The organism is Lentzea xinjiangensis (assembly GCF_900110955.1).
Lineage (GTDB): Bacteria > Actinomycetota > Actinomycetes > Mycobacteriales > Pseudonocardiaceae > Lentzea > Lentzea xinjiangensis.
The window spans coordinates 56408-101661 of sequence record NZ_FOFR01000028.1 but is presented as its reverse complement, the minus strand read 5'-3'; the positions used below and the strand labels follow the sequence as shown (position 1 = coordinate 101661).

General features: G+C 72.8%; 35 protein-coding genes and 1 pseudogene (1 of these 36 cut by a window edge). 11 read left to right on the top strand and 25 right to left on the bottom strand.

All coding sequences use genetic code 11. From position 1 onward, the window contains the following. Positions 1 to 482: 482 nt before the first annotated feature. From menC to BMW88_RS37155, 11 genes and pseudogenes are all read right to left on the bottom strand, one after another. Positions 483 to 1592 carry an o-succinylbenzoate synthase gene (menC, locus tag BMW88_RS37205; RefSeq protein ID WP_089960636.1) on the bottom strand — a complete coding sequence of 370 codons (1110 nt, stop codon included), beginning with the start codon at positions 1590 to 1592 and terminating at the stop codon, positions 483 to 485. Then, entirely contained in the window at positions 1589 to 2398 is an 810-nt protein-coding gene (locus BMW88_RS37200; protein ID WP_089960633.1) for a GNAT family N-acetyltransferase, read from the bottom strand. The genes menC and BMW88_RS37200 overlap by 4 nt, the downstream gene beginning before the upstream one ends. Next, positions 2395 to 3462, bottom strand: a complete 1068-nt coding sequence (locus tag BMW88_RS37195; RefSeq protein WP_218148363.1) for a M20 family metallopeptidase — start codon at positions 3460 to 3462, stop codon at positions 2395 to 2397. Before BMW88_RS37195 ends, BMW88_RS37200 begins: the two co-directional genes overlap by 4 nt. After that, complete coding sequence (locus BMW88_RS37190; RefSeq protein ID WP_245778322.1) at positions 3462 to 6695, bottom strand: serine hydrolase; 3234 nt, start codon at positions 6693 to 6695, stop codon at positions 3462 to 3464. Before BMW88_RS37190 ends, BMW88_RS37195 begins: the two co-directional genes overlap by 1 nt. Beyond that, positions 6692 to 7729 (bottom strand): dipeptidase, encoded by a 1038-nt coding sequence (locus BMW88_RS37185; protein ID WP_089960627.1) that lies wholly within the window; start codon positions 7727 to 7729, stop codon positions 6692 to 6694. The genes BMW88_RS37190 and BMW88_RS37185 overlap by 4 nt, the downstream gene beginning before the upstream one ends. 8 nt (positions 7730 to 7737) lie before the next feature. Next, a pseudogene (locus tag BMW88_RS37180) lies at positions 7738 to 8451 on the bottom strand (ABC transporter ATP-binding protein); the annotation flags it as partial. A 91-nt stretch (positions 8452 to 8542) separates the two neighbouring features. Beyond that, positions 8543 to 10459, bottom strand: coding sequence for a dipeptide/oligopeptide/nickel ABC transporter permease/ATP-binding protein (locus BMW88_RS37175; protein ID WP_089960624.1), 1917 nt, complete (start codon positions 10457 to 10459; stop codon positions 8543 to 8545). Beyond that, on the bottom strand, positions 10459 to 11433 hold the full coding sequence (locus BMW88_RS37170; protein ID WP_089960621.1) for an ABC transporter permease: 975 nt from the start codon (positions 11431 to 11433) through the stop codon (positions 10459 to 10461). Before BMW88_RS37170 ends, BMW88_RS37175 begins: the two co-directional genes overlap by 1 nt. Continuing rightward, the gene (locus tag BMW88_RS37165) at positions 11430 to 13007 is read right to left on the bottom strand and encodes an ABC transporter substrate-binding protein (protein ID WP_089960618.1); all 1578 of its coding nucleotides are present in this window, start codon (positions 13005 to 13007) and stop codon (positions 11430 to 11432) included. The genes BMW88_RS37170 and BMW88_RS37165 overlap by 4 nt, the downstream gene beginning before the upstream one ends. Continuing rightward, on the bottom strand, positions 13004 to 13465 hold the full coding sequence (locus tag BMW88_RS37160) for a hypothetical protein (RefSeq protein ID WP_245778321.1): 462 nt from the start codon (positions 13463 to 13465) through the stop codon (positions 13004 to 13006). Before BMW88_RS37160 ends, BMW88_RS37165 begins: the two co-directional genes overlap by 4 nt. Next, complete coding sequence (locus tag BMW88_RS37155) at positions 13462 to 14838, bottom strand: serine hydrolase domain-containing protein (RefSeq protein ID WP_089960612.1); 1377 nt, start codon at positions 14836 to 14838, stop codon at positions 13462 to 13464. Before BMW88_RS37155 ends, BMW88_RS37160 begins: the two co-directional genes overlap by 4 nt. 235 nt (positions 14839 to 15073) lie before the next feature. Between BMW88_RS37155 and BMW88_RS37150 the strand changes: the two genes are divergently transcribed. Next, on the top strand, positions 15074 to 15805 hold the full coding sequence (locus tag BMW88_RS37150) for an ABC transporter ATP-binding protein (protein ID WP_089960669.1): 732 nt from the start codon (positions 15074 to 15076) through the stop codon (positions 15803 to 15805). A gap of 328 nt (positions 15806 to 16133) precedes the next feature. After that, positions 16134 to 18644, top strand: a complete 2511-nt coding sequence (locus BMW88_RS37145) for an FtsX-like permease family protein (RefSeq protein ID WP_089960609.1) — start codon at positions 16134 to 16136, stop codon at positions 18642 to 18644. Positions 18645 to 18698: 54 nt separating this feature from the next. On the opposite strand, the gene BMW88_RS37140 is transcribed toward BMW88_RS37145, so the two are convergent. Together BMW88_RS37140 and BMW88_RS37135 are read right to left on the bottom strand one after the other, a co-directional pair. Then, complete coding sequence (locus BMW88_RS37140; protein ID WP_089960606.1) at positions 18699 to 19625, bottom strand: hypothetical protein; 927 nt, start codon at positions 19623 to 19625, stop codon at positions 18699 to 18701. A 137-nt stretch (positions 19626 to 19762) separates the two neighbouring features. Then, positions 19763 to 21025 carry a cytochrome P450 gene (locus BMW88_RS37135; protein WP_218148362.1) on the bottom strand — a complete coding sequence of 421 codons (1263 nt, stop codon included), beginning with the start codon at positions 21023 to 21025 and terminating at the stop codon, positions 19763 to 19765. A gap of 361 nt (positions 21026 to 21386) precedes the next feature. Here BMW88_RS37135 and BMW88_RS37130 point away from each other — a divergent pair, with 361 nt between their 5' ends. Next, positions 21387 to 22133 carry a class I SAM-dependent methyltransferase gene (locus BMW88_RS37130; RefSeq protein ID WP_177221598.1) on the top strand — a complete coding sequence of 249 codons (747 nt, stop codon included), beginning with the start codon at positions 21387 to 21389 and terminating at the stop codon, positions 22131 to 22133. Between the two features lie 136 nt (positions 22134 to 22269). Here the strand turns inward: BMW88_RS37130 and BMW88_RS37125 are convergent, their stop codons facing one another. Both BMW88_RS37125 and BMW88_RS43750 read right to left on the bottom strand, forming a co-directional pair. After that, entirely contained in the window at positions 22270 to 23019 is a 750-nt protein-coding gene (locus BMW88_RS37125; protein ID WP_089960665.1) for a DUF899 family protein, read from the bottom strand. 91 nt (positions 23020 to 23110) lie between these two features. Further along, positions 23111 to 23527 (bottom strand): ATP-binding cassette domain-containing protein, encoded by a 417-nt coding sequence (locus tag BMW88_RS43750; RefSeq protein ID WP_245778323.1) that lies wholly within the window; start codon positions 23525 to 23527, stop codon positions 23111 to 23113. 334 nt (positions 23528 to 23861) lie between these two features. Here BMW88_RS43750 and BMW88_RS37115 point away from each other — a divergent pair, with 334 nt between their 5' ends. Together BMW88_RS37115 and BMW88_RS37110 are read left to right on the top strand one after the other, a co-directional pair. Then, on the top strand, positions 23862 to 24794 hold the full coding sequence (locus tag BMW88_RS37115; protein WP_245778320.1) for a patatin-like phospholipase family protein: 933 nt from the start codon (positions 23862 to 23864) through the stop codon (positions 24792 to 24794). A gap of 218 nt (positions 24795 to 25012) precedes the next feature. Beyond that, positions 25013 to 26485 carry an amidase gene (locus tag BMW88_RS37110; protein ID WP_089960662.1) on the top strand — a complete coding sequence of 491 codons (1473 nt, stop codon included), beginning with the start codon at positions 25013 to 25015 and terminating at the stop codon, positions 26483 to 26485. Here the strand turns inward: BMW88_RS37110 and BMW88_RS37105 are convergent. Then, a complete protein-coding gene (locus BMW88_RS37105) occupies positions 26475 to 27428 on the bottom strand; it encodes an alpha/beta fold hydrolase (RefSeq protein WP_089960591.1) in 954 nt (317 codons plus the stop codon). The two genes, BMW88_RS37110 and BMW88_RS37105, sit on opposite strands and share 11 nt — an antisense overlap. A gap of 68 nt (positions 27429 to 27496) precedes the next feature. On the opposite strand from BMW88_RS37105, the gene BMW88_RS37100 reads away from it, so the two are divergent. Continuing rightward, positions 27497 to 28138, top strand: a complete 642-nt coding sequence (locus BMW88_RS37100; RefSeq protein ID WP_089960587.1) for a helix-turn-helix domain-containing protein — start codon at positions 27497 to 27499, stop codon at positions 28136 to 28138. Positions 28139 to 28389: 251 nt separating this feature from the next. Here the strand turns inward: BMW88_RS37100 and BMW88_RS37095 are convergent, their stop codons facing one another. From BMW88_RS37095 to BMW88_RS37085, 3 genes are read right to left on the bottom strand one after another with little or no spacing between them, the layout of a single operon-like run. Continuing rightward, positions 28390 to 29736: a carboxyl transferase domain-containing protein gene (locus BMW88_RS37095; RefSeq protein ID WP_089960583.1), complete on the bottom strand. Its 1347-nt coding sequence runs from the start codon at positions 29734 to 29736 to the stop codon at positions 28390 to 28392. Then, positions 29720 to 31126 carry an acyl-CoA synthetase gene (locus BMW88_RS37090; RefSeq protein ID WP_089960579.1) on the bottom strand — a complete coding sequence of 469 codons (1407 nt, stop codon included), beginning with the start codon at positions 31124 to 31126 and terminating at the stop codon, positions 29720 to 29722. The genes BMW88_RS37095 and BMW88_RS37090 overlap by 17 nt, the downstream gene beginning before the upstream one ends. A 4-nt stretch (positions 31127 to 31130) precedes the next feature. Then, positions 31131 to 32471 (bottom strand): SLC13 family permease, encoded by a 1341-nt coding sequence (locus BMW88_RS37085; protein WP_089960576.1) that lies wholly within the window; start codon positions 32469 to 32471, stop codon positions 31131 to 31133. Between the two features lie 128 nt (positions 32472 to 32599). Between BMW88_RS37085 and BMW88_RS37080 the strand changes: the two genes are divergently transcribed. Continuing rightward, positions 32600 to 33301 carry a FadR/GntR family transcriptional regulator gene (locus tag BMW88_RS37080; RefSeq protein ID WP_089960573.1) on the top strand — a complete coding sequence of 234 codons (702 nt, stop codon included), beginning with the start codon at positions 32600 to 32602 and terminating at the stop codon, positions 33299 to 33301. Here the strand turns inward: BMW88_RS37080 and BMW88_RS37075 are convergent. Next, positions 33279 to 36314, bottom strand: coding sequence for a TIM-barrel domain-containing protein (locus tag BMW88_RS37075; protein ID WP_089960570.1), 3036 nt, complete (start codon positions 36312 to 36314; stop codon positions 33279 to 33281). The two genes, BMW88_RS37080 and BMW88_RS37075, sit on opposite strands and share 23 nt — an antisense overlap. A 515-nt stretch (positions 36315 to 36829) precedes the next feature. Between BMW88_RS37075 and BMW88_RS37070 the strand changes: the two genes are divergently transcribed. Continuing rightward, complete coding sequence (locus BMW88_RS37070) at positions 36830 to 38455, top strand: GMC oxidoreductase (RefSeq protein WP_177221597.1); 1626 nt, start codon at positions 36830 to 36832, stop codon at positions 38453 to 38455. Between the two features lie 28 nt (positions 38456 to 38483). On the opposite strand, the gene BMW88_RS37065 is transcribed toward BMW88_RS37070, so the two are convergent. From BMW88_RS37065 to BMW88_RS37055, 3 genes are read right to left on the bottom strand one after another with little or no spacing between them, the layout of a single operon-like run. After that, complete coding sequence (locus tag BMW88_RS37065) at positions 38484 to 38963, bottom strand: carboxymuconolactone decarboxylase family protein (protein WP_089960567.1); 480 nt, start codon at positions 38961 to 38963, stop codon at positions 38484 to 38486. Further along, positions 38960 to 40039, bottom strand: a complete 1080-nt coding sequence (locus tag BMW88_RS37060) for an NAD(P)H-dependent amine dehydrogenase family protein (RefSeq protein WP_089960565.1) — start codon at positions 40037 to 40039, stop codon at positions 38960 to 38962. Before BMW88_RS37060 ends, BMW88_RS37065 begins: the two co-directional genes overlap by 4 nt. A gap of 9 nt (positions 40040 to 40048) precedes the next feature. Beyond that, the gene (locus BMW88_RS37055; protein ID WP_089960562.1) at positions 40049 to 40414 is read right to left on the bottom strand and encodes a hypothetical protein; all 366 of its coding nucleotides are present in this window, start codon (positions 40412 to 40414) and stop codon (positions 40049 to 40051) included. Positions 40415 to 40542: 128 nt separating this feature from the next. Here BMW88_RS37055 and BMW88_RS37050 point away from each other — a divergent pair, with 128 nt between their 5' ends. Further along, positions 40543 to 42072 carry a glycosyltransferase family 39 protein gene (locus BMW88_RS37050; RefSeq protein ID WP_245778319.1) on the top strand — a complete coding sequence of 510 codons (1530 nt, stop codon included), beginning with the start codon at positions 40543 to 40545 and terminating at the stop codon, positions 42070 to 42072. 27 nt (positions 42073 to 42099) lie between these two features. On the opposite strand, the gene BMW88_RS37045 is transcribed toward BMW88_RS37050, so the two are convergent. Both BMW88_RS37045 and BMW88_RS37040 read right to left on the bottom strand, forming a co-directional pair. Beyond that, a complete protein-coding gene (locus tag BMW88_RS37045) occupies positions 42100 to 42720 on the bottom strand; it encodes a TetR/AcrR family transcriptional regulator (protein ID WP_177221596.1) in 621 nt (206 codons plus the stop codon). Between the two features lie 5 nt (positions 42721 to 42725). Continuing rightward, on the bottom strand, positions 42726 to 44018 hold the full coding sequence (locus BMW88_RS37040) for an MFS transporter (RefSeq protein ID WP_089960553.1): 1293 nt from the start codon (positions 44016 to 44018) through the stop codon (positions 42726 to 42728). Positions 44019 to 44080: 62 nt separating this feature from the next. Between BMW88_RS37040 and BMW88_RS37035 the strand changes: the two genes are divergently transcribed. Next, positions 44081 to 44863 (top strand): SDR family oxidoreductase, encoded by a 783-nt coding sequence (locus BMW88_RS37035; RefSeq protein ID WP_089960549.1) that lies wholly within the window; start codon positions 44081 to 44083, stop codon positions 44861 to 44863. Positions 44864 to 45060: 197 nt separating this feature from the next. Continuing rightward, positions 45061 to 45254, top strand: the 5' portion of a protein-coding gene (locus BMW88_RS37030; RefSeq protein WP_089960547.1) for a bile acid:sodium symporter. It continues 718 nt past the right edge of the window; 194 of the gene's 912 nt are visible here — the first part of the coding sequence; its start codon is at positions 45061 to 45063; its stop codon lies off the right edge, out of view.

Genomic DNA, 45254 nt, shown 5'->3' with positions numbered 1-45254 from the left:
CAAACCGGCCCGGACGCAAATCGGCCCGGACCCAGATCCGCCCAGCCACGATCCGCCCAGGCCCAGACCGCCCGCCCAGCCCAGGTCCGCCCGGCCCAGGTCCGCCCAGCCCCGGCTCGGATCCGGACCCGCCCGGATCAGCCCGGACCGCTCAGTCCGGACCGCTCAGTCCGGACCGCTCAGTCCGGACCGCTCAGTCCGGACCGCTCAGTCCGGACCGCTCAGTCCGGACCGCTCAGCCCGGACCGCTCAGCCCGGACCGCTCAGCCCGGACCACCCAAGCCCTGCGCCGCCCGGCCCGAACCGCCCGGCCCGAACCGCCCGGCCCGAACCGCCCGGCCCGAACCACCCGGCCCGAACCACCCGGCCCGAACCACCCGGCCCGAACCACCTCAGCCCGGACCACCTCAGCCCGGACCACCTCAGCCCGGACCACCTCAGCCCGCGCCGCCCAGCCCCGAACCACCCGAGCCCCGCGCCGCTCAACCGGCCCCCACCGGAACCCACTCCGTCTTCACCGTCACCGCGTCGAGCGCGTCCGCCAGCGGCGTCACCCCGAGCCCCGGCCCGGTGGGCACCGCCAGATGCCCGTCGTCGAGCACGAACGGCTCGGTCACGTCCGTCAGGTAGTAGCGGTCGGAGGCCGACGTGTCGCCCGGCAGAGTGCATCCCGGCAGTGCCGCCAGCGCCACGTTCGCGGCGCGCCCGATGCCGGTCTCCAGCATTCCGCCGCACCACAAGGCGATGCCGTGGGCGGCGCAGACGTCGTGGATGCGCCTCGCCTCCAGGTAGCCGCCGACCCTGCCCGGTTTGACGTTGACGACCTGGCAGGCGCCGAGCTTGATCGCGTCGGCGGCGGACCGGGCCGAGGTGATCGACTCGTCGAGGCAGATCGGGGTGCGCACCACCTTCGCCAGCTCGGCGTGGGCGAGCAGCTCCTCCTCGTCCAGCGGCTGTTCGATCAGCAGCAGGTCGAACGGGTCCAGCCGGGCGAGGTGCCGGGCGTCGCCGAGGGTGTAGGCGGTGTTCGCGTCGACCTGGAGCAGCACGTCGTCGCCGAACCGCTCGCGCACGGCCCGCACCGGTTCGACGTCCCAGCCGGGCTCGATCTTCAGCTTGATCCGGACGTAGCCCTCGCCGAGGTAGCCGTCCACCGCGTCGAGCAGTTCCGGGATCGAGTTCATGATCCCCACCGACACCCCGCACGGCACGCGGTCACGCGTCGCGCCCAGCTCGCGAGCGAACGACACGCCACGCGCGCGCAGTTCCGCGTCCAGCACAGCCATCTCCAACGCGCCCTTGGCCATCCGGTGCCCGCGGAAGCGGGCCAGCCGGGGCGCGACCGACACGCCGTCGACCCGGCCCGACAGCGCCGGCACCAGGAACCGCCGCAGCACGTCCGCGCAGCCCTCCAGGTACTCCGACGAGTACACCGGGTCGGCCATCGCGACGCACTCGCCCCAGCCTTCGCCCTCGTCCGTGACGGCGCGCAGCAGCAGCAACTCGCGCACGGTCTGGGTGCCGAACGACGTGCGGAACGGCGACCTCAGCGGCATCTCGACCCAGCGGATCTCCACCCCGGACAGCTTCACGACCCACCGTTCCTCTCGACGACGTACCAGCCGGACCTGTCGAACCCGGTGACACGGGCGCCCGCGGCGAGCAGGCCGCCGAGCACGTCGCGCACGGCGTAGCGCCACTCGTTGGCCGCGGCCGGGTTCGTGGCCCGCAGCGCCTCGATGTCCGGCGGCACCGCGACGAGCACGGTGCTGCCGGTGCCGCTGCCGCGCAGCGGCAGGCCGTCGTCGGAGATCCCGAGGCCCACGACGCCCGTGGCGGTCACGACCCGCGGGTGGCCGGCGCACGCGGCGGCGACCTGCGGCGCGTCGACGCGCCAGCGGACCAGCAGCCGGTCGGTCTCCCCGCCGCCGTTGATGTCGTCGTGCATGCTGCCGTAGAAGTCGGGCAGGTACTCGGTCGCGTCGGCGGCGAGCTTGGCCAGGTTGAAGTGGGCGTTGCGGCGCACCAGCGGGTCGAACGTCCAGGTGACCTCGGTGAGGCCCCTGGCGAGCGCCCACTCGCGCTGGTCGAGCTTCAGCGCGTAGCCGACGTTGCGGCCGCGCATGCCCGCCGCCACCCCGGCGATGTGGCTGTGCAGCGCGCCCGCGGCGGGCGGCGAGCAGAACCCGATGCAGGCGCCCACCAGCTCGTCGCCGTCGAACGCGCCCGCGACATAGCTGCCCGCCTTGGTCATCGCCCGCAGCAGCTCCGCGGTGACCGGGGGAGCGCCGCCGTCGCCGGTCGGCCGCCAGATCGATTCGTACAACCGCTGGGTGGCGACGAGTTCGGCGAACTCGGTGAGCTGCCGGACCACCACGTTCCGCGTCACCAGCGTCATGTCAGCTCCTTCACCAGCGCCGCGAGCAGCGTCGTGCGCGGCGCCAGTTCGGACACCAGCACGTGCTCGCTCTCGGCGTGCGCCCCGCCGCCCACGGCGCCGAGGCCGTCGAGCGTCGGGACTCCCACGCCCGCGGTGAAGTTGCCGTCGGACGCGCCGCCGACCGCTGCCTGGGCCAGCTCGAAGCCGGCCAGTCCGCACGCCAGCTCGAACAGCCCGGCGGACGCGGACAGCTCCATCGGCGCGCGGTTGGGGCCACCGGTCACCTCGACCCGCGCCCCGTCGAGCACCGGCCGCAGCGCGTGCATCGCCCTGTCCACGCGCACCTGCTCCGCGAGGTTGCGCACCCGCACGTCCACCGAGAACCGCGCTTGCGCGGGAACGGTGTTCGTCGTGGTCCCGGAGGTGAGCACGGTCGGTGTGACGGTGGTGCCGGCGGCGAGGTCGGTCAGCGCCGAGACGGCCAGGACCTGGTGCGCCGCCTCGACCGTCGCGCTCACGCCGCGTTCGGGTTCGAGCCCGGCGTGGGCGGCGCGGCCGTGCAGCGCCACCTCGTACATGGACGTGCCCTTGCGCTCCGTCTTGAGCGCTCCGCCGTCCGCGGACCCCTCGGTGACGAGCACGGCCGAGTGCTCCCGGGCCTCGGTCTCGATCAGCCCGCGCGACGACGGCGAGCCGATCTCCTCGTCACCGGTGACGAGAACCGTGACGCCGTCCGGGGAACCGAGTGCCGCGACGGCGTGGAAGATCATCGCGACGCCGGTCTTCATGTCGAAGCAGCCCGGCCCGCGCAGCACCCCGTCGCGCACCTCGAACGGGATCCGCGCGAGCGTCCCGATCGGCCACACCGTGTCGTGGTGGCCGAGCAGCAACACCTTGCGCGGCCCGGATCCCAGACGCCACCGCAGGTGCGTGCGGCCGTCGAGCACGATCCGGTCCGGTGGCGCGCCCAGCAGCGCGGAGCCCACCTCGGCGGTGACGTCCGCGCTGCGCGCGACGGCCGCCAGGTCGGTGGACGGCGACTCGCAGGTCACGAGCCGCTCGATGTCGGCGAGCAGAGTCATCAGGACACCTTCGGCGTGGCGCGGACACCCATGTGCACGTACTTCTCCCCGGTGGGGAGCGCGTAGAACACTACGGACGTCCAGCTCTCATTCTCCGCCATCCGGCAGACGAACAGCGTGTCGTCGATCGGCACGAGGTCGACCTCCGGTGGGTCGGGGACGAGCCCGGCCAGGGGACCGGTCACCGTCATCTTCAGCCGCAGCCCGTTCTCGCCCTCGGTGATGTCGAGGCGGGACGAGGCGCGCTCGTACGTGCCGGCGTAGCGCGCGCAGTCGACGACCGGCGGTTCGGCGGCCGGTTCGACCGGGCGCGGCATGGCGACCCCGGCCAGCTCGGCGAAGATCTCCCGGTACAGCTCCAGGTACACCTCGCGCGCCTGGCCGCCGTTGGTCAGCAACGTGACCGCGAGCCCCTGCTCCGGCAGCAGCCGCAGGAACGAGGACTGCCCGATCGTGTTGCCGTCGTGGCCGATCAGCCGATGCCCGTCCCAGCCGAACCGGATCCAGCCGAGACCCCACGAGTCGCCCAGCACGTGCGGGTCGGGCACGTCGGTTTGCTTCTCGGTCATCGCGGCGGCGGACTCCTCGGACAGCACCCGCGTGCCGTCCGGCGCCAGCCCGCCGTCGAGGTGCGCCCTGGCGAACGCGAGCACGTCCGCGGCGGTGGAGAAGATCGTCCCGGCCGGCCCGAGCGAACGCGGTAGCTGCCACACCGGCGCGGGTTCGAGCTCGTCGTCCTGCCGGGTGACGTGGCCGACGGCGGCGCGGTGCAGCAACGCCTCCTCCGGCAACGTGCCGGTGCGGGTGAGCCCGAGCGGGGTGAAGAGCTTCTCGCGCATCGCCGCGTCCCAGGTCTTGCCGGTGAGCTTCTCGACCACCCGGCCGGCGAGCACGAAACCGGCGTTGCTGTAGGAGAACGTCGCGCCGAGCGGGTGGTTCTGCGCCGCGTCGGCGAGCAGCTCGGTGTAGCGCTGAAGGCAGTCGTCGCCGCGGCCGGTGTCGGTGAAGACGTCGCCGTCGATGCCGCTGGTGTGCGTGAGCAGGTGGCGCATGGTCACCTTCTGCCCGACGACCGGGTCCTTCAGCCTCAGCTCGGGCAGCACGTCGGCGATCGGCGCGTCGAGGTCGAGCAGTCCCTCGTCGACGAGCTGCATCACGACCGTCGAGGTCCACACCTTGCCGATCGAGCCGATCTGGAAGATCGAGTCGTCGGTGACCTCGACGCCGGTCGCCGTGTTCAGCACGCCGTGGTGCGCCTGGACGACCTCGCCCCGGTACAGGACGCCGAGCACCGCGCCGGGCACGCCGTGCTTCTTCGCGAGCGCGGAAAGCCTGCGCTGCCAGTGCTCCGCGTCGAGCGGCTTGCGCCCGGTCGCGTGTTCGCACACCCAGTCGACGACCCGGCGGTTGAAGTCCTCGCGGTGCGACGGCTTGCCGTCGAGGACGAACAGGTGCGACTCGCCGGGGTAGAGCACGAGCCGGGCGGGCACCGAGTTCCGGCGCAGCGCGGTGAACCACTGCTCGGCCTGGCCCACCGGGCACCTGTCGTCCGCGGCGCCCTGGTAGATGAGCGTCGGCGTGCGGACCTGGTCGACGAGCGTGAGCGGGGACAGCTCGGCGAGGTGCTCGCCGGGGCCGCCGAGCTCCAGCTCGGTCAGGTAGTGCCCGCCGTCGGAGGTGCCCGCCATGCTGCTCAGGTCGCTCACCACCCCACCGGCGACGGCGGCGGCGAACCTGGTGTCGCGGCTGGTCAGGTAGCAGGTCATGTAGCCGCCGTAGCTGTACCCGGTGACGGCGAGCCGGTCAGGGTCGGCGATCTCCTCGGCCACGAGCTGGTCGATCGGCTCCAGGAAGTCCCCGGCGTCGGCCTTGCCCCACGCGCCGAGCGCCGCGCGGTAGAACGCCTCGCCGTACCCGTCGCTGCCGCGCGGGTTGAGGACCAGCACCGTCCAGCCCTGCCGCGCCAGCACCTGGTGGTAGAGGTGGACCGGGTCGGCGGCTCCGTTCCAGGCGTTGTGCGGGCCGCCGTGGACGTCCAGCAGCAGCGGCGCCGGGCCGGTGCGCTCCGGGTCGCGGACCAGCCAGCCGTGCACGACGGTGCCGTCCGAGACGGTGAACTCGCGTTCCTCGCGGACCAGCAGGTCGGGGTTGTTGTGTTCGGTGTGGACGGTCACCGTCCCGGTGTCCAGGTCGACGGTGGCGATCTCGCCGTACGAGGTGGCCGTGCCGAGGACGATGGCCGCGACGCCGCCGGCGACGGAGAGCCCCGCCACGACCCGGGAGTCGCCGCCCATGACGAGCCGCGGCTCGTCGCCGTCGAGGTCCGCGGAGTAGAGCTGGGTGCAGCCCCGGTCGCGGGCGCAGAACAGGACGGTGCTCCCGGACAGCGCCGGCAGCCCGCCGGGATAGCCGGCCATGCCGGGCATCACGTTCCGGTCGAGCGCCGCCGAGAGGTTGCGCACCTCGCCGTCCGGCGTCAGGTGCAGCAGGTCGAGGTGCCCGGCGTCCGCGGTGGTCCGCCCGGTGACCAGCAGGCCCCGCGGGGTCCACGCGACGGTCGCGGCCTGCCCGTCGGCAAGCCCGGCGACCCGTGGTTCCGCACGGCCGTCCGCGTCGACGACGTGCACCGGCACGCGGAAGGTGAGGTCGGAGTCCCGGTCCCGCGCCGCCGGGAAGGCGAGCCGGGTCCCGTCCGGCGACCAGGCGGGCGTTCCGGCGTGCCAGTCGCCGGTGGTCACCTGGCGCACCTCGCGGCTCGCCAGGTCCAGCACGTGCAGGTGGGAACGGACGCTGCGCAGGTACCCGGACCCGTCGGCCTTGTAGTCGAGGCGGTCGGCGACGACCGGTGCGGTGGCGTCCGCGATGTCGACGGGCGCGGAGAACGCGAGCCGGGTCCCGTCCTCGCTCCACACCGGCGCGCCGGCACCGAGCGGCAGCTTCGTGAGCTGCTCGGGCTCGCCCCCGCCGGCGGGCAGCAGCCACAGCTGCGCCGGGCCGTCCTGGGCGCGCAGGAACGCGATCTCGCCGCCGCCGGGCGAGAAGGCCGGCGCCACGTCGGCGGTGCCCCTGGTGAGCTGCTCCGCCTTGCCGCCGCGGACCCGCCACAGCGCGCGGACGTCGCGGTCGCCCTCGCGGTCGGTGGTGCGCAGGACGTAGACGATCTCGGTCCCGTCCGGCGAGAGGACGGGCTGCTCGGGCAGCGCGCAGTCGTACAGGTCCTCGGTGGTGGTCACGATGCGGGTCCCCTCGTCAGCTCGGAACGGAACAGGTCGAGCACGTTCTGCCCCAGCACCAGGGCGATGTCGTCGTCGGGCCAGCCGCGCCGCCGCAGCGCCTCGGTGACGAGCGGCAGTCCCGCCGGACCCTCCAGGCCGGGCAGGAACCGGTCGACGGGCACGCCCTCGATGAACTGGACCTCGCAGCACGGCGGGGTGACGTCCCGCAGGACTTCCTCGACGAAGTCCGGGCCGAGGCCGACGTGCCGCACGCCCATGACGCCGGCGATGTGCTCGATGTGGTCGATCAGCCGGTCGATGCCGAAGTCGGTCTCGTGCAGGAACGGCGCGAAGAAGTTCACGCACACCACACCGCCGTTGGCGGCGATGCCCTTCAGCTGCTCGTCGGTGAGATTGCGGTGGTGGTCGCGCAACGCCCGTGCCGACGAGTGGGTCGCCATCACCGGACGGGTCGCGAGCTCCAGCACGTGCTCGACGCCCGCCGCGCTCAGGTGGCTGACGTCGAAGATCATGCCGAGGCGTTCCATCTCGGCCACCGCGGCGACACCGGCCCGCGTGAGCCTGCCGCCGGTCGCGTCCTCGCCGCTGCCGTCGGCCAGCGCGGTGCGGCCGAAGTGCGCGAGCGACGCGATCCGCACGCCGAGCCGGAACAGGGTCTCGAACAGCTCCACGTCCTCGCCGACGCCCGGGGCGCTCTCCAGCGCGAGCACGAGCGCGATGCGGTCACCGGCCAGCGCGGCGTCGATCTCGGCGCCGGTGCGGCACAGCGCGACGGTGTCCGGGTTGCCCTCGGCGATGCGGTGCGCGGCCTCGATCATCCGCAGCGTCCGCCGCAGCGCGCCCTCCGGCCGGAAGACGTCGTCGACGAACACCGGCAGCACCTGCAGGTTCACCCCTCCGGCCTGGAGTTGCGGGAGCCAGCGCTCGCGGAAGTGCGGCACCCACTGCTCGGCCGGGCGGTGCGCGATGGCGTCGAGCAGGTCGTTGTGCGTGTCCGCGACGACGCTGCGCGCGTGCAGATCGCCGGTCATGAAGCCTCCAGCCTGGTGTGCCGCCTCGGCGCGGCCGCGAGCAGCTCGCGCGTGTACGGGTGCTCGGGGGCGGCGAGCACCCGCTCGGCCGGCCCCTCTTCGACGATCCGGCCGCTCTTCATGACCGCGATCCGGTCGCTCACGTAGCGCACGACGGCGAGGTTGTGCGAGATGAACAGCATCGACAGGCCGAGCTGCCGCTGGAGGTCGCGCACCAGGTTCAGCACGGCCCCCTGCACCGACACGTCGAGCGCGGACGTGATCTCGTCGGCGATGACCACCTCCGGCCGCCCGGCGAGCGCCCTGGCGAGCGCGACGCGCTGCCGCTGCCCGCCGGAGAGCCGCGACGGCAGCGCGGTGGCCCGGCCGGGGTCGAGGTTCACCAGCTCGAGCAGGCGGGCGACCTCGGCGCGCCGGTCGGTGCCCCTGGGCATGGCCTCGGCGATCGAGCCGCCGATGCTCATCCTCGGGTCGAGCGAGGAGTACGGGTCCTGGAACACCATCTGGACCTTGCGGAGGTGGTTCTCCGCACCGTCCACCAGCACCCGGCCCGCGGTGGCGGGCACCAGGCCGACGGCGGTGGCGGCGAGCGTGGACTTGCCGGAGCCCGACTCGCCGACCAGCCCGACGACCTGTCCCGACGGGACGGTCAGGCTCACGTCGTCGACGGCGAGGTGGTGGCCGTAGCGGACGCTGACGGCGTCGAACCGCAGCTCGCTCATCGGGTGCCTCCGGTGGTGATGGGGTTCGGGCGGCCGGGTGGCCGCCGGTGCGCGGGGTGGCGGGGGGTCCGGCCGCCGGACCTCGGTTCGCTCATCGCGGCCCGCCGGTGGCGGCCAGCGTCAGCTCGCTCTCCGACCGCCAGCACGCGACCCGGTGCCCGTCGGCCATCGCGGTGAGCTCGGGCTCCTCGGTCCGGCACCGGTCCCCGGCGAGCGGGCAGCGCGGCGCGAACGGGCACCCCGGCCCGATCTCGCCCGGCTCGGGAGGCCGGCCGGGGATCACCGCGAGCGGCGCGTCCCGATCCGTGTCGAGGTCGGGGACCGCGGCCAGCAGCGCGGTCGTGTACGGGTGCCGCGCGGCGGTGAACAGCTCGGCGGTCGGCAGCTCCTCGACGATCCGCCCCGCATACATCACGAGCACGCGGTCGCAGGTCTGCGCGACCACCGTGATGTCGTGGCTGATCAGCAGGACTCCGGCCGTCCGCTCCGCCCTGATCCGCGCGAGCAGCCTGAGCACCTCGCGCTGCACCGTGACGTCGAGCGCGGTGGTGGGCTCGTCGGCGATCACCAGCCGCGGCTCGCCCATCAACCCCATCGCGATCATCGCCCGCTGCCGCATGCCGCCGGAGAACTCGTGCGGGTACTGCCCGGCCCTGCGCTCCGGCTCCGGGATCCGCACGGCGCGCAACCGGTCGACGGCCTTGGCCAACGCGTCGCGGCGCGACATCCCCTGGTGCACCTCGGACACCTCGGCGAGCTGCCTGCCGATGCGGCGCGTCGGGTTGAACGAGGTCATCGGGTCCTGGAAGACCATCGCGAGCTTCGTGCCCAGCTCGCGGTCCGGCGTCGCGGCCAGTGGCCTGCCGTCGAACTCCAGCCGGTCGGCGGTGACCTCGCCGGGGTGCTCGACCAGCCGGGACACGGCCAGCGCGGTGAGGCTCTTGCCCGAGCCGGACTCGCCGACCACACCGATCATCTCTCCCTCGTGGACGGTGAAGGACACCCCGCGCACCGGCGAGATGCCGCCGGGGAACGTCACGCGCAGGTTCCGCACGGTCAGCAGGCCACCCCCGCTGTCGTCCACAATGGACTCCGGTGCCGGTGGTGTCCTCCTGACCGGCTGCGGCCGGCGGCCGGCGGCGGACGCGGCCGCCTCGCCGAAGAGGTTGAACGCGAGGCCGGCCACGACGACGGCGACCGCCGGTCCGAGCGCGGGCGCGGGCGAGAGGTAGATGCGGTTGAGGCCTTCGCCGAGCAGCCTTCCCCAGTCGTAGGAGGGGGCCTGCACGCCGATGCCCAGGAAGGACAGGCCGGCGAACGCGGTGAGGGCGGAGCCCGCGGCCAGGGTCGAGTTGATGACCAGCGGCTCGGCGATGTTCGGCAGGACGTGCCGGGTCAGCAGGCGGAACCTGCCCACCCCGCACACCCGTGCCGCCGCGATGAAGTCGCGGCCGGCGACCGACGCGGTGAGGGTCTGGGTGAGCCGGGCGAACGACGGGGTGATCGCGAACGCGATGGCGAGGACCGCGCCGATCGTCCCGGTGCCGAAGATGACGGCGAAGAACAGCGCCAGCAGCAGTCCGGGGAACGCCACCGCGATGTTCACCGCCGAGGTCACGACGCGGCCTGCCCACCGGGGCAGCACCGACGGCGCCGAACCGAGGACCAGGCCGGCGGCCACGCCGATCACCGTGGCGAGCAGGGCGAGGCCGATCGTCAGCCTGGTGGCGACCAGGACGCGGAAGAAGATGTCACGGCCGAGCTGGTCGGTGCCGAGCAGGTGCGCCGGGGACGGGCCCTGCTGCAGGGCGTCGGTGTCGATCGCCGCGGCCCGGTCACCCCACAGCAGCGGGGCGAAGACGGCCAGCGCCACCAGCAGGCAGAGCAGCACGGCGGAGGTGGCGCCCACGGGGGAGCGCAGGACCGTGCGCACCACGCCCGTCCGGTCGCGCGGGGTGGCGACCGGCGCCGGTCCGGCCGCCGCGCGGAGAACGCCTCGCCTGCCCATCAGGCCTCCCTGATCGTCGAACGGGGGTCGAGCAGCGCGAGCACCACGTCGACGACCAGGTTGACCAGCAGCACCCCGGCGCCGTAGACGAGCACGATGCCCTGCACCGCCGGGTAGTCCTTCTGCTGGATCGAGCCGACGATCGTCGAGCCGAGCCCCGGCCACGCGAACACGTTCTCCACCAGCACGGTGCCGGCGACGAGCGCGCCGAGCAGCATGCCGCCGAGCGTCAGCGTCGCGGTGACGGCGTTCGGCAGCGCGTGCCGCAGGTACACCAGCCGGGCCGGCAGCCGCTTCGCCCTGGCCGTGCGCACGAAGTCGTTGCCCAGCACGGCGAGCAGCTCGACCCGGACGATCCGCCCGAGCACCGCGGCCGGCCCGATCGCGAGCGCCAGCACGGGCAGCACCCACGAACCGGCGGCGTCGTTGCCCGCCACCGGGAACGCGCCCAGCTGCACGGCGAAGAGGCCCACCAGCCCCACCGCCAGCAGGAACTCCGGGATCGCGGCGAGCACCACGCTCGTGGAGGTGAACGCCAGCTCCGCGCCGCGGCGGCGGCCGCCCTTGGTGAGCACCGCCATCAGGACACCGACGGGCACCGCCACGACGACCACGACGAGGAACGCCAGCACCGCGAGCTGCGCGGTCGCGGGCAGCCGGTCGCCGATCAGGTCCGCCACCGGTGTCCCGCTGATCAGCGAGGTGCCCAGCTCACCGCGGAACAGGCCGGTCAGGTAGTGCCAGTACTGCACGGGCAACGGGTCCTCGAGGCCCAGCGCCGCGCGGCGCGCGGCGACGACCTCCGGGGGCGCGGAGAGCCCGAGCGACTCGCGGACCGGGTCGCCGGGGATGAGGTGGATCATCAGGAACGCCGCCGTCACCAACACCCACAGCGAGGTCAGGAACCGCACGGCCCGCCGCCGGGCGAAGGGCAGCCAGGTGCCGCCGCCCCGCACCCGCACCGCGGTGGTCATGAGGCGAGCATCCGGATCGACGCCGGGTCGATGCTGTCGCTGATCGTGAACTTCGCGCCCTTGACGAAGGTGGGCACCACCGCGTCGAAGTAGGGCACGAGACTGGCGTCCTCGACCAGCGCGGCCTCGGCCTTGTTCCAGTGCTCGCAGCCCGCCGCGCCGGCCATCGACGCGGCCTGCTTCGACTCCGCCTCGAACTCGGCGTTGGTGATGTGGCTGAAGTTCACGCCCTGCGGCGGCACCGGGCCGGACGCGAACGACACGAGCTGGCTCGGCAGCGAGAGGGTCAGCGGCACCATCGACACGTCCCACGCGCCCGTGCCGAACAACGTCTGGTTGATACCGGCCGCGTCGGCGGGCGCGATCTCCACCCGCACGCCGGCCTGCTGCCACGCCTGCTGGATCAGCTCGGCGGTCGCGGTGAGGGTCGGGCCGACGACGGTCGGCTGGAGCAGCTTGACCGACAGCACCGCGCCGTCCTTGGTCCGCGTGCCGTCGGGTCCGGCCCGCCAGCCGGCGCCGTCGAGCGCGGCGGCCGCGGCGGCCTTGTCGAAGCCCGGCAGGTTCGGACCGACGTTGTCGCCGGTGCACGGGCGGGGCTGGACCGTCACGAGGCTCTGCGACGGCTTGCCCTTGCCGTTGGTCAGCACCTTGCCGACCTGCGCCAGGTCGAGCGCCTGGACCAGCGCGCGCCGCACCACCGGGTCCTTGCCGGGATGACCGTCGGCCTGGTTGAAGGTCAGCGTTCCCAACGGTGTGGCCGAGTCGACGTGGGCGAGCTTTTGCGCGAACAGGCGTTCCTGGTCGGGGCCCGCCACCGTGGCGGCGGTGAGCTGACCGGACAGCAGCAGGTTCACCGCGGTCGTCTCGTTCGCGATCACCCGGATGACGACCCGGTCCGGCAGGCCCGGCTGGTCGCGCTGCCAGTCGCCGGGACCCCACGCGAAGTCCTTGCGCCGGGTGAGCGTGTAGTGGTCGTTCGGCACGATCTCGGTGATCGTGAACATGCCGGTGCCCTGCTCGCCCTTGGCGAGCAACGAGCGGTCGGCCATGCCCTTGGCGCACACGATCGGCAACGTGCCGGCGTTGGTCAGCAGGAACGCGTCCGGCGCGCCGCTGGTCACGGTGACCGTGCGGGCCGCGGCGTCCGCCGTCGCCGTCGTGCCGGGGGTGACCTGGATCCCGGCCAGCGGGGACTTGTTCTGCGGGTCGCCGACGAACCTGATGTTCGCCGCGACGTCCTCCGCGGTGAGCGGCGCGCCGTCGGCGCACGTGATGCCTTCCCGCAGGGTGAAGGTCGCCGTGGTGGTCGTGGCCTCCCACTTCTCGGCGAGCCCGGCGACGATCTCGCCGGAGGAGGTGCGTTCGATCAGCCTGCCGTAGAGGAACCGGCCGACCGAGCGCGCCGCCGCCAGGACGGTGAGGGCGGGGTCCAGGGAACCGGGATCCGCGCCGATCGACATCGTGAACGTCTTGCCGTCGGCCAGGTCCTGGCTCCCGGACCCCGGGTTCGCCGAGGATCCGCACCCGGCCAGGACGAGAGCTGCCGAGAACAGTGCTACCGCGCGTTTCATGATGTGCTCCGGAGGTGGTCGACGGCGAGGCGTCCGGCGCGGCCGATCACCGCGTCGACGGCGGGGTGCCGGAGGTCGGGCGACTGCGAGCGGGTGAACACCGCGACGGCGTGGCCTCGGCCGTCGGGGTGGGGGACGACGCCGGCCTCGTCGCGGTCGGTCCGGATCGCGTCGGGCAGCGCGGTGATCTCCCCCGGCGTCGAGGGGGTGGTGCGTTCCGGGTCCACAATGGACATCTTCCGGACCTGGTCCCGCGCCCGGCCGGCGAGCGCCTCGTCGGCGCCGGCATCCGCGAGCACGGCGTCCACCGGGGCTTGGCCGGCGCGGTGGCGGGACGTGACGCGCGTCCGCCGGGTCTCGTCCGCACCGAAGGCGCCCGGCGGACCGTCCCCGGCGCCCACCTCGCGGGCGTGGACGGCCCCCTCCATCCCCGCCTCGGCGAAGGCCGCGCCGATCACCGGGCCACCCGGCGGTCCGCCCGGCCGGTGTGCAGGTAGAGCGCCCTGCCGTGGCCGTCGTCCCCGACGAAGGCGTGCGGCAGGTGGACCCCGTGCACCGGTTCGGCGGCGACGAGCGTGTTGTCCCGCCACGGCACCAGCTCGGTCCTGCCCGCGGACTCCGGGCTCACCTCGGCCATGATCCCCTTGGGCACGAGCTCCATCCAGATCCGGCCGTCCTCGTCCTGCGTCACCACGCGCTCGGCGACCGACGACACGTACACGCCGGTGAACCGCTCGCCGTCGACGCGGTCCGGCTCGGCGGCGGGCTGGGGCATCGCGGGCAGCTCGACGCCGGTCAGCTCGCGCAGCACGTGCCGGAAGACCGCCTGGTAGAGGTCGATCGTCTTGCCGCCGTTGGTGAGCAGCGCGACGGCGACACCCCGCTCGGGGACCAGCCGCAGGAAGGCGTTCTGCCCGATCGTGCCGCCGTCGTGGCCGATGACCGTCCCCTGTGGATAGTGGAACAGCTCCCAGCCCAGCCCCCAGGCGTCGCCCATCAGCGCGAGATCGGGCACGCGCACCTGGGTTTCGCGCATGGCGCGGGCGCTCGCCGGCGACAGCACGCCCGCGCCGTCCTCCATGTGCATCCGCGCGAACGCGAGCAGGTCGCGGGCGCTCATCGCGAGCATCGAGCCGGCCGGGGCGTTCGACCGCACCAGCGACCAGACCGGCGCCACCTGCGGGCCCGCGTCCTCGTCCGGCGTGAGGTGCCCGACGGCGGCGCGGAACATGATCGCCTCGTCGGCGCTCGTGGCGGCGCGGGTGAGACCGAGCGGCGTGAAGAGGTGCTCGTGCAGGCAGCGGTCGTAGGGCTTGCCGCGCAGGGCCTCCACGACCCGCCCGAGCACGACGTAGCCCGCGTTGTTGTAGCTGAACATCTCGCCGGGCGCGAAGAGCTGCGGCGTGTCGTGCAGCGTGGCCACGTACTTCTCCACGCAGTCGTCACCGCGGCCGGTGTCGGTGAACAGGTCGCCCTCGAAGCCCGCCGTGTGGTTCAGCAGCTGCCGCACCGTGATCCGGGCGGCGGCGTCCTCGTCGGCGATGCGGAACTCGGGCAGGTAGTCGCGCACGGGCGCGTCGATGTCCAGCAGCCCTTCGTCGGCGAGCTGCATCACCAGGGTCGCGGTCCAGACCTTCGTGATCGACCCGACCTGGAACAGCGAGTCGGTCGTCGTCTCGACGCCGGTGTTCTTGTTGAGCACGCCCGCCGCGGCCTCGACGACCTCGCCGCCCGCGATGACGGCCGCCACCGCACCGGGCACGTCGTGCTCGGCCACCAGTCGAGGCAGGTTCTCCTGCAGCCAGTCGCTGATCTCGTTGAGCTTGGACATCCGCGCCTCATCCACGTAGACGTGACTCCGGTCACTCGACAACCTAGGTTCGGCGCCCCTGCCGACACCTCGTCGCGCCCGACGAATCTGGCCTCGCCGATCTGTCCGTCCCGACGAACCGCGTCCGGGGGTGGAGCGTGCTCCACCTCGTCGTGGGCAGCCTGCGTGATCGTTCCCGGGGGTGCCCGGAACCTACGTTCTTGGTCGAAAGCCGTTGCGGACCAAGGAGAACGTGATGAGGGCAGACGCGCTGTCGTTGCAGGCGGTGCGGAAGGTGTACGGCTCGGGCGGTGCGGCGGTGACGGCGTTGGACGAGGTCACCGCCGGCATCCGGCAGGGGACCTTCACCGCGGTGATGGGACCTTCCGGCTCGGGCAAGAGCACGTTCCTGCACTGCGCGTCGGGCATGGACCGGCCGACGTCCGGCCGCGTGCTGCTCGGCGACACCGACCTGGGTGAGCTGAAGGAGGCGGCGCTGACGAAGGTGCGCCGCGACCGGATCGGGTTCGTCTTCCAGGCCTACAACCTGCTGCCGTCGCTGACCGCCGAGCAGAACATCACCCTGCCGCTGCGCCTGGCCGGCCGCACCGCGGACCGGGACTGGCTGCGCGAGGTCGTCGGCCGGGTGGGCCTGGACGGACGGCTGGACCGGCACCCGTCGGAGCTGTCGGGGGGACAGCAGCAACGGGTGGCGATCGCCCGCGCCCTGGTGGCACGGCCCGAGGTCGTCCTCGCGGACGAGCCGACCGGGGCGCTGGACTCGCGGACCGCGCACCAGGTGCTCGCGCTGCTCCGGTCGATCGTGGACGAGATGGGCCAGACGGTGCTGATGGTCACCCACGACCCGGTCGCCGCCTCGGCGGCGCACAGCGTGCTGTTCCTGGCGGACGGGCGGCTGGCCGGGGAACTGGTCGGACCCACGCCGGAGCGGGTGGCTGAGCGGATGACCCACCTGGGCGAGTGGTGAGCGCGGTGGGGCGTGCGGGCAGCGGACCGGGTCGGGGGACCGGGCCGGGGGACCGGCGCGGCTCGCGGAGAGGTGGTGCGGATGTGCGCACGAGGAGGCCGCGGGGAGCGGTGGAGCGGGTGGTCAGGCCGACGGGTAGCGCGGGGTCGTCCGTGAGCGGGCCGGAACCGGAGGCCGGGAGAGCGACGGGCTCGGGGAGAGGCAGCGCGGCCAGGTCGCGGGAACTGGCGGGAAGCGGGATCAGGCCGGTGCACGCCCCGGCGGCGAGCACGAGCAGCGCGCGGCCCCTCGCGGGGCGTTCGCACGGGACGAAGGGGAGTGGTGGGCCGTGCTGAGCCTCGCCTGGCAGACCGTCAAAGCCCGCACCAGCGGGTTCATCGGCGCTTTCGTCGCCGTCCTGTGCGGCACCGCGCTCGTCGCCGCCTGCGGGATCCTGATGGAGTCCGGCTTCCGCGGTGGCGTGCCGACGCAGCGGTACGCGGCCACCGACGTGGTGGTCAGCGGCGACCGGACCGTGCGGCCGCCCGGTGGGGACGTCCTCGCGTTCGAGCACGCGGCGGAGCAGCCGGCGATCCCGGCCGCGCTGGTGGGCAAGATCGCGGCGGTGCCCGGTGTGCGGGCCGCGGTTCCCGAGCAGACGTTCCCCGCCGTGGTCGTGGGCCAGGACGGGCAGCCGCTCGCGGACAGGCCGTCGCTCGGCCACAACTGGCAGTCCGCCGTGCTGGCGCCGTTCACGCTCCAGGAAGGCCGCGCGCCGGAGGCCGCCGGCGAGGTGGTGCTCGACTCGGCGCTCGCGGCGAAGGCGAACACGTGGGCGGGTGGTGAGGTGCGGATCACGACCCGCTCGGCTCCCGTCACCTACCGCGTCAGCGGGATCGCGGCCACCGCGGACATCCCGCGGCAGGCGGCGGTGTTCTTCAGCGAGGCAGAGGCCTCCGGTCTCGCGGGGCGTCCGGACCGGGTCACCGCCATCGGCGTGCTGGCCGAACCCGGCGCCCACGACCTCGCCGGCCGGCTGGAAGGCGTCCTGGCCGCGGACCACGTCACGGTGTCGACCGGCGCCGACCGCAGCGCGGCCGAGTTCGACGACGTCAGCCAGACCAAGTCGATCCTCGCGATCCTGGCAGGCTCGTTCGGCGGGTACGCGGTGCTCGTCGCGATCTTCGTCGTGGCCAGCACGCTCGCACTGGGTGTCGAGCAACGCCGCCGCGAGTTCGCCCTGCTGCGCGCGGTCGGCGCCACGCCGCGGCAGGTCCGCAAGCTGATCGGCGTCGAGACGACGGTGGTCTCCGCGGTCGCCGGCGTACTCGGCAGCCTGCTGGGCATCGCCGTGAGCAACGGCCTGCGCGACGCGTTCGCGAAGATCGGGGTGGTGCCGGCCGACTTCGCCCTCACGATCAGCCCCATCCCGCTCGTCGCGGCACTGCTGATCGGGGTCGCCGCGGCACGGATCGCGGCGTGGAGCGCGTCGCGGCGGCCGTCGTCGATCAGCCCCGTCGAGGCGCTGGGGGAGGCCGCGGTGCAGCGGCGCGACGCCGGGAGGGTCCGGCTGGCGATCGGCTGGGTGCTGCTGGGCGCCGGCCTCGCCGCCACGACGACGCCGTTGTTCCTGCGCGGGCAGCTCGGCGCGGCGATGTCGGTGCTGGCGGCGCTGGTGCTGATCACCGGTCTTTCGCTCGTCGGGCCGCGCGTGGTCGGTGCGGCGGTGCGGCTGATCGCGCCGGTGCTCGGCCGCACCGCCGGGGTGAGCGGGTACCTCGCCGCGGCGAACGTGCGGAAGAACTCGCGGCGGCTGGCGGCGGCCATCACGCCGTTGATGCTCGCGATCGGGTTCGCCGTGGTGAACTTCTACAGCCAGACGACGTTCACCGCGGCCGTGCAGCAGGAGACGACGCGGTCCATCACCGCCGACCACGTGATCACCGGCGGGACGGGTGTGCCGGTCGAGATCTCCGCGGCCGCGCGCGAGATCCCCGGTGCGACCGCGACCTCGCTGGTGCGCACGCAGGTGATCACCGCGACCGAGACCGGTGACGGCGTCGAGGTGCAGCGCCGGGCGGCCAGCGGGCTCGACGCCTCCGCCGGAGGCACGGTCGACCTCGGCGTCACCTCCGGCCGGCTCGCCGACCTCACCGCCGGGACCGTGGCGCTCAGCGCCGGGCACGCCTCGTGGGAGGGCAAGGAGGTCGGGGACACCGTCGAGTTCTGGTTCGCCGACGGGCAACCCGCTCGCCTGCGGGTGGTCGCGACCTACGAGCACGACCTCGCGTTCGGCGACTACGTGCTGGCCGCGGCCGACGCCCGTGCCCACACCACGGCCGCGATGGACAGCGCGGTGCTCGTGGACTCCGCGGACGTGACGGCGCTGCGCGAGCTGACGAGCCGGTATCCCGGACTGCGGGTCGAGGACCGGGTGGCCGCGCAGGAGCAGGGCGACCAGCGGACCCAGTTCCTGCTGAACCTCGTCGCGGTCGGCGTGATCCTCGGATACGTGGCGATCTCGGTGTCGAACACGCTGGTGATGTCCACGGCGGCACGGCGCCGCGAGTTCGCCCTGCTGCGCCTCGTCGGCACCGGACGCCGGCAGGTGGTCCGGATGATGCGGGCGGAGGCGGTGGTGACGGTCGGGCTCGCCGCGGTGCTGGGCACGGCGGTGGCGGCGGTCCCGCTGGCGGTGCTGGCGATCGGCCTGACCGGCAGCCCGCTGCCCGCCGGAGGTGTCCTGGTGTACCTGGGCGTGCTCGCCGGAGCGGCGGTGCTCGGCGTGGTGTCGATCGCCGTGTCCACGCGGTTGTCGTTGCGCGGCAAGCCCATCGACACGATCGGCACACAGGCGTGACACGCCGGGAAGGGCCACCGGGAACCAGGTGGCCCTTCCCGCCGTCCCGACCGGTCAGCCGACGGGCGGAGCCATGTCGAACCAGTTGAAGGCCTCGACCAGCGCCGTGGTGGTCGAGGTCGAGCCGGGCAGCGTGAGCTGCCAGCGGGTCACCCAGCGGTAGGTGCCCGGCGTGAGGCTCTCGTCGGTGTCGGTGTCCGGGTTGTCGGTCACGGGGATGTACTCGTAGACCGGCTTCTTGGTCAGCGTCGCGTTGACGGTCGCGTAGTCGGACTGCGTCTTCAGGTAGTCGCCGACCCCGTGGTCCGCCGCACGAGCGGGGTCCATGTAACGGACCTGCACGGTGTTGCCGTTGAACGACCCCTCGACCGCGGTCACCGTGACGATGTGGCCACCGCCGCGCTGCAGGCTGTTCTGCGGCCCGGCCGAGTACCGGCCGTAGACCACCTGCAGCGGCCCGCGCGCCAGCTTCTTCGCCATGTCGCCACCGAAGTCCGCGGCGCCGTGCGTGTTGACGCCCTCGGTCGCGGTGCTCCAGCCCGCGTCACGGGCGGGCTTGGTCGCGACGGTCCACGCGGCGCGCAGGTTCGTGAGGTTCGTGCCCTTGCTGGTGTACTTCGCGTCGACGCCGATCCGCCAGATCGAGTTGCCCACGACGGTGTAGTCGGCCGGGTCCTTCGGATCGAGGTCCTTGACCTTCGTGGTCAGCCAGCCGACCGGCGCGTTCTTCTCGTGCCCCCAGTAGTGCAGCACGTTGTAGAGCGAGGACGGTCCGCAGTGCGAGCCACCGTTGTTCTCCAGGCCCGCGCGGTGCTGGTCGACGTCGCTGACCCCGCACTGCTTCACCGAGAAGTCGGAGCCCGCGAGGTCGACGACCTTCACGCAGGGCACCGGCTGACCGATGACCGGGTCGGCCGCGGCGACGGCGGGCAGTGCGACGGTCGAGAGGGTGGCGGCGGCGATGACGGCGTTGCGGATCATGGTCTCTACCTTCCGTTCGCGGAATGCGTTGGTAGGTAAGAGACTGTTCGAGCGCGAGGACGAAGGCATGAGGGATCGACCCTCAACTCCGGCAGCGGAGAAGTTGGGTGTATCAGGTCATCCCCCACCCGACTCCGTCATAGCACCTGCTGGATCGGACTGGGCTGCCGGCCGAGGTGGACCGGCAGCGAGTGCAGCCCGTAGACGATCGAGAGCTTGCGGAACGACAGGTCGCCGGGCGCGACGGCGAGGCGCATCTCGGGGAACCGCTCGACGAGTGCCGGGTAGGCGATCCGCAGCTCCATCTTCGCGAGCTCGGCCCCGATGCAGCGGTGCGCGCCGTAGCCGAACGCGAGGTGCTGACCCGCCGCGCGCTCGGGGCAGATGTCGTCCGGGCCGGCGTAGGCGCTCGGGTCGCGGTTCGCCTGCGACAGCGAGCACGCGACGATGTCACCCGCCTTCACCCTCGTCCCGGCGACGTCGACGTCCCGGCGGGCGATGCGCAGGAACGCCACCTGCACCACGCTGAGGTGCCGCAGCAGCTCGTCGACCAGCCCGTTCACGGCCTTGTCGCCGCCCAGCGCCTGGTCGCGCAGGCTCGGGTCGCGCAGCATCGCGAGCGTGCCGAGCGAGATCATGCTGGCCGTCGTCTCGAACCCGCCGGTGAGCAGCCCGTCGGCCAGACCGGCCAGCTCGTCGTCGCCCAGCTCGTCACCGTGCTTGCGCACCAGCTCGCCGAGCAGCCCGTCGGTCGGCGCCTGCCGCTGGGCGCGCACCAGCTCCCGGAAGTAGACGATCGACTCGGACACGGCCGACAGCGACGCCGTGGCGGCGCCGCCCAGGTCGAAGCGCGAGACGCTGCGCCGCTGGAACTCCTCGCGCTCGCTCGCGGGCACGCCCAGCAGCTCGCAGATCGTGAGCGCCGGAACGGTCATCGCGAAGTGCTCGACGAGGTCGACCGGGCCGTCCTTCATGGACATCAGGTCGAGCTGGTCCGCGACGATGGCCTCGATGCGCGGGACGAGCCGCGAGAGCCGCCGCATGGTGAACTCCGGCGTCAGCACCTTGCGCAGCCGCGTGTGCTCCGGCGGGTCGCTGAACCCGAGCCCGCCCGGCGCCTCGTCCGCGAACAACCCCAGCTCCCGGAGGTGGCCGAAGTCGTTGCTGAACGCCTCGGCGTCCACCAGCACCTGCTTCGACGCCTCGTACCCCGTCACGAGCCACACGGTGACCGGCAGCGGCAGCCGCGTGATCGGCCCGTTCGCCTGCATCCGCGCCAGCTCCGGCACGGGGTCCAACCCGTTGCGGCGCAGCGGCGCCAGCACGCGGGAGGGCACGAACCACGACGACCCGAGGTCGAACCCGGTCTTGCTGAGGTGCGCGAGCAACCTCCGCCCCATCCATCCGGTCACACGGGACCGGACGTCTGTCGCTGACTGCATGACGTCCCTCATGAGGCGGAGTTCCCTTCGGCGGAAAGGGGGGTGGTGCGGCTGCCTGATGACCGCCGGAACGGACAATAATGACGGTGCCGGTCACGCGTCGTCATACCTGGGGCCTAACGCGCCGTCATACTTTGGTCCGATCGAGTTCAGCAGCAGTGCAGGCGGTGCGCAGGGCGTTCGGTTCAGAACAGAGCGTCAGCACCCTGATGTCCCCCCGGCGGTCAGCAGGTACCGGTCCCGATCATGGCACGGGTCCGCACGCGCCACAGCCGATCCGTCCGAACTCGCCTGATCATCTGGGATGGTCGGAAGGGTGATGAGCGCAGCGCACTTCGACCGCTGGTACACCGACCGATCCGAGTCACCCGTCGCCGACGACCTCGTCCGGCGCGTGCTCGGCCTGCCGCCGGACCTGCGGTCCACCAGCCTGCTGGACGGTGCCGGCCTGGACGAGGTCGTCGCACTCCTGGACCTGCGGCCCGGCCAGGTCCTGCTGGACCTGGCCTGCGGCCGCGGCGGCTACGGCCTGGAGATCGCGCGGCGCACCGGGTGCCGGCTCGTCGGCGTCGACTTCTCCGCGGTCGCCATCGAGCAGGCCCGCGAACGTGCGCGGACACGCGAGTCCGGAGCCGAGTTCCGGGTGGGGACCTTGACGGAGACAGGCCTGGAGACCGCGTCGGCCGACGCCGTCCTCGTCGTCGACGCGATGCAGTTCGCCGACCCGACGGTGGAAGCGCTGCGGGAGTGCCGGCGGGTGCTCGTCCCCGGCGGGCGGCTCGTCATCACGTGCTGGGAACCGGTCGTCCGCCGCGACGAGCGCCTTTCGGCGCGGTTGCTCCGGATGGACTTCGCCGCGCAGCTCCCGCAGGCCGGGTTCGTCGGCGTCGACGTGGTGGAGAGACCGGCGTGGCAGGCGGTCGAGAAGCGGATGTGGGAGGAGGTGCTCGCCGTCGACGCGCCGGACGACCCCGCGATCCGCTCGTTGCAGGAGGAGGCGCGGAGCGTGCTACCGGCTTTCGACCTCCGGCGCCGCGTGCTGGCTACGGCGTTCGCGCCTCGGTGAGGGCGCCACCGCCCCGGCTCCCCGCTGATCACGCAACGCACCGCACGACTCCCGCGATGCGCATCGCGGGAGCAAGCGCGGCGCGTGCGTCCGATCACACAGCGCCGCGCCTCACCACCGCATCTACCCCCGCCGATCAGTGGCAGTGGCTCTGCCGTCCCAGCGTCCGCACCGGTGTCGCTCCCGGCCGGGTCCACTGCGGCGCTGGCCGGCTCGTCTCGTCCCAGGTCGGGTTGCCGTCCGCGTCCGTCCGCCAGAACCAGCCCGCGGGCCGCGCCTCCGGCCAGCCCTCGGGGCGGTCCTCCCACGCCTCACCGCGTCCGCGCACCGTCATGTCCAGGAGCCCGAACGACCCGACGACGCCCTCGATCCCGCGGCCCGTCGTCGAGTAGGTGAGGAACGTGCGGTCGCCGTCGCGCAGGTAGCTGGTCAGGTAGCCCATGTCGCCACCGGCCGGTCCGTCCACGCCGCGCACCGAGTACCACGGCTGCTCGTAGCCCATGAACTCGACGAACGCGGCCACCTCGTCCCAGGCTCCCGTGGTCAGGAACGCGAAGGAGACCCCGCGGACGTTGAGGTAGGCGGCGGTGTCGAAGTGCCACGGCACGGTGGTGCAGCCCTCGCACTGCCCCTGGTGCGGCGCGCCGTCGTACCACATGTGCTTGTAGACGACCAGCTCGTCGCGGCCCTGGAAGAGGTCGATGAAGGGGACCGGGCCATCGGCACCGACGACCTCGGTCTTGCCGTCGAACTCGACCATCGGCAGGCGGCGGCGGGCCGCGGCGATCGCGTCGCCCTCGCGGGTGTGGGCCTTCTCGCGGACCAGGAGTTCGTCGCGGGCCGTCTGCCAGGTGGCGAGGTCGACGATGGGCGGCTGTCCGGTCATGATCAGTCCTCCGTGGTTGGCGTGGTCCTTGCACGGAGGTGTCGAAGCCGCCGGCGGGTTCTCGACGTGGTCCGGCGAACCGGGCCGGGTCTCACCGCGCCAGGGTGATCTCCGCACCGGCCCAGCGCCCGCGCAGCCACCGGTCGTGGCTCGCGACCACGATCGCCCCCGGCCCCGCGCCGAACGCGTCCTCCAGCTCGTCGCACAACGCGGGCGAGAGGTGGTTGGTCGGCTCGTCCAGCAGCAACAGCTCAGGCGGTGACGCCACCGGCGGCGCGAGCGCGAGCCGCCGCTGCTGGCCCACCGGCAACGTCCCGACCGGCTTGCCGAGGTCCCGCCGGTGCAGCAGTCCCAACGACTTCAGCGGCACCTCCGCGACCCGGTCGGCGCCGAGCGCGCGGCCGTAGGTGCCCCGCGCGGTGAGCCGGGGCTTGGCGAACGTGGCGTCCTGGTCGAGCAGGCCGGGCCGGCGCCGCACCCCCGCCGCCTGGAACCGCCCGGCCAGCACGAGCAGCAACGTCGCCTTGCCCGCGCCGTTCGGGGCGGCGAGCGCGATGCGCTCCGGCCCCGGATCGCGAGGTCCGCGCCGTCGAACAGGTCCCGCACCCGGACACCGGTGCCCAGGAAGAGCGTGCGGCCCGCCGGGACGGCGGTCCGCGGCAGCTCCAGGCTGATCTTCTGGTCCTCTTCGAACGGCCGCTCGGCCCGGTCGAGCTTCTCGCGCGCCACGCCCAGCCAGGCCGCGTGCGAGCTCCTCTTAGGAGGCGTTGATCTCGTCAGCCACGTTAGCACCCGTCACAAACCAATAGCGGGGACGAGCCGACCCAGGTTCACTCGGTGTGGTGAGCACTTTGGAGTTGTTGCGCGAACGCACGCGGCGGGGGAGCAAGCCGGGGCAACGGGACGACGGCGCACGCCTGGTGCTGCTGGTCGAAGGGGGCAGTTCGCGCGGCGTCTACTCGAGCGGCATGACCGTCGCGATCGAGGAGCTCGGCCTGCTGCCGGCGTTCGACGCCGTCTACGGCAGCTCGGCGGGGTCCCTGAACGCGGCCTGGCTGCTGTGCGGGCGGGCGGGCAGCAGCAAGCACGCGTGGTGGGACCCGGCCGTCATGCGCACCACCATCGACCCGAGGCGCGCGTTCGGCAGACGGCCGGTCATCGACACCCAGCACCTCATCCACACCGTCTACACGCAGGTCGTGCCCATGGGCTTCCAGGAGATCCTCGACAACCCCGTCGAGTTCCACCCGATGGCCACGGACGCCCTCACCGGTGAGCCCGCCGACCTGCACGCCCACGTGCGCGACCAGGCGAGCCTGCAGGCCGCGCTGCGGGCGTCGACGGCCATGCCGCTGCTCGCCGGCGAGCCGGTCGTGATCGACGGCCGCCCGTACGTCGACGCCGGGCTCACCGAGATGGTCCCGGTGCGGACGGCGCTAGCCCAGGGCGCCACCCACGTCGTCGCCCTGCGCACCCGCCGGGAGGACGAGATCGCGGTGCCCCCGTCGCGCGGCGAGCGCCTGGTGCTGTCGCGCTGGTTCGCCCGGTACGCCCCGGGAGCGGCCGAGCCCTGGCTGCGGCGCGTGGAGGGCTGGGCCCAGGAGGAGGAGGCCCTCGCGTCGCACCCCGCCTGCCTGCAGATCCGCCCACCGCTCGGCAGCGCGCGGATCGGCCGCACGGAACGACGTCCGCGCGTGATGCGGGACGCCCTGGAGGTCGGGGTGCGCGCGGCCGTGAAGGAGCTGGGGCTCGTGGCGTCGGCCAGCGGGCGCTGAGCCGGCGGTGGCGGGTGGTTCGCGTACTCCGTGGGCGGCGGCACCCTGGTGATCGGGCCGCCGGATTGCAGGCATCTGCTCACCCGGTACTCACAGTGCTACCCGCCGTGGGCGAACCTCGCCGGGGTACCCGCGATCTCCCTTCCGTCGCACCTGGACGATGCCGGCCTGTGGCCGTGGCGCCGTCCCTCGGACGGGTGAACAGCTACGTTGATCGCGTGGACTTCGACGAGTACCGGAAGTACGACGCGACCGGGCTGGCCCGGCTCGTCGCGGACAGGCAGGTGTCCGCGGCCGAACTGCTCGCCGTGGCGCGGGAACGCGCCGAAGCGGTGAACCCGAAGCTCAACGCGATCGTCCGGGACGTGCCCGCCGAGCCGTCGGACGACCTCACCGGGCCGTTCGCCGGCGTGCCGTTCCTGATCAAGGACCTCGGCCAGGACTACGCGGGCCTGCCGACCTCGAACGGCTCCCGGTCGCTGATGGCGCATCGCGCCACCGAGCACTCGACCGTCGTGCGGCGCTGGCTCGACGCCGGTCTGGTCATCTTCGGCAAGACGAACCTGCCGGAGTTCGGCGCGAAGGCGATCAGCGAGTCGGTCGCGTGGGGTCCCGCGCGCAACCCGTGGGACCTCAGCCGGACGCCCGGCGGTTCCTCCGGCGGGTCGGCGGCCGCGGTCGCCGCCGGGATCGTGCCGTGCGCCGGCGCGAACGACGGCGGTGGCTCGACCCGGATCCCGGCGGCCTGCTGCGGGCTCGTGGGGCTCAAGCCGGGCCGCGGGCTCACGCCGTTCGGCCCGGAGTCCGCCGAGATGATGCACGGCGCGGCGGTGCAGGGCGTCGTGTCCCGGACCGTGCGCGACACGGCCGCGATGCTCGACGTGATCTGCGGCGGCGAGCCGTCCGGGCCGTACTCGCCCGCGATGCCGGGCTCCTCGTTCGCCTCCTGCGCCGGCGCCCCGGTCGGGAAGCTGAGGATCGGCTTCCGCGTCCCGTCCGCGATCACCCCGGACCCGCATCCCGAAGCCGTCAGGGCGGTGGAGAACGCGGTCCGGGTGCTGACCGGCCTCGGCCACCACGTCGAGGAGCTGCCGCGGGCGCCGTTCGACGACGCCGCGCTCGCCAAGGACTTCCTGCTCACGTGGTTCGTCAGCCTCGCGTGGAAGGTGGCGGACGCCCGGCGCCTGACCAAGGCGCCGGACGCCGCGTTCGAACGCGACACGCTGCTCATGGCCGCGCTGGGACGGGCCACGAGCAGCGTTGAGTACGTGGACGCCGTGCACCGGCGGCACGAGCACACCCGCCGCCTGAGCGCCTTCTTCGAGTCCTACGACCTGCTGCTGACGCCGACCCTGGCCACGCCGCCGCCGAAGATCGGCGCGTTCGACCTGCCGGTGTCGCTGCGGCGCGCGACCGACGTGCTGCTGCGGACCCGCACGGCCCGGTTCCTGCGGCACACCAAGGTCGTCGACGACATGATCAGGGACAACCTCGGCTGGGTGCCGTACACGCAGCTCGCGAACATCACCGGCCGGCCCGCGATCTCGCTGCCCCTGCACCGGACCGCGGACGGCCTGCCGCTCGGCGTGCAGTTCGTCGCGCCGCTCGCGGGCGAGTCGCTGCTGATCCGGCTCGCGGCCCAGCTCGAGGAGGCGGCGCCGTGGGCGTACCACCTCCCGGTCATGAGCTGAGGAAGCGCACCAGCTCCGCGGTGACGAACCCGGGGTTCTCCTCGACGAGCCAGTGCCCGGCGCCCGGCACGTCCACCGCCCGGACGATGTTCGTCATCCGCGGGGCGGCCGTGGCGCGGATGGCCTCGGCCTGCCCTTCCGCTGCCATGACCAGCGTCGGTGCGGTGACCGGCCGCGCGGCCTCGGTGTCGCGGACGTCCTGGTCGAGTGTGCGGTACAGCTCGAAGCCGTTCGTCAGCGCGTTGCGGTAGGTGCGTGCGTACTCGTCGACCTCGGCGTCGCTGAACGGGGACTTCGTCGAGGTGCCGCCGAACGCCGTGCCCTGGTGGGAGACCTGCGGGTAGAACAGCTCCAGGTACTCGCGGACGTCGTCGTCGACGAGCGCCTCCGGGACCCGGCGCTGCGAGTGGAACGCGATGTGCCAGCTCAGCGCGCGATACGTGCGCGCGTCGATCGCGGGGCCGGGCAGCGGCAGGTCGAGGTAGCCGAGGCGGGCGGTGTCGGCGGGGAACTGGCTCGCGTACTGGAACGCGACGGCGGCGCCGAGGTCGTGGCCGATGATCGAGGGCTGCCTGAGGCCGAGCCGGCTGGTCAGTCCGTGGACGTACCGCGCGAGCGTGGCCTTGTCGTAGCCCGTCGGCGTGCCGGAGCTGTCGCCCAGGCCCGGCAGGTCGACGGCGTAGACGGTGTGGTGTTCGGCGAGCGCGGGCATGATCGGCCACCAGCCGTACCAGGTCTGCGGCCAGCCGTGCAGCAGCACGACCGGGCTGCCGCTGCCACCGGCCACGTAGTGCAGCCGGACGCCGTCGACGTCGGCGAACTCGTGCCGGAACGTGCTCTGGAACGCCGGGTCGTGCTGGGTGGCGGCCGCGTGCGGCGAGGTTTCCTCCGTGGTCGCGCAGGCCGTGATCAGCAGGAGCAGAGCGAGTACGAGGCGTTTCATGCCGATCAGCGTCGTTCGTCGGCCGCCGGTCTGGCACGAAAATTTGCCGTCCTGGCAAGATCCTGGACGTGCACCGCGAAACGGAAGAAGTGCTGGACGCCGTCGGACCACGCCTGCGCGCGCTGCGCCGTCATCGCGGCATCACGCTCGCTGAGCTGTCCACGACCACGGGCATCTCGGAGAGCACCCTGTCCCGCCTGGAGAGCGGGCAGCGCCGCGCGACGCTGGAGCTGCTGCTCCCGCTGGCGCGCACCTACGACGTGCCGCTGGACGACCTCGTCGGCGCCCCGCGCACCGGCGACCCCCGCATCCACCTGACGCCGATCCACCGGTTCGGAATGACGTTCGTGCCGCTGTCCCGGCGGCCGGGCGGCGTGCAGGCGTTCAAGATGCTCATCCCGGCCACGAAGGAACCGCTCGAACCGGCGCTGAAGACCCACGACGGCTTCGAGTGGCTGTACGTCCTCAACGGACGGCTGCGGCTCGTGCTCGACGACCTCGACCTCACGCTGCCGCCGGGGGAGGCGGCCGAGTTCGACACGTCGTCACCGCACTGGCTGGGCAGCGCGGACGGCGGCGCGGTCGAGCTGGTGATCCTGTTCGACCCGCAGGGAATGCGCACGCACATCCACGCCGACCAGCCGGCGCGGGGCGAGACCGCCGGGCCGGTCAGCCCGGCCGCGTCCCCGTTCGGTCGGCGTCGGCGGTGACGGCGCCGAGCCCGGCCGCCGCGCCCGCCCTGGCTCGGACGAGCCGCGGGCGGTGCGGGCACAGGTCGGCCCAGCCGGTTCCGCCCGGCGTGGGTGACGGGCCGGCCCACGCCCGCCGGGCGCGCGGGCACCGGCCGACTGGAGGAACCCGGGAAAGGTCGATCGCCGCTTCGGTGTTGTGATCGCGTCCGCTACCCGCCGGCCGGTTACCCGCCGGCCGGTTACCCGCCGGCCGGTTACCCGCTGGCCGGCTACCCGACGGTCGCCTGGTCCACCGGCCGGTCGAACCGGGCGATCCCGCGGGCGACGCCCAGCTCGACCAAGTCCTGCGGCCGCAGCCGCAGCTCGTCCGCCGTCCGCCTGGCCTGCGCCGGGTCCCGTTTCAGGATGGCCGCCGCCAGCTCGGGTGAGATCACCGCGAGGTAGCTGTCCGGTGCCGCCCACATCCGGTCCGGCGCCGCGAACGCCAGCGCGCCACCGGATCCGCCCTCGCCGATCAGCAGGGTCGTCACCGGCACGCGTGCCTCGGCGACCGCGGTGAACATGTCCGCGATCGCCGCGCCCGCGCCCGCCTTCTCGGCCGCCGCGTCGTTGGCAGCGCCCGGCGTGTCCACGAGCGTCAGCACCGGGACGCCGAGCCGGTCGGCCAGCCGGACCAGGCGGGCCGCCGTGCGGAACCCGGCCGGCCTGGTGGCCGTGCCGTCCTGGGCGGCGTAGGCGACCGTCACGCCGCCGCGGTGCCCGAACCCGCACAGCACACCGGGATCCACGCCGCCGGCGCGGTCGCCGCTGATCGGCTCGTGCCAGTCGAAGTAGGCCGCGAGGTACTGGGTGGCGCGAGGGCGTCCCGGCGCGCGGGCCCGGTGCACCGCGTCCCAGCCGGTCTCCGGCAGCGTCGCCGAGCCCAGCGCCGGTGGCACCGCCGCCGGCCCGGTCAGCGGTGTGGTGAGCAGCCGCAACCACCGCTCCAGCCGCGGGCGCAGCTCCTCCGGGGGCACGAGCTGGTCGACCAGACCGGCCGCGAACTGGTGCGTGACCGAGTAGCCCGGCGGGCGCACCCGCGACCCGGCGAACCCGACCTGGGCGCCGCGCAGGCCGAGCACGACGTCCGCGCCCGCGCCGAGGGTGGCCCAGCCGCCGCCGGTGGTGGGATCGCGCAGGACGGCGATGTGCGGCAGCCCCGCCTCGCGGGTCAACGCGATCTGCCGGGCGATGCGGGGTAGCTGCATCAGCGCGAGCGTGCCCTCCTGCATCCGGCTGCCACCGGTCGCGACCAGCGACACGACCGGCACGCCCAGCTCGCGCGCCCTGGTGAACGCCTGCTCGACGAGGGCGCCGGTGCGGGTGCCCAGCGACCCTCCCAGGAACCCGAACTCGAACGCCACCACGACCGCGGTGACGCCACCGATCTCCGCGAGCCCGCACACGACGGACTCGCGTTCCCCGGTCAGCTCCTCCGCCCGTGCGAGCTGGCCGCCGTAGCCCGGCCAGGCCAGCGGTCCGTCCACCGCCGCCGGACGGGCGGCGCCGGGGAACTCGGTGAAGACCGGCGCGAGCCGTGCGACCAGCGCGCGAGCCGGCTCACGTGCGGAGGGCACGCTTCATCACCTTGCCCATGTCGTTGCGCGGCAACGACTCGACGAACCGCACCACCCGCGGCCGCTTGTGCGGGGTGAGCAGCCGCGCGACGTGGCCCGCGAGCTCGTCGGCGGACGGCGCCGCCCCGGCGGGCACCACCCAGGCGACGATCCGCTCGCCGAGGTCGTCGTCCGGCTCGCCGGTCACCGCCGCCTCGGCCACCGCCGGGTGCTCCAGCAGCGCGTTCTCGATCTCCCCGGCGCCGATCTTGTAGCCGCCGCTCTTGATGATGTCCGTGGCCTTGCGGCCGACGATGCGGTAGTAGCCGTCCGCGTCGCGGGTGCCGACGTCACCGGTGCGGAACCAGCCGTCCGCGAACGCCTCGGCGGTCGCGTCGGGCCGGTTCAGGTACTCGGTGAAGAGGTTCGGCCCGCGGACCTGGATCTCGCCCACCGCGCCGGTGTCGTCCAGCTCCGCGCCGCTGTCGTCGACGAGCCGCACCTCGACGCCCGGCAGCGGCACGCCGACCGCGCCGGGCCGGCGGTCGCCGTCCGCGCGCACGCTCGTGTTCATCAGCGTCTCGGTCATGCCGTACCGCTCGACGACCCGCTGCCCGGTCGCCGCGGCGATCCGCTCGTGGTCGCGCACCGGCAACGCCGCCGAGCCCGACACCAGCAACCGCGCCCGCCGCAACGCCTCGGCGAGCTCCGGGTTGTCGCCGACCTCCTCGGCGACGCGGTGGTACATCGTCGGCACGCCGAACATCATCGTGCCGTCCCCGGACAGCGCCCGCGCGACCTGCTCGGTGGAGAACTTGCCCAGGTGGTGCAGCGTGCCGCCGCGCCGCAACGGCCCCAGCACGCCGAGGATCAGGCCGTGCACGTGGAACAACGGCAACGCGTGCACCAGCACGTCCTCGTCAGTCCACTGCCAGGCCTGCGCCACGGCGTCCAAAGTGGACACGATCGCGCGGCGGGGCAGCACCACGCCCTTGGGGGAGCCGGTGGTGCCGGAGGTGTAGACGATCAGGGCAGGCGCCTCGTCGCCGGGGTCGGTGAACCCGGCCGCGTCGTCACCGTCGAGCGTGACGTCCTCGCGCGGCACCTGGTGCAGACCTTCCGGCAACGGCGTGCCGGGCGCCGCGAGCACGGCGGCCGGTGCGCTGTCCGCGACGATGTGCGCGAGCTCGCGTTCGCCGACCTTGGGGTTGAGCGGCACGGCGGGCACCCCGGCGAGCAACGCGGCGACGACGCCGACGCACGTCTCGATGGTCGGTGTCGCCCAGACGGCGACACGAGGCAGCCCGTGCAGCCGCCGCGCCAGTGCTCCGGCGCAGGCCGCCAGCTCGGCGTGGGTCAGGGTGTGGTCGCCGAAGCGGAGGGCGACGCGGTTCGACCGCAGGGGGAACATGTGCTCACCGGATTCCGGGGACGACGAGGGCGAGCCAGACCAGCGGCGGCGCCGCCGCGACCATGATCCCGCCGTAGACCATGAGCTGCTTGAAGAACTTGTCGCGGTCGACGTCCTGCGCACCGGCCAGCACCAGCGCGCCGTTGGTGGAGAACGGGCTCACGTCGACCACCGTCGCCGACACCGCGAGCGCCGCGATGAGCCCGACCGCGCTGACCTCGCCCTGCAGCAGGAAGGGCACGGCCAACGGGATCAACGCGCCCATGATGCCGACCGACGAGGCGAACGCCGACACGATCGCGCCGATGTAGCAGATCAGCAGGGCCGCGAGCAGCGGGGCGCCGACACCCGCCACCGAGTCGCCCGCCCACTTGATCGTGCCCATCGTCTGCAGCACGGCGACGTAGGTGAGGATGCCGCAGATCAGCAGCACCGTCGGCCAGGTGATCTGGGTGATCGCCTGCTTGCTCGTCTCCGGCCACACCACGCTCAGCAGCACCGCGACGCTGATCGCGGCGAGGCCGACGTCGAGGTCGAACCCCAGCGCCGCCACGACGAGCGCGACCAGGCCGGCGAGGGTGGCGGCACGGGGCGCGGTGAGGGCGATCCGCTCCTCGGCCTCGGCGACGTCACGGCCGGGTCCGCCGGCCGTGGTGACACCGGCGCCGCCGCCCGTCCCGCCGGCCCGCCCGGCCTCGGCGTCACCGCCGCCGACCAGCGCGGGCGCCTGCACCGGCTGCCGCGCGAGCTTCATCCCGCCGAACACCGCGAACACCACGGCGGCGATCAGCAGGTTGACCACGAGACTGGCCAGGAACAGCACGATCTCGTTGCCCGGCAACCCCTCCTTGGCCACGATGCCGTTCACGATCGTGCCGTAGATGCTGATGGGGGAGAACCCGCCCGCCTGCGCGCCGTGCACCACCATGACGCCCATCAGCAGCGGGCTGATCCGGTACCTGGCGGCGAACCCCATCGCGATCGGCGCGACGATCGCGACCGCCGCCGGGCTCACCGCGCCGATCGCGGTCAGCACCCCGGTGATCGCGAACATCACCCACGGCATCAGCGCGATCCGCCCGCCCACCAGCCGGATCGCCTGGTGCACCAACCAGTCGGTGGTGCCGTTCGCCCGCGCGATGGCGAACAGGAAGGTCACGCCGACCAGCACGACGAACAGCGAGCCGGGGAAGCCCTTGAAGATGTCGTCGGTCTTCATGTCCGCGACCAGCGTGCCGACCCCGAAGGCCGCCGCGAACGCGAGCGCGCCCATGTTGATCGACCGGGTCGTGGCGATCACGAACACCACGACCAGCACGAGTATCGAGATGAGTTCCGCGGACATGCAGGGCTCCCGTCGTTGGGGCTCTCGCAGGGCAGTGGCCAAGTGGCTCAGCCACTTTCCGCCCGGTGTCCACCGGCTGTCAAGAGGTGGCCTAGTGGCTGAGCCACTTGACCGGTTATCCTGGGCCGATGTCCGAGGCACTGCGGCCGATGGTCAAGTCCCGCCTCTACGAGCAGGTGCTCGAACGCCTGCGCGCGTACGTGGGCGAGGCCGGTCTGAGCGCCGGGGACAAGCTGCCCGCCGAACGCGACCTCGCCGCGAGCCTCGGCGTGAGCCGCGCGTCGGTGAAGCAGGCGATCGTGGTGCTGGAGGTCCAGGGCCTCGTCGAAGCGCGGCACGGCGGTGGCACCTACCTCGTCCGGGACACCCTCGACGTCGAGCCGGTCGAGCAGCTCGTCGAACGCCGCAAGCGCCTCCCGGAGGTGCTGGAGGCGCGCGAGGCGCTCGAGACCAAGCTCGCCGAACTCGCCGCCGAACGCCGCACCGACGCCGAGCTGGAGGACATCCGGCGGGCTCTGGTCCTCATGGAGGCCGAGATCGCCGAGGGCGGCTTCGGCGTGGAGGGCGACAGGCGCTTCCACGCCGCCGTCACCGCCGCCGCGCACAGCTCGCTGCTCGCGGACTTCATGAAGACCATCGCCGGCCAGATCACCGAGAGCCGGAACGAGTCGCTGCGCCAGCCGGGTCGCCCGTCCCGGTCGCTGGCGCAGCACACGGCGATCTACGAGGCGATCGCCGCGGGCGATGCGAGGAAAGCCGCCTCAGCCATGCGCAAGCACGTGCGCACGGTGGCCAAGGTGCGGCTGCTCACCTGGGTGCCCGAAGACTGATCACCACCCGTTGGTGCGCCGACTTGCCCGATGCCTTGACGGTGCGGGTCGAGCCGTCCGCCTCGTGCACGACGACCGTCCAGTCCCGTTTGGACACCTTGCCCGGGAACCAGCCCTTGGCCGGGTGCACCGTCACGGTGTCGCGGTCCTGGGTGATCCGGGTGCGCGCCGCCAGCTTGCGCTCGTTGTCCTCGTAGAGCGTGAACTCGCCCTTCGCGCCGGCCGTCACGTGCACGGTCAGCTCGTCGGTGGCGTTCTGGACGTCGTTGGCCACGTTGTTCGTGCGCTCCACCAGCAAGCCGCCCGCGCGCAGGAACACCGGCATGGTGTCCCAGCCCGCGCTGACGGTCGCCCAGGTGTTGCCCTGGTAGGTGCGGCCGGTGAAGTAGTCGGTCCACTCGCCCGGCGGGAACCAGACCCTCGTCTCGCCGACCTCGCCCGGCGTGGTGATCGGCGCGACCAGCACGTCCGGCCCGAGCAGGAACTGCGTGTCCACAGTGGAGTACGCCTCCGGGCTGCCGGGGTGCTCCAGGTAGGCGGGGCGCACCAGCGGCACGCCGGTGCGGTTCGCCTCCTCCGCCAGCGTGTAGATGTACGGCACCAGGCGTTCGCGCAGGTTGAGGAACTTCGTCGCCGACGCCTGCGCGGCCGGTCCGTACTGCCACGGCAACCGGTCGCCGTGGTTGCTGTGCAGGCGGGTGATGGGCTGGAACGCGCCGAGCTGCACCCACCGCGCGTACAGGTCGTCCGGCAGCTTGGTGGTGTAGCGGAGCTGGCCGTTGTCGAGGTAGGTCTCCGACCCGCGCAGGCCCGTGGTGTCGTTGTGGCCGCCGATGTCGTGGCTGATCGAGGCCATTCCCGTCGCCACGCCCTCGGCCGAGGTGTAGCCGATGGTCCCCTTCATCGCGCCCCACGTCGACGAGGTGTCGCCGGTGAAGTGCAGGGTGTGGCGCTTCTCGGCCCACGGCCCGGTCGGCAGCGGCCCGGAGCCGCTGTAGCCGCCCGCCTGCAGCGACCCGAACCCGCGGGAGAACGCGAACCCGCCCTGCAGCTTCGAGTACTGCTCGTTGATCCACGTGTCCGGCGTGACGCCGCGCAGCGAGGAACCGGAACCGTCGCAGCACCAGTCGAGCCACCAGAAGTCGGTGGGCATGTTCCGGTGCAGCTCCAGGTACGCCCGCAGCTGGTCGGGGTCGCCCCAGTCGAAGACGTAGCAGTCGTTGCAGGAACCCTTGGCCAGCTTGCCCTTCGCCGTCGCCTGCGCGCGCGGGAAGTCCGGGTCGCTGCCCTGGATGCTCGGGTGGATGTTGAGCGTGCTGTGCAGGCCCTCCCCGTGCGCCCAGTCCAGGAACCCCTGCGGGTCCGGGAACTTCGACTGGTCCATCCGCCAGCCGTTCCAGAGGTTGTGCGCCTTGAAGTCGGTGTCGACCACCAGCACGTCCAGCGGTACCCCGTGCTGGCGGAACGCCGGCAGGATCCGGTCGCGGTAGTCCGCGGCGGTCCTGTCCATGTACTGGGAGTACCAGACGCCGTAGGCCCAGCGCGGCAACAGCTTCGGCCCGCCGGTCAGCGTCGCGAGGTCGCCCAGCGCGGTCTTGTAGTCCTGGCCGTAGCCGAACACGTACCCGTCCTGGTACGGCTGCGCGCCCCGGTCGGGCCGCGGCGTGGCGTTGGCGAGCGCGGAACCCGTGTCGTCGAGCAGGTACCAGCCGTCGCGGTGCAGCAGGCCGGGGTACAGGCGGGGATCGCCGTTGGTGCCCGTGTAGCCGTCCAGCGAGCGCCGGTACCCGCCGAGCGCCAGGTGCTGCGTCGACGTGTTAAGCCCGATGGTGTCCAGGTTGACGTGGCAGCCGGTGTCCGGGCACGTGACCGTGAGGTCGGAGGTGCCCGCGGGCAGCGGGACCTGTGCCGTCGCGGTGGCCCAGGTCGCCCAGTTCGCCGTCACCGGCAGCGTGACCGCCTGCCCGTTCAGCAGGACGGTCCGCGGTTCGTGCTTGCCGTCACCGCCGACACCGTTGGCGTACCGCAGCACCACCGGGTAGGTGCCGGCGGTGGGAACGCTGGTCACGCGCTGGCTGAGCCGCGTGCCACCGGCCATCTCGGCGACGAACCCGGTGCCCGCGAACCCCGCGTGGTCCTCCGCGATCTTGGCCGGTCCGCTGAGCAGGCCGTTCTCGGCCTCGCAGCTCGTGCCGAACCGGCAGTCGTCCGTCGCCCTGGTGCTCGGGTACGGCTGGCCGGGGGTGAGCAGAGCCAGGCTGTCAACGTTGACATTGCCCGAGTCGGCGGCAGTCCGGGTGAGCGCGACGCGGTGCTCACCGGCCGGGAGGTCGACCTCCGTGACGACCTGCCGCCAGTCGCCCCAGTCCGCGGTCGCGGGCAACGTGATCTGCTGGGCGGCCCGCCCGTCGACGCTCAGGCTGAGCGTGCGGCCCTCGTGCTTGCCGTCGCCGCCACGCCCGTTCGCGTACCGCACGGCCACCTGGTGCCTGCCCGCACTGGTGGCGCGCACGGTCGCCGTGACCGCGTGGTTGGTGTAGGAGAAGCCGGCGACGAAGCCCGAGCCGGTGTGCCCGGGGTGGTCGGCCGCGATGAGCATCCCCTCCCGGTGCTGCTCCTCGGCCTCGCAGAGCTGACCGGTCGCACAGACCACCCGCCGCCACGGGGACGCGGTCGTGCCACCTGTCCTGAGCTCGAGGTTGTCCGCGCGGAACGGGCCGGAGCCCACGCGGTAGCGCAGGGTCATGGCCGAGGTCGTGATGGTCAGCCATCCGTCCTCGACGCGTGACCGATAAGCCGTCCGGGGGAAGCCCGTCCGGTTTACAACGTTGTAAGAGGCCGCGTTCTCGAAGTTGCGGTCTCCCGCGTACTCGGTTCTGACCAGGGTGGGGGAGAGGACCTGGAACCTGGCCTGCCCGGAGATGACCGTGTTCGTCGGCTGGGCCGTCGCCGGTGCGGGCAGGGCAAGTGTGACCAGTGCCAATAGGGGGATGACTGTCGAGCGTTTCCGCATCGCGCTCCTCGTCTGACGCCGTCGGCTTCCGAGGTGTTCAGGGCGCTGAACTCCCCCACCCTGGCGTGCGGAAGTGGAGCGATCAAGACTCCACTCGGCGTAGCGCGACATGCGCCGTTCGCCGACGATGGCGGCTCGCGACCGAGGTTGCGGCCTGCCGCGGTTCGCCCATCACCGGTTCGCCCATCACCGGGGTGCCAACCGTGTCGCACGACGTGCCGGCGGGCATGCCGAGCCGGTGTGGGCCGGAACGTCTGCCGAGGACGGTGCCCCGTCCGGTCCGTCGACAGGCGAATCCACAAAGGACTGAAGCTCTCGTCGAAAGAGCTGTCACCGCTCACGGGGCCGTCCGGGTCGTGCTCAGCGGTCCAGATGGCCCCTCCGGGTGTGCCGGGCCGCGCTGCCGGGGTCGTCACCTGTGCCGCTCCGAGGCTGAACCGGAACGGCCGGGTAGTGACTTGACCTGCCTTCGCAGGTATAACTTGTTCTCATGCGCTGATAGTGAGGAAGATCACATGGAGCACACAACGACGTGTGGCAACGGTTTACCGGGTCCCTCTCGACGCACGTTCATCACTGGAACAGGTTCTATTATTGGCGCTGTCGCCCTCGGTGCCGCGGCCCCGGCGGCGCGAGCGGCCACGCCCATCGCCGATGCGGCCGTCGTCCCGGCCCTGGTCATCGGCACCGGCTACGGCGGTTCGGTCGCGGCGCTGCGGCTGGCCCAGGCGGGCGTCGACGTCCACATGGTCGAGATGGGCATGGCGTGGGACACCCCCGGCGCCGACGGCAAGGTCTTCGCCAACACGACCAACCCCGACCAGCGGTCCTTCTGGTTGCGCACGAGGACCAAGCAGCCGCTGAGCAACTTCCTGGGGTTCCCGATCGACCGGGCGGTCCCCCGGTACACCGGCGTCCTCGACGCCGAGGACTTCGCCGGCATCACCGTCTACCAGGGACGCGGGGTCGGTGGCGGGTCGCTCGTCAACGGCGGCATGGCGGTCATGCCCCGGCGTGAGCTGTTCGGCGAGGTGCTGCCGACGGTCAACCCCGACGAGATGTACGGCAACTACTACCCGCGCGCCAACTCCGAGCTCGGTGCCGGGCTGGTCGACCCGGACTGGTTCGACACCACCGAGGCCTACCAGTACGCCAGGGTGGGCCGCAAGCACGCGCAGCGGTCCGGCTTCCCGCACGTCTTCGTGCCGACCGTGTACGACTGGGACTACATGGAGCAGGAGGCGGCGGGGACCGTCCCGAAGTCGGCGCTGGCGGGGGAGATCCTCTACGGCAACAACCACGGCAAGAAGTCGCTGCAGAAGACCTACCTCGCGAAGGTCAGGGCGACCGGCCGCGTCACGATCTCGCCGCTGCACCGGGTCGTCTCGGTCGCGCCGGCCTCGGGCGGGTACGCGGTCACGATGGAGCAGCTCAACACCACCGGGGACGTCGTCGCCACCAAGCAGGTCACCGCGGCCAAGGTGTTCTTCGCGGCCGGCAGCGTCGGCACGAGCAAGCTGCTGGTGAGGTTGAAGGCCACCGGGGCGCTGCCGAACCTGAACGGCGAGGTCGGCAAGGGCTGGGGCGACAACGGCAACGTGATGTGCGGCCGCGCCAACCACCTGTGGGACCCGACCGGCCGGCTGCAGTCGTCCATCCCGACCCTGGGCATCGACAACTGGGCTGCGGGCGGCGCGTTCGCGGAGGTGGCCCCGCTGCCGACCGGGATCGAGACCTACGCGTCGTTCTACCTGTCCATCACGAAGACGCCGAACCGCGCCCAGTTCACCTGGAACGCCGCCGCGGGCAAGGTCGAGCTGAGCTGGCAGACGGCGTGGAAGCAGGTGTCGATCAACGCCGCGAAGAGCATCTTCGACAGGATCAACGCGAAGGAGGGGACGATCTACCGGACCGACCTCTTCGGCGCCTACAAGATCTGGGGCGACCACCTCACGTACCACCCGCTCGGGGGCGCGGTGCTCGGCAAGGCCACCGACAACCACGGGCGCCTGCACGGCCATCCCGGTCTGTACGTGATCGACGGGTCGCTGATCCCCGGCACCACCGTCGTGAACCCGTTCGTCACGATCACCGCGCTGGCCGAGCGGAACATCGAGCGGATCATCGCCACCGACCTCTGAGGACGGTCCGCGGTGGACCGCCCGGCGGTCAGATCTTCGGCAGCACGCACATCGCGTCGAGTCCCAGCACGCGGTTCAGCCTGCCGAACGCGAGCCACGCCCCGATGCTCATGGTCAGCTCCACGATCTCCACCTGGCTGTAGTGCGCGGCCATGCGGGACCAGAACTCCTCGTCGAGACCGTGGTGATCCAGTGCGTACCGCTCGGCGTACTCGGCGGCCAGCCGCGCGCGGTCGTCGAGGGCGTCGGTGGTGCGCCACCGGGTCACCGCGTCGGGGAAGTCGTCCTCGACCTTCCGCCCGTCCCGTTCGGTGCGCCAGTCGAGGCAGAACAGGCACCCGTTGATCTGGGCGATCCGCAGGCGGGCCGCCTCGAACTCGCGCAGCCCCAGCGTGGTGTGCTGGTACACCGCGAGGGACATGGCCGCCGCGGCGGTGCCGATGCCCGGCACCATCTCGCCCCACACGTAGCCGATGGGGTCCTTGCCCTCGGGGATGTCGATGTTCACCGCGGGCTCCTTCCGAGCTTGCCGATCGCGGGCCGCAACGGGACGTCGAGCGCGTCGTAGAGGCCGGGCTCCGCCGCGGCGAGCCAGTCGATGGCGTTGACGAGCCGGCCGGCCGCGGTCGCGTTGCCGCCGGCGGAACGGTTCTCGCCCTCGTCGTCGGCCTCGACCGAGACCTCGATGCGCGGGCGGCCCTCGATGATCACCTTGTGCGCGCCGTCGCCGGACGGCGGCAACGGCCAGTCCGTCGCGCACGAAGCGTGGATGCGCGTGACGTGTTCGACGACGATCAGCGGCTCACCGCCGACGATGCCCTGCACCTCGAACCGGACCGCGCCCTGGGTGCCCGCCCCGAACTCGCCCATCGTCCTGGTCGTCACGGTGTCGTCGAGGGCACGGCGGTCGACGGTCTCGCGGATCTCGTCGACCTCGACGCCGAGCGCTCTGGCCATCAGCCGGATCTGGCCGCCCCACACCATCGTCGGCACCGCCGGCATGAGCATGGGCGCCTGGTAGTCGAGCGGCTGCCCGAACCCGATCAGCCACCGCACCGCGTCGGGCTGGTCGTAGGTGGAGTAGTCGAAGATCTCCTGGCAGCGGACCGCGTCGATCCGGCTGCCCAGTCCGCTGATCAGCAACGGCAGCACGTCGTTGCCCCAGCCGGGGTCGACGCCGGAGACGAAGAGGGAGCCGCCGCCCTCGGCGACCGCCGCTAGAACCGGTTCCCGTAGTTCCGGCGGAGCGCTGCGGTGGTCGTAGAGCGCGTACAGCGACGGCGTCACGACCACCGCGCCCGCCCGGATGGCCCTGGTGATGTCGGCGAGGGCGTCGTCGGGCCGGACGTCGCCGGACGCGGCGTACACCACGGCCCGCGGGCTCGCGGCCAGCACCGCGCCGATGTCGGTGGTGGCCGCGATTCCGAGCTCGTGCTCCAGTCCGGCGAGATCACCCGCGTCCCGGCCGGCCTTCTCCTGGTCGTGGACGACCACGGCCGTCAGCTTCAGTGCCGGATGGGCTTCGACGGCCCGGATGGCGGCGCGCCCGACGTTCCCCGTTCCCCACACCGCTGTGGCGATCATGCCGGTAGCCTAACTAGAACACGTTTCAGTTTTCAAGGCTCCATCCGGCGAGTTCGGCTCAGGTGTGCGGGCACAGCCCGGAGAGCTGTCCGCCGGCCAGCCCGTGTCGGCGGTGAACCGCAGCCGGACGTGCCGGACGGTGTTCCCGGCAGCGCGACCGTGGCGGAGCTGCCTGTCACCGCGTCGAACACGTACCCGCTCGCGGGCACGTCGGTCGCTCGCGAACAGCGCACGCCAGAACTTCGCCAGGTCACCGGCGGTGGTGTGGATGCCGCCGTCACCGTTCGCGAGCTCGACCTCGCCCGCGCGGTCGACGTGGACCACACCGGAGAACCCGGTCTCCACGGCGATCCGGTCCACCTCTTCCCACGACATCGGCGCAGGCCAACCCTGGTCCACGGCGCGGAGAAGCCGTTTTCACCCCGATGGCGTGACAACCGATTCGGCGGGCATCCCGTTCCCGGAACATGGGGCTCGTCCGCATCCGTGGGAGGACCGCCCGGTTGTCACCCGCCACCGCGTCGCCGCGCACCGCCCCCGAGGTCCCGCCACCGGTGGCGGGCCGGGGGAGGCGGTGGCTGTTCGCGCTGACCGCGGTCGTGCTGCTCGCCCAGATGGCGATCGCGATGGTCACCACGGCCGTCGAGCAGACCCCGACGGTCGACGAGCCCGTCTACGTGGGCGCCGCCGCGGTCTACCCGGGGGAGCACGACCTCCGGTACAACCGGGAGCACCCGCCGCTGGGCAAGCTGGTCGTGGCGGCCGGGCTGGCGTTCGCGGACGTGCGCTTCGCCGAGGACTTCACCGGCGACCAGACGGCGTTCGGCAGGCACGTGCTGTACGAGTCGGGCAACGACCCCGGGAAGCTGCTCCTGCTGGCCAGGTTGCCGGTCATCGTCCTCACGCTGGTGTTCGGGCTCGTGGTCCTCCTGTTCGCCCGCGACCTCACCGGCACCGCGGGCGGGCTCGTGGCGCTCGCCCTGTACGCGTTCTCACCGGACCTCATCGCGCACGGATCGCTGGCCACGCTCGACGTGCCCGCGGCCGGGTTCGCGCTGACGTCGGCCTGGCTCGTGCGGCGGGCCAGGGGCAACCCCCGCTACCTGCCGCTCGCGGGGCTCGCCCTGGGCGCGGCTCTCGCGACGAAGGTGAACACCCTCGCCGTGGTCCCGGTGGTGGTGTTCCTGGCCTGGCACGCCGGTCGCCGCGGCAGGCCCGTGGTCCTGATGGCGTTGACCGCGGTCGCCGTGGTGTGGGCGTCCTATGCCGCCGTGCACCCGTCGCTGCCGTTCGCCGAGCTGTACCTGGAGGGAGTGCGCCTGCAGCTCGGCTTGGAGGACCGGGTCTGGGGCGGGTACCTCTTCGGCACCCACTACGAGGGATCGCGGTGGTACTACCTGCCGGCCGCGCTGCTGGTGAAGACACCGCTGGGCGCGCTCGTGCTCTGGGCGGCCGGAGTGGCCGTCATGCTCAGCCGGTTGCGCCAGGAAGCGCTGTACGTGCTTTTGCCGGCGGCCGTGCTCCTGGCCGTGGCCATGACGGGCAACCGCGACCTCGGTGTGCGGTACGCGATCTTCGTGCCGATGTTCCTGGCGGTCGCGGCGGCGAGTGTCGTGCTCGTGCGCCGGCGCTGGGCGTTCGTGGCCGTGGCGCTGGTCGCGGTCAGTTCGCTGCGGACTTTCCCGTACTACCTGCCGTACTCCAACGAGGCTTTCGGCGGCACGGCGAAGACCCACCTGCACCTGCACGACTCGAACGTGGACTGGGGCCAGGACCTGGGCAGGCTGGCGCAACGGCTCGAACGCCACCGCGGCGAGCGCATCTGGTTCGTCCACAAAGGAGCCGGAGTGCCGGAGCACTACGGCATCCACGCCGAGGACCCGCGCGAGGTGCCGCCGGAGCGGGTGCGCGGGGTGCTCGTCGTGTCCGACACCGCGATCGCCAAGGCCGACGACCGCCTCAAGGCGTTGCTCGCCGGCAGCACGCCGGTCGACCGGGTCGGCCACTCGATCACGATCTTCCGCAGGCCGTAGCCCGGCCAGGTGTGATGTCCACGGACATCACACCTGGCCGGTGTCCCAGACGTCGGCCAGGTTGCGGTCGAACATGGTCGCGATCGACACCAGTGCGGCGTCGAGGTCGACGTTGTCCGGGTCGACGAGCTTCTGCAGGTGGATGCCGAGGAGCGCGCCGTTCAGCGCCACGGCCGCGGAACGCTCCTGCCCGGCCGCCCGCTCGGGGTCGGCGCCCTCGGGGCGCCTGAGGCGCAGGAGGACCTCGATGCCCTCGCGCCGCCGCGAGAAGAACTCCCGGTACTGCTCCTGCACGACCCCGCGCTCGCCGAGGGCCTCGACCAGGATCATGAACACCAGCGCCGAGCTGCCCGAGCGCAGGAAGCCGGCGGTCTCGGTGAACACCTCGGCGAGCGACGGGACCGACCGGTAGCGCTCGGCGGGCCAGGTCCGTTCGATCACGCGCTCGACCACGGCCATCACGAGGCCGTCCTTGTTCTTGAAGTGCCACGGGATCGAGCCGCGGCTGATGCCGGACCGCTTGGCGATGTCCACGAAGGACGTGCGGTCGACCCCGCGCTCGGCGAAGAGCTCTTCCGCCGCGTCCAGGATGCGGCGCCGGCTCTCGTCACCGATCTCGTCGATCCGGCGCTGTCCCGGGGAGTTCACGGCGGTCATCGTAGATCGCCCGCGCGCGCGAAGTCGCGGACCACGTGCCGCGCGGCGAAGACCAGGACGATCCCGGCGAGGACCGCGGACACCGGCGCGACGACGGCGATCGCCGTCCGCTGACCCCACAACGACTCGGCCACCTCGGTGACCAGCGCGCCACCGAGCCCGCCGACGAGCGCCACGAAGACGCCGGTCAGCCCGAACGCCGTCGCGCGGACGTGCTCCGGCGTCACCGCGGCCACGACCAGGCTGAGCGGGATGATCGCCGCGAAGGTCATGCCCTGGGTGACCGTCCCGACGACGACGTAGGTGGCGACGTCCGGCGCGTGCGCCTGCACGGCGAACCCGATGCCCAGCAAGGGGAGCGCCACCGCCGCCAGGTGGACGCACGCCCGTGGGCTGCGCCGGAACAAGCGGTCGCTGAGCGCGCCGCCGAGCGCCGCGCCGGCCAGTCCGCCCACCGCGCACACGGACGTGATCACACCACGGGCCGCGGCACCCTGCCCGAGGTCGTCCCCGAGGACGGCGCTGAGGAAGGTCGGCACCGTCGTCACGCACACCCCGAACGCGCTGAGCGCGATGACCACCAGCACGACCGTGCGGATCTTCACGAGGCTCGCCAGCGCACCTCGCGGTGACGGGACCGACCGCGCCCGCGCCGGTTCGGGCAGGCGCAACGCGGCCACGCCGAGCAGCAGCGCCGGTACCGCGAGGAACGCGAACGCCCACCGCCACGGCTCGTGCTCCTCCGGGACCAGCGCCGCGAAGGCGGCCGCGAGCAGCGGCCCCGTCACGATGCCCAGGGGCTGGCCGGCGCGGTGCAGGCCGAGCACCCGGCCGTGGCCCGCAGGCGGGTAGGCGTCGACCAGCAGCGCGGACTGGACAGGTCCCTCGTTGGCCTTGCCGATGCCCGCGAGGACGCGGATCGCGACCGCCTGCCAGACGTGCTGGACCAGTCCGAGCAGCGCCGCCGCCGCGGCCCAGACGAGCGTGCACACGCCCGCGACGGTGGTGCGCCGGTGCCGGTCGCCCAGCAGGCCGAGGGGGAGCGCGGCGACGGCCACCATCAGCCCGGCCAGCGCGCCGATCACGGCGACCGCCCCGGTGCTGATGCCGAGCGAGTCGCGGATCTCCGGCGCGAAGACGACGAGCAGCACGTTGTCGACGCTGTCGAGGAGCTGGAGGCCCACCAGGACCCCGAGCGTGGCGCGGCCGCCCGCGGACACCACCTGGCGGAAGGTCAGCGGAGCCCGGGTTTTCGCCGCCAAGAGTTCTTCGTCCGGCAGAAGAGGCATGCCGACCAGGCTACTGTGTCAGTCAGCATAGTGTCATCAGGCCAACATAGAGAGGTGGTCCCATGCGGGACTGGACGGGATCGGTCGCCTTCATCACCGGCGGCGCGCAGGGCATCGGGCTGGGCATCGCCCGCGCGTTGGCCAAGCGGGGCGTGACCCTCGTGCTGGCCGACGTCGACGAGGCCGCGCTGGCCCGCAGCGCCGAGGAGCTGGCGCGGGAGGTGGTCGTCAGGACGTACGGCCTGGACGTGCGCGACCGCGACGCGTTCGCGAAGGCCGCCGAGGAGGTGGAGAGCGAACTGGGTCCTGTCGACCTGCTGTTCAACAACGCCGGCATCGTGCCGTACGCCGCCGCACGTGAGCTGAGCTACGACAAGTGGGACCTCGCCCTGGGCGTGAACCTCAACGGCGTGATCAACGGCGTCCAGACGTTCCTGCCGCGCATGCTGGAGCGGAGGGCGGGCTACATCGTGAACACCGCGTCGGGCGCCGGGCTCGTGCCCGACGCGGGCGTGCTGTACGTGACGACCAAGTTCGCGGTGGTGGGGCTGTCCGAGTCGCTGCGGCAGGCCGTGGCGGGCCACGGCGTCGACGTCAGCGTGCTGTGCCCCGGCCCGGTCGACACCGGCATCGTCGGCAACACGCGGTCGTGGGGCGAGGACGTGGCGGTGCCCGCCGGCCTCGTGCCGGCGGTCGAGGCGTTCCTGCGCGGCGGCCCCGGAATCGACGACGTCGGGGAGGTGGTGCTGGCCGGGATGCGGGCGCGCCGGCCGTGGATCTTCACGGGCGACGAGATCCGGCCGCTGCTGGAGGAGAGGATGGCCGCGCTCCTGGCCGCGTTGTGACCGGTTGGGGCGGCACGTGCTCGTTGGCGTGACCGGCCATTCCGGACAGTCGCGTGCGGCGACGGCCGTGGGTCGCGGCGACCTGGCCGTGTGCTCGCCCACACCGTCGCGCCCGGCGCCGTTCGGCGCCGGTCGACGGCGGTTATCGTCCTGACGATCTGATCAGGAGGTCGCTGTTGCCGGGCGTCGTCGCGGGTATGGAACGCCATCAGGTCGCCGTCTACCTCGGCGCGCTGACCGCCGGCGGGGCAGCGGGGTGGGCCGTGCCGGCCGCGGCGCCGTGGCTCGAACACGCCATCAACCCCCTGCTGGCCGTCCTGCTCTACGTCACCTTCCTCCAGGTCCCCGTCGCCGAGCTCGGGCGGTCGCTGCGGGCGGGCCGGTTCCTGGC

Coding starts and splice junctions, on each gene's coding strand:
- BMW88_RS37200 (WP_089960633.1), bottom strand. CDS start 2,398: ATGACGCTGGTGACGCGGAACGTGGTGGTCCGGCAGCTCACCGAGTTC.
- BMW88_RS37195 (WP_218148363.1), bottom strand. CDS start 3,462: ATGACTCTGCTCGCCGACATCGAGCGGCTCGTGACCTGCGAGTCGCCG.
- BMW88_RS37185 (WP_089960627.1), bottom strand. CDS start 7,729: ATGACCGGCGATCTGCACGCGCGCAGCGTCGTCGCGGACACGCACAAC.
- BMW88_RS37175 (WP_089960624.1), bottom strand. CDS start 10,459: ATGGGCAGGCGAGGCGTTCTCCGCGCGGCGGCCGGACCGGCGCCGGTC.
- BMW88_RS37170 (WP_089960621.1), bottom strand. CDS start 11,433: ATGACCACCGCGGTGCGGGTGCGGGGCGGCGGCACCTGGCTGCCCTTC.
- BMW88_RS37165 (WP_089960618.1), bottom strand. CDS start 13,007: ATGAAACGCGCGGTAGCACTGTTCTCGGCAGCTCTCGTCCTGGCCGGG.
- BMW88_RS37155 (WP_089960612.1), bottom strand. CDS start 14,838: ATGTCCAAGCTCAACGAGATCAGCGACTGGCTGCAGGAGAACCTGCCT.
- BMW88_RS37150 (WP_089960669.1), top strand. CDS start 15,074: ATGAGGGCAGACGCGCTGTCGTTGCAGGCGGTGCGGAAGGTGTACGGC.
- BMW88_RS37140 (WP_089960606.1), bottom strand. CDS start 19,625: ATGATCCGCAACGCCGTCATCGCCGCCGCCACCCTCTCGACCGTCGCA.
- BMW88_RS37135 (WP_218148362.1), bottom strand. CDS start 21,025: ATGGGGCGGAGGTTGCTCGCGCACCTCAGCAAGACCGGGTTCGACCTC.
- BMW88_RS37130 (WP_177221598.1), top strand. CDS start 21,387: ATGAGCGCAGCGCACTTCGACCGCTGGTACACCGACCGATCCGAGTCA.
- BMW88_RS37125 (WP_089960665.1), bottom strand. CDS start 23,019: ATGACCGGACAGCCGCCCATCGTCGACCTCGCCACCTGGCAGACGGCC.
- BMW88_RS37105 (WP_089960591.1), bottom strand. CDS start 27,428: ATGAAACGCCTCGTACTCGCTCTGCTCCTGCTGATCACGGCCTGCGCG.
- BMW88_RS37090 (WP_089960579.1), bottom strand. CDS start 31,126: ATGTTCCCCCTGCGGTCGAACCGCGTCGCCCTCCGCTTCGGCGACCAC.
- BMW88_RS37085 (WP_089960576.1), bottom strand. CDS start 32,471: ATGTCCGCGGAACTCATCTCGATACTCGTGCTGGTCGTGGTGTTCGTG.
- BMW88_RS37080 (WP_089960573.1), top strand. CDS start 32,600: ATGTCCGAGGCACTGCGGCCGATGGTCAAGTCCCGCCTCTACGAGCAG.
- BMW88_RS37075 (WP_089960570.1), bottom strand. CDS start 36,314: ATGCGGAAACGCTCGACAGTCATCCCCCTATTGGCACTGGTCACACTT.
- BMW88_RS37070 (WP_177221597.1), top strand. CDS start 36,830: ATGGAGCACACAACGACGTGTGGCAACGGTTTACCGGGTCCCTCTCGA.
- BMW88_RS37060 (WP_089960565.1), bottom strand. CDS start 40,039: ATGATCGCCACAGCGGTGTGGGGAACGGGGAACGTCGGGCGCGCCGCC.
- BMW88_RS37055 (WP_089960562.1), bottom strand. CDS start 40,414: ATGTCGTGGGAAGAGGTGGACCGGATCGCCGTGGAGACCGGGTTCTCC.
- BMW88_RS37040 (WP_089960553.1), bottom strand. CDS start 44,018: ATGCCTCTTCTGCCGGACGAAGAACTCTTGGCGGCGAAAACCCGGGCT.
- BMW88_RS37035 (WP_089960549.1), top strand. CDS start 44,081: ATGCGGGACTGGACGGGATCGGTCGCCTTCATCACCGGCGGCGCGCAG.